Annotated in this window: 51 protein-coding genes (1 of these 51 running past the window's edge); 19 read left to right on the top strand and 32 right to left on the bottom strand. The window is 63.8% G+C overall.

Features of this window, described 5'->3' with window-relative positions; all coding sequences use genetic code 11:
- Positions 1-61 carry the final stretch of a class I SAM-dependent methyltransferase gene (locus tag AB7A72_RS07910; protein WP_369459565.1) on the top strand. It extends 1,205 nt beyond the left edge of the window, so the window shows 61 of its 1,266 coding nt (coding positions 1,206-1,266); its start codon lies beyond the left edge, outside the window; its stop codon occupies positions 59-61.
- 10 nt (positions 62-71) lie between these two features.
- Complete coding sequence (locus AB7A72_RS07915; RefSeq protein ID WP_116926167.1) at positions 72-407, top strand: DUF1840 domain-containing protein; 336 nt, start codon at positions 72-74, stop codon at positions 405-407.
- Positions 408-491: 84 nt separating this feature from the next.
- On the opposite strand, the gene AB7A72_RS07920 is transcribed toward AB7A72_RS07915, so the two are convergent.
- From AB7A72_RS07920 to AB7A72_RS07930, 3 genes are all read right to left on the bottom strand, one after another.
- A complete protein-coding gene (locus AB7A72_RS07920; RefSeq protein WP_239809713.1) occupies positions 492-1,478 on the bottom strand; it encodes a tripartite tricarboxylate transporter substrate-binding protein in 987 nt (328 codons plus the stop codon).
- 335 nt (positions 1,479-1,813) lie between these two features.
- The gene (locus AB7A72_RS07925; protein WP_369459566.1) at positions 1,814-2,698 is read right to left on the bottom strand and encodes a response regulator; all 885 of its coding nucleotides are present in this window, start codon (positions 2,696-2,698) and stop codon (positions 1,814-1,816) included.
- A 2-nt stretch (positions 2,699-2,700) separates the two neighbouring features.
- Complete coding sequence (locus tag AB7A72_RS07930) at positions 2,701-6,081, bottom strand: hybrid sensor histidine kinase/response regulator (protein ID WP_369459567.1); 3,381 nt, start codon at positions 6,079-6,081, stop codon at positions 2,701-2,703.
- A 283-nt stretch (positions 6,082-6,364) separates the two neighbouring features.
- On the opposite strand from AB7A72_RS07930, the gene urtA reads away from it, so the two are divergent.
- The 7 genes from urtA (at position 6,365) to AB7A72_RS07965 (ending at position 13,144) form a co-directional block, all read left to right on the top strand.
- Positions 6,365-7,612, top strand: coding sequence for an urea ABC transporter substrate-binding protein (gene urtA, locus AB7A72_RS07935; protein WP_239809710.1), 1,248 nt, complete (start codon positions 6,365-6,367; stop codon positions 7,610-7,612).
- A 199-nt stretch (positions 7,613-7,811) separates the two neighbouring features.
- Positions 7,812-8,726, top strand: coding sequence for an urea ABC transporter permease subunit UrtB (gene urtB / locus AB7A72_RS07940; RefSeq protein WP_239809709.1), 915 nt, complete (start codon positions 7,812-7,814; stop codon positions 8,724-8,726).
- A 23-nt stretch (positions 8,727-8,749) separates the two neighbouring features.
- The gene (urtC, locus tag AB7A72_RS07945) at positions 8,750-9,949 is read left to right on the top strand and encodes an urea ABC transporter permease subunit UrtC (protein ID WP_239809708.1); all 1,200 of its coding nucleotides are present in this window, start codon (positions 8,750-8,752) and stop codon (positions 9,947-9,949) included.
- A gap of 14 nt (positions 9,950-9,963) precedes the next feature.
- Positions 9,964-10,707, top strand: coding sequence for an urea ABC transporter ATP-binding protein UrtD (gene urtD, locus AB7A72_RS07950; protein WP_239809707.1), 744 nt, complete (start codon positions 9,964-9,966; stop codon positions 10,705-10,707).
- A gap of 10 nt (positions 10,708-10,717) precedes the next feature.
- Entirely contained in the window at positions 10,718-11,407 is a 690-nt protein-coding gene (urtE, locus tag AB7A72_RS07955) for an urea ABC transporter ATP-binding subunit UrtE (RefSeq protein WP_133855172.1), read from the top strand.
- Positions 11,408-11,482: 75 nt separating this feature from the next.
- Positions 11,483-12,706 carry a formamidase gene (gene fmdA / locus AB7A72_RS07960; RefSeq protein ID WP_133855171.1) on the top strand — a complete coding sequence of 408 codons (1,224 nt, stop codon included), beginning with the start codon at positions 11,483-11,485 and terminating at the stop codon, positions 12,704-12,706.
- Positions 12,707-12,775: 69 nt separating this feature from the next.
- A complete protein-coding gene (locus AB7A72_RS07965) occupies positions 12,776-13,144 on the top strand; it encodes a zinc ribbon domain-containing protein (protein ID WP_369459568.1) in 369 nt (122 codons plus the stop codon).
- Positions 13,145-13,516: 372 nt separating this feature from the next.
- Here AB7A72_RS07965 and AB7A72_RS07970 read toward each other — a convergent pair whose 3' ends face one another.
- The 3 genes from AB7A72_RS07970 to AB7A72_RS07980 all read right to left on the bottom strand — a co-directional run bounded on the left by AB7A72_RS07970 (position 13,517) and on the right by AB7A72_RS07980 (position 15,409).
- Complete coding sequence (locus AB7A72_RS07970; protein ID WP_369459569.1) at positions 13,517-13,750, bottom strand: hypothetical protein; 234 nt, start codon at positions 13,748-13,750, stop codon at positions 13,517-13,519.
- A gap of 200 nt (positions 13,751-13,950) precedes the next feature.
- The gene (locus AB7A72_RS07975) at positions 13,951-14,910 is read right to left on the bottom strand and encodes a restriction endonuclease (RefSeq protein WP_369459570.1); all 960 of its coding nucleotides are present in this window, start codon (positions 14,908-14,910) and stop codon (positions 13,951-13,953) included.
- Between the two features lie 16 nt (positions 14,911-14,926).
- Complete coding sequence (locus tag AB7A72_RS07980) at positions 14,927-15,409, bottom strand: DUF2321 domain-containing protein (RefSeq protein WP_369459572.1); 483 nt, start codon at positions 15,407-15,409, stop codon at positions 14,927-14,929.
- A gap of 440 nt (positions 15,410-15,849) precedes the next feature.
- Between AB7A72_RS07980 and AB7A72_RS07985 the strand changes: the two genes are divergently transcribed.
- Positions 15,850-16,182, top strand: a complete 333-nt coding sequence (locus AB7A72_RS07985; RefSeq protein WP_369459573.1) for a hypothetical protein — start codon at positions 15,850-15,852, stop codon at positions 16,180-16,182.
- A gap of 186 nt (positions 16,183-16,368) precedes the next feature.
- Complete coding sequence (locus AB7A72_RS07990) at positions 16,369-17,247, top strand: FRG domain-containing protein (RefSeq protein ID WP_369459574.1); 879 nt, start codon at positions 16,369-16,371, stop codon at positions 17,245-17,247.
- Between the two features lie 365 nt (positions 17,248-17,612).
- Here the strand turns inward: AB7A72_RS07990 and AB7A72_RS07995 are convergent, their stop codons facing one another.
- The 9 genes from AB7A72_RS07995 to AB7A72_RS08035 form a co-directional block, all read right to left on the bottom strand.
- Positions 17,613-18,872, bottom strand: a complete 1,260-nt coding sequence (locus AB7A72_RS07995; RefSeq protein WP_369459575.1) for a phenylacetate--CoA ligase family protein — start codon at positions 18,870-18,872, stop codon at positions 17,613-17,615.
- 106 nt (positions 18,873-18,978) lie between these two features.
- Positions 18,979-19,818 carry an ABC transporter ATP-binding protein gene (locus tag AB7A72_RS08000; RefSeq protein WP_239809697.1) on the bottom strand — a complete coding sequence of 280 codons (840 nt, stop codon included), beginning with the start codon at positions 19,816-19,818 and terminating at the stop codon, positions 18,979-18,981.
- Positions 19,819-19,947: 129 nt separating this feature from the next.
- Positions 19,948-21,261 (bottom strand): ABC transporter substrate-binding protein, encoded by a 1,314-nt coding sequence (locus AB7A72_RS08005; protein ID WP_239809696.1) that lies wholly within the window; start codon positions 21,259-21,261, stop codon positions 19,948-19,950.
- A gap of 77 nt (positions 21,262-21,338) precedes the next feature.
- Positions 21,339-22,403, bottom strand: coding sequence for a branched-chain amino acid ABC transporter permease (locus tag AB7A72_RS08010; protein WP_239809695.1), 1,065 nt, complete (start codon positions 22,401-22,403; stop codon positions 21,339-21,341).
- A 15-nt stretch (positions 22,404-22,418) separates the two neighbouring features.
- Positions 22,419-23,348, bottom strand: coding sequence for a branched-chain amino acid ABC transporter permease (locus tag AB7A72_RS08015; RefSeq protein ID WP_312528173.1), 930 nt, complete (start codon positions 23,346-23,348; stop codon positions 22,419-22,421).
- A gap of 22 nt (positions 23,349-23,370) precedes the next feature.
- Positions 23,371-24,153, bottom strand: coding sequence for an ABC transporter ATP-binding protein (locus AB7A72_RS08020; RefSeq protein WP_239809693.1), 783 nt, complete (start codon positions 24,151-24,153; stop codon positions 23,371-23,373).
- A 25-nt stretch (positions 24,154-24,178) separates the two neighbouring features.
- On the bottom strand, positions 24,179-26,125 hold the full coding sequence (locus AB7A72_RS08025) for an AMP-dependent synthetase/ligase (protein WP_239809692.1): 1,947 nt from the start codon (positions 26,123-26,125) through the stop codon (positions 24,179-24,181).
- 374 nt (positions 26,126-26,499) lie between these two features.
- Positions 26,500-26,754, bottom strand: coding sequence for an acyl-CoA-binding protein (locus AB7A72_RS08030; RefSeq protein ID WP_021028674.1), 255 nt, complete (start codon positions 26,752-26,754; stop codon positions 26,500-26,502).
- Between the two features lie 92 nt (positions 26,755-26,846).
- Complete coding sequence (locus tag AB7A72_RS08035; RefSeq protein ID WP_369459576.1) at positions 26,847-27,374, bottom strand: DUF4822 domain-containing protein; 528 nt, start codon at positions 27,372-27,374, stop codon at positions 26,847-26,849.
- Between the two features lie 152 nt (positions 27,375-27,526).
- On the opposite strand from AB7A72_RS08035, the gene AB7A72_RS08040 reads away from it, so the two are divergent.
- Positions 27,527-28,267: a Crp/Fnr family transcriptional regulator gene (locus AB7A72_RS08040; RefSeq protein WP_021028675.1), complete on the top strand. Its 741-nt coding sequence runs from the start codon at positions 27,527-27,529 to the stop codon at positions 28,265-28,267.
- Between the two features lie 56 nt (positions 28,268-28,323).
- Here AB7A72_RS08040 and AB7A72_RS08045 read toward each other — a convergent pair whose 3' ends face one another.
- Positions 28,324-28,551, bottom strand: coding sequence for a hypothetical protein (locus tag AB7A72_RS08045; RefSeq protein WP_369459577.1), 228 nt, complete (start codon positions 28,549-28,551; stop codon positions 28,324-28,326).
- A 332-nt stretch (positions 28,552-28,883) separates the two neighbouring features.
- On the opposite strand from AB7A72_RS08045, the gene AB7A72_RS08050 reads away from it, so the two are divergent.
- Positions 28,884-30,557, top strand: a complete 1,674-nt coding sequence (locus AB7A72_RS08050; RefSeq protein ID WP_369459578.1) for a pseudouridine synthase — start codon at positions 28,884-28,886, stop codon at positions 30,555-30,557.
- Positions 30,558-30,633: 76 nt separating this feature from the next.
- Here the strand turns inward: AB7A72_RS08050 and AB7A72_RS08055 are convergent, their stop codons facing one another.
- The 8 genes from AB7A72_RS08055 to AB7A72_RS08090 form a co-directional block, all read right to left on the bottom strand.
- Positions 30,634-31,092, bottom strand: a complete 459-nt coding sequence (locus tag AB7A72_RS08055; protein WP_239809688.1) for a hypothetical protein — start codon at positions 31,090-31,092, stop codon at positions 30,634-30,636.
- A 9-nt stretch (positions 31,093-31,101) separates the two neighbouring features.
- The gene (locus AB7A72_RS08060; RefSeq protein ID WP_369459579.1) at positions 31,102-32,406 is read right to left on the bottom strand and encodes an amidase; all 1,305 of its coding nucleotides are present in this window, start codon (positions 32,404-32,406) and stop codon (positions 31,102-31,104) included.
- 103 nt (positions 32,407-32,509) lie between these two features.
- The gene (locus tag AB7A72_RS08065) at positions 32,510-33,172 is read right to left on the bottom strand and encodes a hypothetical protein (RefSeq protein ID WP_239809686.1); all 663 of its coding nucleotides are present in this window, start codon (positions 33,170-33,172) and stop codon (positions 32,510-32,512) included.
- Positions 33,169-33,984: a fimbrial biogenesis chaperone gene (locus tag AB7A72_RS08070; RefSeq protein ID WP_369459580.1), complete on the bottom strand. Its 816-nt coding sequence runs from the start codon at positions 33,982-33,984 to the stop codon at positions 33,169-33,171. The genes AB7A72_RS08065 and AB7A72_RS08070 overlap by 4 nt, the downstream gene beginning before the upstream one ends.
- Positions 33,981-34,472 (bottom strand): hypothetical protein, encoded by a 492-nt coding sequence (locus AB7A72_RS08075; RefSeq protein ID WP_369459581.1) that lies wholly within the window; start codon positions 34,470-34,472, stop codon positions 33,981-33,983. The genes AB7A72_RS08070 and AB7A72_RS08075 overlap by 4 nt, the downstream gene beginning before the upstream one ends.
- 12 nt (positions 34,473-34,484) lie before the next feature.
- Positions 34,485-35,156 (bottom strand): hypothetical protein, encoded by a 672-nt coding sequence (locus AB7A72_RS08080; protein WP_369459582.1) that lies wholly within the window; start codon positions 35,154-35,156, stop codon positions 34,485-34,487.
- Positions 35,156-35,776, bottom strand: coding sequence for a hypothetical protein (locus tag AB7A72_RS08085; RefSeq protein WP_369459583.1), 621 nt, complete (start codon positions 35,774-35,776; stop codon positions 35,156-35,158). Before AB7A72_RS08085 ends, AB7A72_RS08080 begins: the two co-directional genes overlap by 1 nt.
- A 94-nt stretch (positions 35,777-35,870) precedes the next feature.
- The gene (locus AB7A72_RS08090; protein ID WP_369459584.1) at positions 35,871-38,024 is read right to left on the bottom strand and encodes a hypothetical protein; all 2,154 of its coding nucleotides are present in this window, start codon (positions 38,022-38,024) and stop codon (positions 35,871-35,873) included.
- A gap of 404 nt (positions 38,025-38,428) precedes the next feature.
- Between AB7A72_RS08090 and htpG the strand changes: the two genes are divergently transcribed.
- The 4 genes from htpG (at position 38,429) to AB7A72_RS08110 (ending at position 47,056) form a co-directional block, all read left to right on the top strand.
- A complete protein-coding gene (gene htpG / locus AB7A72_RS08095) occupies positions 38,429-40,378 on the top strand; it encodes a molecular chaperone HtpG (RefSeq protein ID WP_369459585.1) in 1,950 nt (649 codons plus the stop codon).
- A gap of 904 nt (positions 40,379-41,282) precedes the next feature.
- Positions 41,283-45,509 (top strand): DUF7927 domain-containing protein, encoded by a 4,227-nt coding sequence (locus AB7A72_RS08100; protein WP_369459822.1) that lies wholly within the window; start codon positions 41,283-41,285, stop codon positions 45,507-45,509.
- A gap of 173 nt (positions 45,510-45,682) precedes the next feature.
- Positions 45,683-46,234 (top strand): exosortase H, encoded by a 552-nt coding sequence (gene xrtH, locus AB7A72_RS08105; RefSeq protein ID WP_239809679.1) that lies wholly within the window; start codon positions 45,683-45,685, stop codon positions 46,232-46,234.
- 93 nt (positions 46,235-46,327) lie between these two features.
- Positions 46,328-47,056: an exosortase H-associated membrane protein gene (locus AB7A72_RS08110; protein WP_239809678.1), complete on the top strand. Its 729-nt coding sequence runs from the start codon at positions 46,328-46,330 to the stop codon at positions 47,054-47,056.
- A gap of 8 nt (positions 47,057-47,064) precedes the next feature.
- Here AB7A72_RS08110 and AB7A72_RS08115 read toward each other — a convergent pair whose 3' ends face one another.
- A complete protein-coding gene (locus tag AB7A72_RS08115) occupies positions 47,065-48,270 on the bottom strand; it encodes an MFS transporter (protein WP_446715035.1) in 1,206 nt (401 codons plus the stop codon).
- A gap of 224 nt (positions 48,271-48,494) precedes the next feature.
- Between AB7A72_RS08115 and AB7A72_RS08120 the strand changes: the two genes are divergently transcribed.
- On the top strand, positions 48,495-49,001 hold the full coding sequence (locus AB7A72_RS08120; RefSeq protein WP_312411483.1) for a hypothetical protein: 507 nt from the start codon (positions 48,495-48,497) through the stop codon (positions 48,999-49,001).
- A 6-nt stretch (positions 49,002-49,007) separates the two neighbouring features.
- On the opposite strand, the gene AB7A72_RS08125 is transcribed toward AB7A72_RS08120, so the two are convergent.
- From AB7A72_RS08125 to AB7A72_RS08150, 6 genes are all read right to left on the bottom strand, one after another.
- Complete coding sequence (locus tag AB7A72_RS08125; protein ID WP_230770934.1) at positions 49,008-50,060, bottom strand: serine/threonine protein kinase; 1,053 nt, start codon at positions 50,058-50,060, stop codon at positions 49,008-49,010.
- 165 nt (positions 50,061-50,225) lie between these two features.
- Complete coding sequence (locus AB7A72_RS08130) at positions 50,226-50,645, bottom strand: organic hydroperoxide resistance protein (protein WP_239809676.1); 420 nt, start codon at positions 50,643-50,645, stop codon at positions 50,226-50,228.
- A gap of 41 nt (positions 50,646-50,686) precedes the next feature.
- Positions 50,687-51,157 carry a MarR family winged helix-turn-helix transcriptional regulator gene (locus AB7A72_RS08135; RefSeq protein ID WP_312450627.1) on the bottom strand — a complete coding sequence of 157 codons (471 nt, stop codon included), beginning with the start codon at positions 51,155-51,157 and terminating at the stop codon, positions 50,687-50,689.
- 158 nt (positions 51,158-51,315) lie between these two features.
- Positions 51,316-52,119, bottom strand: coding sequence for an HpcH/HpaI aldolase family protein (locus AB7A72_RS08140; RefSeq protein WP_369459587.1), 804 nt, complete (start codon positions 52,117-52,119; stop codon positions 51,316-51,318).
- A 37-nt stretch (positions 52,120-52,156) separates the two neighbouring features.
- Positions 52,157-52,531, bottom strand: coding sequence for a hypothetical protein (locus tag AB7A72_RS08145; RefSeq protein ID WP_312450621.1), 375 nt, complete (start codon positions 52,529-52,531; stop codon positions 52,157-52,159).
- Positions 52,532-52,567: 36 nt separating this feature from the next.
- A complete protein-coding gene (locus AB7A72_RS08150) occupies positions 52,568-53,464 on the bottom strand; it encodes a 3-hydroxybutyryl-CoA dehydrogenase (RefSeq protein ID WP_342395185.1) in 897 nt (298 codons plus the stop codon).
- Positions 53,465-53,731: 267 nt separating this feature from the next.
- On the opposite strand from AB7A72_RS08150, the gene purT reads away from it, so the two are divergent.
- Positions 53,732-54,961, top strand: a complete 1,230-nt coding sequence (gene purT, locus AB7A72_RS08155; protein ID WP_239809672.1) for a formate-dependent phosphoribosylglycinamide formyltransferase — start codon at positions 53,732-53,734, stop codon at positions 54,959-54,961.
- 107 nt (positions 54,962-55,068) lie between these two features.
- Here the strand turns inward: purT and AB7A72_RS08160 are convergent, their stop codons facing one another.
- On the bottom strand, positions 55,069-56,775 hold the full coding sequence (locus tag AB7A72_RS08160) for a tannase/feruloyl esterase family alpha/beta hydrolase (protein WP_369459588.1): 1,707 nt from the start codon (positions 56,773-56,775) through the stop codon (positions 55,069-55,071).
- Between the last annotated feature and the right edge of the window lie 157 nt (positions 56,776-56,932).

A 56,932-nucleotide genomic window follows, 5' to 3' on the forward strand; every position in this document is an offset into this window, starting at 1 on the left:
AGGCACCATGCCTGGTGCACAATCACAATACCCGTTCACCCGGGACTATATGTATCGATAAGGAGAGCGCCGTGCTATTCAAATTCAAATCACAGGCCACTGCAGACATGATCATGCTGGAGCCTGATGCCCGCAAGGTGCTGCAGATCATCGGCAAGGACGCCTCGCCACGCGGCATCATCACCACGGACCAGATTCCCCAGGCGATTGCCGCATTGCAGGCCGCTGTGGCTGCCGAAGACGAACGCGCCCAGGCTGCCAAGACGCAGGACCTGGACCAGGACCCCGAAGACGCCGACGGCCAGGATGTGAAGGCCAGCGTCGGCCTCAAGCAGCGGGCGGTGCCCTTCATCGAGATGCTGCGCCGCAGTGCGGCCGAGCAGGCCGATGTGGTCTGGGGCGGCTGACCGCCCAGCAAGCGTCTGATCCAACGAAAAAAAGACTGCCAAGGCAGTCTTTTTGCGTTGAACAGGTTCTGAGGTGTCGCGCGATCAGTCGGCGAAGGTGCCGGCCGCCTTGATGATCGGCGTCCACTTCGCGATCTCGGCCTGCACAAAGGCCTTGTGGCCTTCGGGCGTGATGCGCTGGTCGTTGGCCACGACGGCGCTGAGGTTCTCCGACTTCTTGATGAACTCGGGGTCCTTCAAGGCCACCTTCAGCGCGTCGTTGACCTTCTTCAGGATGTCGGGTGGCGTGCCCTTGGGGGCGTACAGGCCGTGCCAGATCGTCACTTCAAAGCCCTTGAGGCCTTCTTCCTGCAGGGTCGGCAGGTCCTTCAGCGATGGCGTGGTCAGGCGCTTGCTGGTGGTCACGGCATAGGCCTTGACCTTCTTGCCTTCGATCTGGCCGGTGGTGTTCGTGGTCTGGTCGCACAGCACATCGACCTGGTTGCCCATCAGGTCGGCAATCGCCGGTGCTGCGCCCTTGTACGGCACGGCGGTCAGCGGGATCTTCAGGGTGCTTTGCAGCAGCAGGCCGCACAGGTGCGAGGCGGAACCAATACCGGCATTGGCCAGGTTGACCTTGTCCTTTTCCTTGTTCAGGTAGGCAGCCAGTTCCTTGTAGTTGTTGGGTGCCAAGGTGGGCTTGCCGATCAGGGTCATCGGCACGTCGTTGATGATGCCCAGGTACTCGAAGTCCTTGGTCACATCGAAGGACAGCTTGCGGTACAGGATAGGGGCCGTGGCCACACCGATGTGGTTGAGCAGCAAGGTATAGCCGTCGGGCTTGGCACGTGCGGCCTTGGCCATGCCGATGGTGCTGCCTGCGCCGTCGGCGTTGTCGATGACCACGGTCACGCCATTGAGGGGCTTGCGCAGTGCCTCGCCCAGATCGCGTGCGACGCGGTCGGTGGGGCCGCCTGCCGTGAAGGGCACGACGATGGTGATGGGCTTGTTGGGGTAGGAGGCGTCGGCATAGGCGCCGGTCGCGGTGGCGGCCGCCAGGGCCAGCGCAGTCCATTGCATCATCTTGTTCATAACGGCTTGTCTCTCTTGAAGGGAAAAAGAGTGCCATCCTACCGAGATCAGGCAGGGATTTTTTCTAAGGTAAACCCTTGTTTTTCCTGAGTGTTTATCGTTTTCGGCCAGGCGCTTTTCCCGGAACTTAAAGCCAAATGGCCGCCGGGGTCAACGATGGTTTGCGATAGATGCTATCAATATTGATAGTTGAAATGTCGTTAGCCGTCGGCGAAATGTCGTGCAGCCAGAGGCAGGTATGGACATTTATTTGCGCTGGCGCAAGCGGCAGGCGCCTTGGGGCGCCACGCCAGACCGCTGCAATATCCGTAGCTTTTCTATGGCTTACACGAAGCTTACGCGGCAAGGGAGCCGCTGGCGATGGCCGCTGCCGCTGCCCGGGTCTCCACGCCCAGCTTCTCAAACACATGCTCCAGGTGCTTGTTCACCGTGCGCGGGCTCATGCCCAGGATCTGTGCAATGTCCCGGTTGGTCTTGCCCTTGGCCAGCCAGCCCAGCACCTCGGTCTCGCGCGGGGTCAGCGACGCATCCTGCAGGCGCTGGGTGCTGGCACGCAGGTTGTCGGTGCCCACGCGCAGCACCAGCATGCGCTCGCCAATGCCCACCTCGCCCACCGGCTGAGCCAGCAGGCTGCTGCCGCCCAGCGGGTGCTGGGCCGTCGTATCCCAGGCCGATTGCAGCCAGGCCGTTGCCGCCGCTGTGCTGGCGCCAAAGGCCTGTTCCAGCCACAGTGCCGCCTGCGGCGAGCGCCAGGCGATGCGGCCCTGGCGGTCCAGCACCACCACGCCCATGCCCGCCACATCCACCGCCGCCTGGGCCATGCGGCCCACATGGGCGTTGTGCATATGGCGGGCCAGCCGCGCCAGCACCTCGGGCAGCTTCAGCGGTTTGACGACATAGTCCACGCCGCCGCAGGCAAAGCCCTCGACGATATGGTCGGTCTCGGACAGCCCGGTCATGAAGATCACCGGCACATGGGCCCAGGCGGGGTCGGCCTTGATCCTGCGGCACAGCGAGAAGCCGGTCTCGCCGGGCATCACGCAGTCCAGCAGCACTGCATCGGGCGTCGCGATCTCCAGGCGTTCCAGCGCCTCGGCCGCATTGCGGGCCACCAGCACCGTGTAGTCCTGCTGGCTCAGTGCTTCGCAGAGGAAGCCGAGGGTCTCGATGGCATCGTCGACCACCAGGACGACGCCGGCATGGGATGTGTGATGAGGCATGGCTAGGTATCGGGCGAGGACGCCGCGAGGCTTTCCAGGATGAACGGGAAATCGAAACGCTGGGCAGCGGCATCGAGCGCCTGCAGCGCATCGCGGCTATCGGGATGGCTGGCCTGGGCCGCCGCCAGCAGCTTGCGCAGGCCGGCGCCATCGCCAAAGCGTGCCAGCCGCGTGATGTCCGATTGCAGCTCGGGCGGCAGCGGGCCAGGCTGCGGGGCGGAGGGCAGTGCCGCCGGGGGAGGGGATACGGCCTTGTCCTCCAGCCACTCCAGCTTCAGCAGCCAGGCCAGGCTGTCCATCAGCTCGGACTCCAGCACCGGCTTGCCGACAAAGGCCTGACAGCCGGCGCGCTCGAGCTGCTCGGGCTGGTTCTCGAACAGGTCGGCCGAGACGATGATGATCGGCAGATGGGCGGCGCTGTACTGCTGGCGCACCAGCGCAGCGGTCTGCCAGCCGCTCAGGTCATCCATGCTCAGGTCCAGCAGGATGGCATCGGGGGGCGCATCGCGGATGATCTCCAGACACTCGTGGCCGCTGGCCGCTTCGAGCACGGTAAAGCCCAGCGGAATCAGCACCCCGGCGATCAGCTGGCGGTGGATGGGCTGGTCATCGACGACCAGCAGCGTTCTGCGCGGGCCCTGGTAGCCGCCGATGAAGGGGCGGGCCTGGGGTTGGCCGGCCAGCGCGCGGGGTGGGGTGTGGACCTCGCTCAGGTACAGGCGCACCGAGAAGGTGCTGCCCTGGCCAGGCGTGCTCTGCAGGCTCAGCTCGCCGCCCATCAGCAAGGTCAGCATGCGGGTGATGGTCAGGCCCAGACCGGTGCCGGTGCTCGCGGCCCGGCGCCCGGCACTGCCCCGTTCAAACGGCATGAAGATGCGCTCATGGTCCTGCGGCGCAATGCCGATGCCGGTGTCGCAAATATCAAAGCGCACCACATCGCTGTGGCAGTTGACCTGCAGGCGCACGCTGCCGCTGTCGGTAAAGCGGATCGCATTGCCCAGCAGGTTGATCAGAATCTGGCGCAGACGCTTGGCATCGGCGCGCACCCACGGTGGCATGCGGCCCTGGGTCTGCAGCGCAAACTGCAGGCCCTTGGCCTCGGCCTGGGGCCGCACCATGCGGTTGACCGCTTCAAGAAACTCGGGGAACTGCAGCGGCGCCGGGTCCAGCCGCAGGCGTCCGGCCTCGATGCGCGCCAGATCCAGCAGCTCGTCGATCAGCGAGTGCATGTGCTCGCCACTGTGCAGCATGGTGGTGATGCTTTCATGCGCGGGGCCGGGCAGGTCACTGCGCCGCAGCAGCAGCTGGGCATAGCCGAGGATGCTGGTCAGCGGCGTGCGCAGCTCATGGGCCATGCCGGCCACATAGCGCGATTTGGCCTGGTTGGCCGCCTCGGCATGCTCCTTGGCGGCCTGCAGCTGGGCATCGGTGCGCTGGTGGGCCTCGATCTCCTGCAGCAGCATCTGCGTCTGGCGCTCCGACTCCTCGCGCGCCATGCGCCGGCTGTCCTTGGCCAGCACCAGCCACCAGGCGTAGAGCGCACACAGCAGCGCCAGCAGCGAGAACGCACGCACAAAGGCCCAGCGCAAATCGGTCTGCCCCGGCGCCAGGCTTTGCTGCATGTAGACGATGAACAAGGCCAGTGCCATGGGGCTGGTCAGCAGCAGCACCGTGCCTGCATATGACGCCAGCCGAAAGTTGATGCTGCGCTGGATACGCTGGGGCAGCAGGCTTTCGTAGAGGCTGCGCCACTGCACCTGGGCCCGCGCGGTGCCGGGCTTGCAGCGGTCATGGCAGCGCGAATCGAGCGAGCAGCACAGCGAGCAGATGGGCGCGCCATAGGCAGGGCAGGCGGCCATGTCGGCACGCTCGAACTGGTTCTGGCACACGGCGCATTGCAGCTCGGGCGCCTCGAACAGCGCGGGCGGGCGGGCGATATACCAGCGCCCGCGCGTGAACCAGGCCAGCAGCGGCGAGACCAGCAGCGCAATCACCAGCGCAATATAGGGCGCAAAGGCGCTGGCCAGCTCACCCAGCAGCCCGCTGTAGGCAATGCCGGCGGCCAGCGCGGCAATGCCCATCGCGCCCAGCCCGACGGGGTTGAGGTCATGCAGGTAGGCGCGCCGGAACTCGGTGCCCGGCGGGCTCAGCCCCAGCGGCTTGTTGATGACCAGATCGGCCACCAGCGCGCCGACCCAGGCGACGGCGATATTGCTGTAGATGCCCAGCACCTTCTCCAGCGCGCTGAACACGCCCAGGGTCATGATCAGCATCGCGATCATCACGTTGAACACCAGCCACACGACGCGGCCAGGGTGGCTGCGGGTGATGCGCGAGAACACATTGGACCAGGCCAGCGAGCCGGCATAGGCATTGGTCACATTGATCTTGATCTGCGCCATGATGACGAAGATGAGGGTGACCCAGAGGGCGATGCCCGGGTCCTGGACCATCTTGCCAAACGCGCTGAGGTAGAGGTGGGTGGGGTCCGAGGCCTCGGCCACCGTGGAGCCAAACTGCAGCGCCACATAGGCCAGGTAGGCGCCGCCCAGCATGCGCGCGGCGCCCATCAGGATCCAGCCCGGCCCGCCCATCAGCACGCAAAACCACCAGCGGCCCCGGTTGGCGGCCGTCTTGCGCGGCATGAAGCGCAGGTAATCGACCTGCTCACCCACCTGCACGATCAGCGCGAAGATCACGGTGCTGGCCGAGCCGAAATACAGCCAGTTGAAATCGGCGCTGCCCGAGGTCAGGCCCGACAGGCCCGGCAGCTCATGCACCAGCTGCGGCTGGGTGAAGGCCAGCCACAGATAGGGCGTCAGCAGCATCAGCGCCCACAGCGGCTGGGTCCAGGCCTGCAGCTTGGAGATGAAGGTCACGCCATACAGCACCATCGGTATCACCACCAGCGCGCACAGCACATAGCAGACCACCAGCGGCCAGCCCAGCGCCATCTGCACGGCCAGCGCCATGATGGCCGCCTCCAGTGCAAAGAAGATGAACGTGAAGGTGGCATAGACCAGCGAGGTGATGGTCGAGCCCAGGTAGCCAAAGCCGGCGCCCCGGGTGAGCAGGTCCATGTCCAGCCCATAGCGCGCCGCGCAGACCGAGATGGGCCAGGCGGTCAGAAAGATCACGATGCCCATCACCGCAATGGCCCAGGCCGCGTTGCTGAAGCCATAGGCCAGGGTGATGGTCGCGCCGATGGCCTCCAGCGCCAGAAAGGACAGCCCGCCCATCGCCGTGTTCAGCAGCTGCCATTCGCTCCAGCGCCGCGCCTTCTGCGGTGTAAAACGCAGTGCGTAGTCCTCCATGGTCTCGTCGGCCACCCAGGCGTTGTATTCGCGGCGGATCGGGAAGATCTTTTGGGAGGGCTTGGTCATCACAGGCAGCGTGCAGGCACCAGGGGCAGGGGACCCCCAGACCAAGCAATATTCAGGCCACACGAAGGAGGGTGCGGCCGGCAAGGCGCCGCCGGCGAGGTGCGGCCGGCGAGGCTTTGCCTGCCGAATGCCGCGCCCGCCCCTGGCGCGCAGCCGGGCACGGGGCGTCTACGCATCGGCTACGTCAAATGACGTATGGGTGTTTCGGGGCCGCACTTTTAGAGTGATCAACAGGTTTCAACCCGTTACCGGTTCAACGCCTGAACCACTTGAGGAGAAAAGCATGTCTCAGGAATTCCAACAGTCGCTCCGCCGCCGCCGTCTCTTGCAAGGCCTGGGGGCCATCAGCATCGCGGGTCTGCCCATGCTGTCCCGCGCCCAAACGCCGCCTACTGCGCAGGTCAACACCAGCAAGCTCGCGGTGACCGACACCGAAGTGGTGGTGGGGCAGCTGCACTCGTCGACCGGCACGATGGCGATCTCCGAGACCGGCTCCATCCAGGCCGAGCAGCTGGCCATCGACCAGATCAACGCGATGGGCGGTGTGCTGGGCCGCAAGATCCGCGTGATCAAGGAGGACGGCGCCTCCGACTGGCCCACCTTTGCCGAAAAGGCCAAGAAACTGCTCATCAGCGACCATGTGGCGACCGTGTTCGGCTGCTGGACCTCGGCCTCGCGCAAGGCCGTGCTGCCCGTCTTCGAAAAGGAAAACGGTCTGCTCTACTACCCCACCTTCTACGAAGGCCTGGAGCAGAGCAAGAACGTCATCTATACCGGCCAGGAAGCGACCCAGCAGATTCTGTACAGCCTCGACTGGGCCAAGAAGGAAAAGAACGCCTCCAAGGTCTTCCTGGTGGGCTCGGACTACATCTGGCCGCGCACCTCGATGAAGATTGCGCGCAAGCACATCGAGACCTTCCAGAAGGGCAAGGTCGTCGGCGAGGAGTACTACCCGCTGAGCAATACTAACTTCAACTCGCTGATCAACAAGATCAAGGTGGCCAAACCCGATCTGATCTTTGCCGCCGTCGTGGGTGGCTCCAACGTGGCCTTCTACAAGCAGCTCAAGGCGGCGGGCATCACCGGTGACAAGCAGTTCCTGGTGACCCTGTCGGTGACCGAGGACGAAATGCTCGGCATTGGCGGCGAGAACTTTGCCGGCTTCTATTCAAGCATGAAGTACTTCCAGACGCTGGACAACCCCAACAACAAGAAGTTTGTCGAGGCCTTCAAGGCCAAGTACGGCCCCAAGTCGGTCATCGGCGATGTGACCCAGGCCGGCTACCTGGGCCCCTGGCTGTGGAAGGCCGCTGTCGAGAAGGCCGGCAGCTTCGATGTGGACAAGGTCGTGGCCGCATCGCCGGGCATCGAGCTGAACACCGCTCCCGAAGGCTACGTGAAGATCGACGCCAACCACCACCTCTGGAGCAAGTCGCGCATCGCGCAGGGCCTGCCGGACGGGACCTTCAAGGTGGTGTCCGAGTCGCCCGAGCTAATCAAGCCTGATCCCTTCCCCAAGGGCTACCAATAAACGTGGCCAACACAGCCCTTGATACGTCGTTGCTCGGCCTTGTCGTACTTTTTGTACTGCCTGCGGCCTCGCGCCTCGTCTCAACCGCAAACCTTCGGTTTGCTGGGCTGTGTTTGCCACTTACAAGCAAGGAGCGGGCCCCGAGGCATTGCCCTTGAGGCCCGCGATGCCGCCGACCACCACCCGACAAGAGAGCGCCATGACTTTTTCTGAAATGATGAATATCGGGCTGATGCAGGGCTTCGCAGGCCTCAGCCTGTTTGCAGTATTGCTGCTGATGGGCCTGGGCCTGGCGATTATTTTTGGCCAGATGGGTGTCATCAATATGGCGCATGGCGAGTTCATGACCATCGGCGCCTACACCGTGTTCATGGCCTCCACCCTGGTGGAAGCCCATGCGCCGGCATGGATGCCGTACTACTTTCCGCTGTCGATCGTGGCGGCCTTTGTGTTCGCGTTTGTGCTGGGCTGGCTGGCCGAGTGGGCATTGATCCGCCACCTGTACAAGCGCCCGCTCGATACCTTGCTGGCCACCTGGGGCCTGAGTCTGGGACTGCAGCAGGTGTTCCGCTCGGTGATCGGCCCCAAAGAGGTGAGCCCTACTTTGCCTGACTGGCTGATGGGCTCCTGGTCGCCCAGCGAGGGGCTGGACATTCCGATCAATGGCCTGTTTGTGCTGGCGCTGGCGCTGCTGGTGACCGCCGGCGTGCTGATTGCGCTGTACCGCAGCCGTTGGGGCCTGCGGGTGCGGGCCACGGTCAGCAACCGGGTGATGGCCAACGCCATCGGCATCAACACCAAGAAGACCGACCGCCTGACCTTTGCGATTGGCTGCGGGGTGGCGGGCATTGCCGGCGCCGCCTTCACCACCATCGGCTCGACGGGGCCTACCTCCGGTTCGCTCTACATCGTGGATTCGTTCCTGGTCGTCACCTTTGGCGGCGCCGCCAGCCTGCTGGGCACCGTGGCATCGGCCTTTGGCATTGCCCAGGTGCAGTCCATCACGGAGTTCTTCCTCAGTGGCTCCATGGCCAAGGTGCTGACCTTGTCCTTCATCGTCGTGGTCTTGATGCTGCGGCCCCAAGGTCTGTTTGCCAGCAAGGTGCGCCGCTAAAGCCGGTGGAAAGGATGACAACCATGAAAGATATGCGTGTGTGGCTGGAGCGCACCGGCCTGGGACATGTGGCGCTGCTGGCCGTGGTGCTGCTGGTGGTGTTCCCGCTGGCGCTCGATTCCTTCCGCCTGAACCTGGTGGGCAAGTACCTCTGCTACGCCTTTGTGGCCGTGGGCCTGGTCATGCTCTGGGGCTGGGGCGGCGTGCTGAGCCTGGGGCAGGGCGTGTTCTTTGGCCTGGGCGGTTATGCGATGGCGATGTTCCTCAAGCTGGAGGCCTCCGACAAGGCCAGCACCAGCATCCAGTCCACACCGGGCATCCCCGACTTCATGGACTGGAACCAGCTCACCGCACTGCCGCTGTGGTGGACGCCGTTTGAGCACCTGCCCTTTGCGCTGTTTGCCGTGGTGGCTGCGCCCGCGCTGCTGGCCTTCATCATCGGTTTTGCCATGTTCCGCCGCCGGGTGGGCGATGTCTACTTTGCGATCATCACCCAGGCCGTGGCGCTGATTCTCACCGTGCTGATCATCGGCCAGCAGGGCTACACCGGCGGCGTCAACGGCATGACCGACCTGCGCACCCTGCTGGGCTGGGACATCCGCACCGACAGCGCCAAGTACATCCTCTACTACGTCTGCTGCGGCCTGCTGCTGCTGTCGGTGGTGGCCTGCCTGTGGATCCAGAAAAGCAAGCTCGGCACCCTGCTGCTGGCGATGCGCGACAAGGAAGACCGGGTGCGCTTCTCCGGCTACGACGTGTCGATGTTCAAGGTCTTCGTGTTCTGCCTGGCCGCTGCAATCTCGGGCATTGGCGGCGCGATGTTTGCACTGCAGGTGGGCTTTATGTCCCCGTCCATCGTCGGCATTGTTCCGTCGATCGAGATGGTGATCTTTGCCGCGGTCGGTGGCCGCATGAGTCTGGTCGGTGCCGTCTACGGCGCGCTGCTGGTCAACTTTGGCAAGACCTATTTCTCCGAGACCTTCCCCGATCTGTGGATGTTCTGCATGGCCGGCCTCTTCATCGTGGTGACCATGTTCTTCCCCAACGGCCTGGCGGGCCTGTATGCGAGCAAGCTCAAGCCCATGCTGGCGCGGCGCGCTGCCAAGCCCGCCAGCCCGACCGGCCCAGTGGCCACCAGCACGGCTACCAAGCCCGTTACCACCACCGCCACCAGCAAGGCGCAGGAGCCGGTCAGCGGCAAGCCTGCGGCCGAAGGCGTCTGAACCAGGAGTGCGCAATGAGCAATACCGACTTTGCACTGGCGGTGGAGGGTTTGACAGTCTCCTTTGACGGCTTCAAGGCCATCGAGGACCTGACCCTCTATGTCGACAAGAACGAGCTGCGCGTGATCATCGGCCCCAACGGCGCCGGCAAGACCACCTTGCTGGACCTGATCTGCGGCAAGACCAAGGCCAGTAGCGGCAGCATCAAGTTCCAGAACCAGGAGCTGACGGGCATGGACGAGTACCTGCGCGTGCGCAAGGGCATCGGCCGCAAGTTCCAGACCCCGTCGATCTACGAGAACCTGTCGGTCTTCAAGAACCTGGAGGTCTCCTACCCAGAGGGGCGCTCGGTGTTTGGCGCGCTGCGCTTCAAGTGCACCGAGGCCGTGCAGCAGCGCGTGCAGGCGGTGGCGCAGGAGATCGGCCTGGACCATGTGCTGGAGATGGAATCGGGCCTGCTGTCGCACGGGCAAAAGCAGTGGCTGGAGATTGGCATGCTGCTGATGCAGGACCCGGAACTGCTGATGCTTGACGAGCCGATTGCCGGCATGAGCGCGCGCGAGCGCGAGCTGACGGCTGATCTGCTCAAGCGCATCTGCGTGGGCCGCTCGGTGATCGTGATCGAGCACGACATGGAGTTTGTGGCCCGCATTGCGCACAAGGTCACCGTCATGCACCAGGGCAAGATTCTGGCTGAAGGCTCGATGGAGGCCGTGCAGTCCGATCCCAAAGTCATCGATGTCTACCTGGGCCACTGAGGAGCCGCACATGCTGAAAGTCAACGATATCCACGTGGCCTACGGACAGAGCGAGGCGCTGCACGGCATCTCGTTCGAAGGCCGGCCCAATGAGACCCTGGCCATCATGGGCCGCAACGGCATGGGCAAGACCACGTTGTTCAAGGCCCTGATGGGCGTGCTGCCGCTCAAGAGCGGGGCGGTGCAGGTGGCGGGGCAGGACGTGTCGCGCGACGAGAGCTATCTGCGCGTGGCCAAGGGCATTGCTTATGTGCCCCAGGGCCGCATGATCTTCCCGACCCTGAGCGTCGAGGAGAACATCGAGACCGGTCTGGAGAACGCCCGCGACCGCAAGATTCCCGACGAGATCTATGCGCTGTTCCCGGTGCTGTGGGATATGCGCCGCCGCAAGGGCGGCAACCTCTCGGGCGGGCAGCAGCAGCAGCTGGCCATTGCCCGCGCGCTGGTCACCAACCCCAAGGTGCTGCTGCTCGATGAGCCCACCGAAGGCATCCAGCCGTCCATCATCAAGGACATCGCCAAGGCGCTCAACGAGATCCGCAAGATGCGCGAAATCACCATCGTGGTCTCCGAGCAGGTGCTGCATTTTGCGATGGATGTGGCCGACCGGCTCTTTGTCATCGAGGGCGGGCGCATCGTGCATGAGACCGACCGCGCCAACACCAACGAGGCCCACATCAAGTCCTATCTGTCGGTTTAGGTCCTTGCGCGCCGGGCGGCTTGCGCTGCCGGCCCGCATTTTTCTGTTTCATTGACTGCATCACAGGAGCTGTACATGCCCGAAACCCTGATCAAGGTTGATCTGTCCCAACCGGCCCCCTCCAACGAGAAGGTGCACAACCGCTGGCACCCCGATATTCCGATGGCCTGCTGGGTCAACCCCGGCGATGATTTTGTGCTGGAGACCTACGACTGGACGGGGGGCTTCATCCAGAACAACGACAGCGCCGACGATGTGCGCGATGTGGACCTGACCACGGTGCACTACCTGTCGGGCCCGGTGGGCGTCAAAGGCGCCGAGCCCGGTGACCTGCTGGTCGTGGACCTGCTCGACATTGGCGCCAAAGACGAGAGCCAGTGGGGCTTCAACGGCTTTTTCTCGCAGAAGAACGGCGGCGGGTTCCTGACCGACCACTTTCCGTCCGCGCAAAAATCGATCTGGGATTTCCAGGGCATGTTCACCACATCGCGCCACATCCCCGGCGTGCGCTATGCCGGCCTGATCCACCCGGGGCTGATCGGCACCTTGCCCGATCCCAAGATGCTCGAGACCTGGAATGCGCGCGAGCAGGCACTGATCGACACCAACCCCGACGGCAACCTGGCCAACCCGCCGTTCATGGCCACGGCGCACATGGGCCAGCTCAAGGGCGAGGCTCGCGACAAGGCCGCTGCCAGCGGCGCGCGCACCGTGCCCCCGCGCGAGCATGGCGGCAACTGCGATATCAAGGACCTCTCGCGCGGCTCCAAGATCTTCTTCCCGGTCTATGTCGATGGCGCGGGCCTGTCGGTGGGCGATCTGCACTTCAGCCAGGGCGATGGCGAAATCACCTTCTGCGGCGCGATCGAGATGGCCGGCTGGGTGCACATGAAGGTGTCCATCATCAAGGGCGGCATGGCCAAGTACGGCATCAAGAACCCCATCTTCAAGCCCAGCCCCATCGTGCCGACCTACAACGACTATGTGATCTTTGAAGGCATCAGCGTTGACGAATCGGGCAAGCAGTACTACCTGGATGTGAACGTGGCCTACAAGCAGGCCTGCCTGAACGCCATCGAGTACCTGAAGAAGTTTGGCTACTCGGGCGCCCAGGCCTATTCCATCCTCGGCACTGCCCCGGTGCAGGGCCATATCAGCGGCGTGGTGGACGTGCCCAACGCCTGCGCCACCCTGTGGCTGCCCACGCAGATCTTTGACTTCGACATCAACCCGAGCGCGGCAGGGCCGGTCAAGTACCTCGACGGCAGCATCGATATGCCGATCTCGTACGACAAGTAAGACGAGCAAGACGCGCGTATGCGGGCCGCTGTGCCGGCCCGCTTTTATCTTTTTGTGCAGGAGACCTTGATGCCCACCTATGACTACGCCTGCCAGCACTGCGGCAAATTCGACGCGCTGCGCCGCCTGTCCGACCGCAACCTGGCCTGCGCCTGCCCCCGCTGCGGCGCGGCCTCCGAGCGCGTCATCACCCAGGCCCCGCGCCTGGCCTGCACCTCCCCCCAGCAGCGCCGCGCCGCCGAGGTCAACGAACGCGCCCGCCATGCGCCGCGCATGTCGCGGGATAACGACCCTGCGGCGGGCAACTATGGGCGGCTGCGGCATCCCAGTGGCTGTGGGTGTTGCAGCGGGGGTGCCAAAAGCAGCAGCGCTGCGGCTTCAGCGCAGCCAGCGCTGAAAAGCCAGGTGGGGAACAGGCCTTGGATGATTAGCCATTGAGGTCGTCGACACGCGGTCCTTCGCAAAAATAAGCTTGGGCTACTGCTGCAGGCTTGTGCGGTTTGCGACGCGACGCCGTCAATGATTAACCCAATCGTTCTGTACGTGGTACACATAACGCCGTTTGCTTGACCTATATGCTCCGGACGACTGGCGTTATTGTCGGTTCCCGTGTCATGCGAATGGTCCCTCCGGATGAAAGTTGGGGTTACACATGAGGGGCCAAACAGTAGAAAGGAGCTGAGGAAAGCTACCAATCATGGTGGCACCTTACGCCCCAGATCAGCCATTGGTGAGTGGAGCGGAGAGCTGACGCTGGGATGACGGATGAGCGCTGCGAAAGCCGGCAGGCCGTAGTCTGAGTCTTTTCAGTCAGCCGAACAAGCCCTTTAGATCTGCGGCAAAGGCGACAACGCCGGACTTGAAGGTGAACGCGCCAACTATCCAAGCCCGCCAGCTATGCCGTATCGTCCAGAACATCGCTGAAGGCTTCCGCCGCCAGTTCAACTCGTCGCGCATATGCCGCGCGTGCTCAATGCCCTTTCGCTGGAGTAGATGTTCAAGATACTTCGCCGGAGTCGCGTCCTTGCTGTCGCTTGCCTTCATTTCCGCTCCGCTGACTGCTCCAATTCCAGCGTTGAGCCTCACTTAATTCTGAGGGAACTTCACTGCGACCGGATTGCGCTTTTGTTGGCAAGACGGAGCGGCGCTTACAGGTGCCCCCGTCCCATTGCGGTTTCGATCACTTAATGTGCCACCTGATGCGATGAATGCGCATGTGAATCGCCAAAGAAGAGGCTACTAGATCACGCGAGGATTTGTAGGTATGGGTTCTTGTCAACGATGGCTGCCCGCGACTTTTTCTTCAAGAACGAAAGGAGATCGTCCCGTCGCTGCAACAGCATCACGATCTCCTGCAACGAACAGAGGACCATCGTCTTCTGGGCCAGGGCAGTCGCACATTCCTTAACCACAGGTTCGGTGAAGCCTTCGGACGAGATGAATATGCCCTGTGCATTTGCTCGGAGGAAGAGGCGACCTAGATGCGGAAAGAACTCTCCTGTGCCAACCGGCGCCTTGAGCCACTTCATCTCGACCAGGTAGATGGCACCATCGACTTCAATGACGCCGTCGATCTGTTCTAGAACAACCGATGTGTCAGGGTCCTTTCGCCGGAAGTCCTCACGGACCAAGATTCCATAGACTTGAAACAGGTCATTCAGGACGCCCTCAAGAAGCTTTCCGCGCTCCTGCGGTCTGTCGCCCATGCCGAACAATGCAGAGAGCCGCGTTTCCACCTGCTCAATCTTGGCGAGCTTCTCCGCCGCTGCTGCCTGCTCTGCGCGCTGGCGGGCGAGGGTTGCTTCACGCTCGGCATCCCGCTCCTGTTTCATGCGCGTGAACGAGTCCTTTGCGTTGACGGCTTCACGCACGCTGGCGACCAAACCTTTGGCCTTCAACTGATCTTCCGGCCAACAGGTGTCGAAGTTCTCGAACTCCACAACGCGCTTGATTATCTCGCGCCGAGGACGCAGCCCGCTATCGCCACGAACGTTGACGTTCGTGAGCACTTTGCGGACGATCTCAAACTTGTTGATCGATTGGGGATTCGTCGCCAAGGTACGTTCGACCTCTGATAGGTCCTGATCTGCTACACCAGCGCCGCGTAGAAATAGCACAACGCCTTTCTTCGCCCGGCTAAGTCGAGGAACGGTCTCAACTAACAGCTCAAGTAGTTCCGGTGGATAGTGGAATGCGTCAGCCATGTAGTTGTACCTACTCTCAAGCGCCCCAGATGGCCTTTTTGGCCGATTCGCTCAACACGTCAACGACAATGTCGCGCACGCCCTGAGCGACGGTGCCGCCGACCTTGGCCATTGCCTTCTTGAAACGAAGAGACGCGACTTGCGTCTTCGGGCTGTCCTTCGTCAACTCGGCCAAGTCAGTACGCAATTGCACAAGTTCGGTGTTGGTCAGGCCGCCGCCAACTTCCACCAGTTCAATAGCGCTCTCGACCTTGCGAGCCGTCCACGGGAACTCGCTTCCGCAGTTGTGACAGTGCGCAGGCGGGGTGTATTCACTAAAGGAGAACACCCCCTCGACGTAATAGTATCCACGTATCGCAGCACGACACGACGGGCACTGGGTCATCGTCGCCTCTCCGCATGAGGAGCAGAACTTCTCGCGTAGCTCCGGTGACGTGTCAGCGGAACTGGTGGATACATGCCCGTTCGGGCAAACCTCTGCAACATGGTAGGTACCCATCGTCTCTCCAAAAGCTAATTTATTTACTGTAACATGAAGTTGCAGAAGTTTGATTTGCCACAACCTCACAAATCAAGAAGCACTTACTGCAGAACCAGTGTGGGTGCTTGCTGCTAAAGACAAACGGAGCAGCAAGTACCTCGCGCAATTGGTTGGTCTGCGACAGTTGCGGATCGGCTAATAGCGAACAGTCGGGGTTGACCCCCAAAGCTGTCGTCAGGTTTTATTTTGGGGATATCTCTTTCTTTCCCAAATTTTTTGGAAAAGTAGATTTTTCGCTTGGTTTGTCAGTTATGTTAATGCACGTACAAAATAGCATAAGCCAGGGCTGCAATTTAAGACACTAAGCCACTTTCGGGACCATTCGATGAACGGTTTATCACGCCAATGTTGGTTAGTCACGCAGGTTTCGCAATCTACATCACGTTGGAACCAAAGAGATGCTCTTCCCTGACTTTATCAACGCAATCGCTGCCGAGGCAATCCGGGCAATCACAGGTCGCCTCTTCACTGTCGTCCAGATTCGCCAAGTTGCTACGCATGCTGTTGGGAAATATTTCGCCGATCTAGTGCCTGAGCCTACTGATGAAAGAGCGGCTCGTGTGCGCGTGCTTGAAGCTCGGGGTCACCTTGAACAGGCAAGCGCAATCATCTCGCAATTGCAATCTGAACTTGGCTCTCAAACTCAGCAATTAGACAAGGTTCTTTCGGAAATCGAAGACAAGAAGCAGTTAGCTTTGAAGTACGAAGCCCTTGCGAAGACAGGAGGTTGAAGATGCTCTTAGACAAGAACTTGTGGCCCAGTCAGAGAGAGGGAGGACTGGGCGTCGCTTCGCGTCGGGCTTTTTGTGGCTAGTGACGCTGGTTCTGGGTGCTGCACTGGGGACATACTTTGAAAAAGTGCTCGCCTGGCTTCGCGCACTAATCGCTTAACTCCATTGTTAGAAGGCAAAACACATATGAGCACGTTGCCCAAAAAGATTCACTGTAAGGATGCACACGACTACTTCAAGCAAGTTGAACAAATGGGCAGAAGGAACTGGGTTTACCGAGGCCACTCGCGCTTTGCTGACGATGGTCCAAATAACTGGAAGCTGGAGTCTAGTCTTGATCGTTTCCTTCAAAATCATCGAGGGAAAGCGATCCGATCTTCGAGTTGGTATCCGAGAGAGCGCGCTCAGATCAATCGATTTCGTGGAGCTGCGCACATTCATCTTACTCATCTTCCAGACTCAAGCGATAAGCTTACGTGGCTTGCGTTGATGCAGCACTACGGAAGCCCCACAAGGCTCTTAGACTTCACATTCAATCCTGCTGCAGCCCTCTATTTTGCGTTGCGTGAGTCAGGCAAGAGTACGGGGCCGTATAGCATCCACGCGTTGCACATAGACACTGTTCGTGGACGCGCAAAAATAGCTCGCGAAAAACTCCCTCAGTACGAAAAAGTCGCTCCGCCGTTGAATCCAAAAACAGAGGAATATGGTATTGGAGCTAAACCTGCAGCTGTAGATTTCGTGGGCTTTTTTGATGGTTCCAAACTCAATCCAAGACAAGAGGCCCAAGACGGTCTATTTATGGTGCCAAGCCGCATCGACTTGGACATTGAGGATTGGCTGGGCAAGAATCTTTCCCCGGTGAAGACCATAAAGCCTCATAACACGCCTTGGGTTGAATTTGTCTTTGATAACGAAAACGATAGCTATTACAAGGTGGTCAATCAGCTAGTGCAGGTGGGAATGAGTGCAAAGCGCCTATTTCCAGGGTTGGAAGGGCTCTGCGAGTCAATGAAGTATTCATGGCTAGAAGTCGCGAGGAATCTGGAACCATTTGATCTATGACATAGCACTTCAACTTTTTGTTCTGCGGACCGTGGAGGCGTCTGGTCGCAAACGTTGAGCAGCTTTTGTCCTAAGTGCAAAGGACTGCTACGGGGCTGCGAGGCCCTCCCGAAATTCTGCTTAGGGTCGTTCTGCGACTTTCAAAATCAAGATCGCTCGAAGCGCAAGAGTTCGGTCGCGTCGTACGCCAATCGCACCTGCGCTAGAAAAATCATGGCTCTAACTGGAAATCAGCCGATCCATGCGGTGTTTAAAGGCGCTATTCACCGCAAATCTTGCGGTGAATAAATCAGAAGCAGCGGATGGGACGATAGGCAGTCACCTTCAATGGCCTCTGCTCCCCCGCCCGTTGCATAACAGCCCACTCAGTCATAACTCCGCGCATCCTCAATTACCTTGCCATCATTGGGCAGTTCGCCCGGGCGCAGCAGCGCGATATCGGCGCGCAGCTTGGTGATGTCGCGCACCGCGTCGGCGATCTGGTCGGCCAGGCCCGCGCCCAGCTCGGTGGTTTCCACCTGCAGGGTCATCTGGTCCTGGGCCATCGCGCCGCTGACGACCAGGCGCGCCTTTTGCACTTGGGGGAAGCGTTTGACGACCTCGGCAATCTGGCCGGGGTGCACAAACATGCCGCGCACCTTGGTGGTTTGGTCGGCGCGGCCCATCCAGCCCTTGATGCGGGTGTTGGTGCGGCCGCTGGGGCATTGGCCGGGGAGGATGGCGGACAGGTCGCCGGTGCCAAAGCGGATCAGCGGGTAGTCGGTGTTGAGGGTGGTGACGACCAGCTCGCCGACCTCGCCTTCGGCCACCGGGTCGCCGGTGCCGGGGCGCACGATCTCGACAATCACGTTCTCGTCCAGCACCAGGCCTTCGCGGGCCTCGGTCTCGTAGGCGATCAGGCCCAGGTCGGCGGTGGCGTAGCACTGGTAGGCGGCAACACCTCGGGCGCTGAACCAGTCGCGCAGCGACGGCGGGCAGGCCTCGCCGGAGACGAGCGCCTTGGTCAGCGATGCAATGCGCTGGCCCTGGGCTTCGGCCTTCTCCAGGATGATTTTCAAAAAGCTGGGCGTGCCGATGTAGCCATGGGGGTGCAGGTCGGCCATGGCCTGCACCTGCTGCTCGGTCTGGCCGGTGCCGGCGGGGAACACGGTGGCTCCCAGCGCCTGGGCGCCCGATTCCATCATCGAGCCGGCGGGCACAAAGTGGTAGCTGAAGCTGTTGTGCACCAGCTCGCCGGCGCGAAAGCCCGCCGCATAGATGGCGCGGGCCATGCGCCAGTAGTCGGGGCGCTGGCCTTCGGGTTCATAGATGGGGCCGGGGCTGGCAAACATGCGCGGCATGGCGCGGCCAAACGGCGCAGTGTTGAAGCCGCCAAAGATGGCGCGGCCCGGGTGCTGGGCGCGTTCGGCCTTCTGGCGCTCCAGCAGCTCATGCTTGCGGGTGACGGGCAACTGCGCCAGCGCGGCGCGGCTGGTGATGCGGGCGGCATCGACGCCTTGCAGGATGCTGGCAAAGGCGGGGGAGTGTTGCTGGGCGTGCCGAATCTGGGCGGGCAGGCGGGCCATCAGATCGGCTTCGCGGGCAGCGGGGGCGCGGGACTCCAGATCGTCGTAGTGCTGGCTCATGCGGTTTCTCCGGGACGTGTGATCGGTATTTTTGGGGGCGAATCTGCCGCAGACGCCGGCATCGGGGCATCAGCCGGCGCGGTAGTCGGATCGTTGGGGGCGGGTTTCAGGCCAGCCAGCGTTTTCTGCGCTTGTAGCTCTTGACGTCCTTGAAGCTCTTGCGCTCGCCGCCGCCCATGCCCAGGTAGAACTCCTTGACGTCCTCGTTATTGGCGAGGTCCTTGGCTGCGCCGTCCATCATGATGCGGCCGCTCTCCATGATGTAGCCGTAGTCGGCGTACTTCAGCGCCATGTTGGTGTTCTGCTCGGCCAGCACGAAGGTGACCTTTTCCTTCTGGTTCAGGTCCTGCACGATGTTGAAGACTTCTTCGACGATCTGCGGAGCCAGGCCCATCGAGGGCTCATCGAGCAGCACCAGGCGCGGGTTGCTCATCAGCGCGCGGCCAATGGCGCACATCTGCTGCTCGCCGCCCGAGGTGTAGGCCGCCTGGCTGGTGCGGCGCGTCTTGAGGCGGGGGAAATAGTTGTAGACCTTGTCCAGGTTGGCGGCAATCTCGCCCTTGCTGGTGCGGGTGTAGCTGCCGGTCAGCAGGTTTTCTTCGATGGTCAGGTGGGCAAAGCAGTGCCGGCCTTCCATCACCTGCACGACGCCGCGCTTGACCAGGTCCGACGGGGTCAGCGCCTCGATGCGCTCGCCTTCGAGCTCGATGCTGCCCTTGGTGACTTCGCCGCGTTCGCCCTTGAGCAGGTTGGAGATGGCGCGCAAGGTGGTGGTCTTGCCAGCGCCATTGCCGCCCAGGATGGCGACGATCGATTCGCGCGGCACCGACAGCGAGACGCCTTTGAGCACCAGGATCACATGGTTGTAGATCACCTCGATGCCGTTGACGACCAGAAGCGGCGCTGCTGCGGATGGGGTGGAAGCTGTTTGCGGGGATTCGGTCATGCCGTCACCTGATCTCTCAACAAAATGGAGGGCGGGCGGCCCCGGGGAGCGGGCGCCTTCCGCAGGGGAAGGGCGCCAGGGGCCTGCCACGAGAGGCCCCGGGCCACCAGGCCCGGGGACCACGCAGCTTTAGCTGCAGGAACGTGGCGTCACGTTCTTTTCCTTGGCGTACTTGTCGGCGTACTCCTTGACCAGCGGGTCGATCAGGCTCTTGTCCGATTGGTACCAGTCCGAGGTGACGTTGAACTTGCTGCCGTCCCAGGTGGCGATACGGGCCCAGTCGGCACCCAGGTGGTTGTCACAGCTGGTCTTGAAGGGGCGGATGATCTTGCCAAAGCCCAGCTCGTTGAGGCGCTCCTGGGTCATGTTCATGTTCTCCAGACCCCAGCGCACCTGCTCGGAGGTCATGACCTTGCCCTTGCCGTACTTCTCTTGCGCGGTGCGGATGGCTTCGACCTGCAGCATCGCGATCACCATGCCGCGGGTGTGTGCCAGCTGGCCCAGTTCCTTGGGGTCGGACGCGGTGCCCTGGCCCTTGTCGTACAGCGAGGCCTTGACGTCGTCATGCACCTTGTCGCGCTCGGCGGTGTTGTGGATGGTGACCGTGTTGTAGCCCTTGGCGCCGGCGCCGATGTCCTTGACGTCATGGTCGGAGCCGCCCCACCAGATGGCGTACATCTTCTCGCGGGGGTAGCCGGTGGCCTGGGCTTCGCGCACGGCGGTCGGGGTCATCACGCCGGCCGACCACAGCAGCACATAGTCAGGGCGGTTCTGGCGGATCTGCAGCCAGGTGGACTTCTGCTCCACGCCGGGGGCGGTCACAGGCAGCAGCATCAGGTCAAAGCCTTCCTTGGCAGCGCGCTTTTGCAGCAGCGGGATGGGTTCCTTGCCATAGGGCGAGTCGTGGTAGACCAGCGCGATCTTCTTGCCCTTGAGGTTGCCTTTCTCCTTCTTCAGGATGTCCTGCACGATGGAATCGGCGGCGGTCCAGTAGTTGCCCAGCAGCGGGAAGTTCCACTCGAAGACCTTGCCATCGGCCGATTGCGACAGGCCGTAGCCGGGGGTGATGACGGGCATCTTGTCGCCTGCGGCCTTGTCGGTCACCGCAAAGGTGATGCCGGTCGATTGCGTGTCAAAGCCGGCAGCGCCGCCGTCGCGGCCCTTGAGGCGCTCATAGCATTCCACGCCCTTGGCGGTGTCGTAGGCGGTCTCGCACTCTTCGAACTTGATCTTCACGCCGTTGATGCCGCCCTTGGCATTGACGAGCTTGAGGTAGTCCTGCTTGCCGTCACCCCATGGGATGCCCAGCGGCGCGAACTGGCCGGTGCGGTAGACCAGCAGCGGAACGAATTGCTCCTGGGCTTGTGCGGCTGGGGCAGCCATCATTGCGCCCAGACCCAGGGCTGCCGTAGCAGCGGCGATCACAGCTTTCTTGAAAGACATGGTTCTATCTCCTTAGGGTTGTTGGGGCTGGTGACCCCCACTTGCGAACACTCTGCGTTGCTCTCGGTAAAAAACACTCAATGCGGAAACGGCCACAGACGCAGCTTCTGGCGGGCCGTGGCCCACAGCTTGGCCAATCCATGGGGCTCGACAATCAGGAAAAACACGATCAGCGCGCCAAACACCATGTGTTCCAGGTAGGTGGCGGTGGCGGTCGAGATCGGCAGGCCCAGCCAGTGCGGCACCTGGGTCAGGAAGATGGGCAGCAGCACAAAGAAGGCGGCGCCAAAGATGCTGCCAACGATGGAGCCCAGGCCACCAATGATGATCATGAACAGCAGCTGGAAGGAGCGGTCCAGGCTGAAGGCGGCGGGCTCCCAGGCACCCAGGTGGACGAAGCCCCAGAGCGCACCGGCAATGCCGACGATGAAGCTGCTGACCGCAAAGGCCGAGAGCTTGGCATACATCGGGCGGATGCCGATCACGCTGGCGGCCACGTCCATGTCGCGCATGGCCATCCATTCGCGGCCCACGGCGCTGCGCACCAGGTTCTTGGCCATCAGGCCGAGCACGCAGAGAATCACCAGGCAGAACAGGTACTTTTGCACCGGGGTTTCGATCGCCATGCCAAACACCGAGAGCTTGCCAGCGCTGACCGAGCCGGACGAGGAGTAGTTCGTCACCCAGGCGGCACGGCTGGTCAGCCAGTCGACGAAGAACTGCGCTGCCAGCGTCGCGACGGCCAGGTACAGGCCGCGAATGCGCAGACTTGGCAGGCCGAACAGCACGCCGATCAGCATCGACACGAGGCCGCCACCGATCAGCGACAGGATCAGCGGCATGCCTTCAAAACGCACATGGAAGTTGTAGGCGGCATAGGCGCCTGCGGCCATGAAGGCGCCAGTGCCCAGCGAGATCTGGCCGCAGTAGCCCACCAGAATGTTGAGCCCGATGGCGCCCAGCGACATGATCAGGAACGGAATCAGCACCGCCTTGAAGGTGTAATCGCTGAAACCGAAGGGCACCAGCACAAAGGCCACCAGCAGCAGGGCCAGCATGGCCCACTTGTCCTGCAGCACCGGGAAGATCTGCTGATCGGCCGCGTAGCTGGTCTTGAACTGGCCATTTTCACGATAAAACATAGGTCAGGTCTCCGTTTACACGCGGTCAATGATCTTGTCACCAAACAAACCTTGGGGACGGAACAGCAGGAAGCACAGCGCCAGGCCGTAGGCGAACCAGGTCTCGATACCGCCGCCCACCGTGGGGCCCAGGTAGACCTCGGAGAGCTTCTCGCCCACGCCGATGATCAGACCGCCGACGATGGCGCCGGGCACCGAGGTGAGGCCGCCCAGAATCACGACGGGCAAGGCCTTCAGGGCGACCAGCGACAGCGAGTACTGCACACCCAGCTTCGAGCCCCAGATGATGCCGACCACCAGTGCCACGCAGCCGGCCACCGACCAGACGATGACCCAGATGCGCGAGAGCGGAATGCCGATGGACTGGGCGGCCTGGTGGTCGTCCGCCACGGCACGCAGCGCGCGGCCGGTCTTGGTCTTTTGGAAGAACACGCTCAGCACCAGCACCAGCACGGCGGCAATGCCGGCGGCATACAGGTCTTCCTGGCTGATCAGCACGCCGCCCTGGAACAGGCTTTCCATGACGAACATGGGGTCCTTGGGCATGCCCACATTGATGCTGTAGACCGCCGAGCCAAAGATCATCGGGCCCAGGCCATCGAGGAAGTAGGCGATACCCAGCGTGGCCATCAGCAGCGCGATCGGTTCCTGGTTGACGAGGTAGCGCAGCGCAAAGCGCTCGATCGCCCAGGCCACGCCAACCATGATGACCATCGCGACGGCGAGCGCCAGCGCAATGCTGAGCACGCCGGGCTCGATGCCCAGCCACTTCGGGATCCATTCCGAAAAGCGGGCCATCGCCAGTGCGGCAAACAGCACCATCGCGCCCATCGCGAAGTTGAAGACGCCCGAGGCCTTGAAGATCAGCACAAAGCCCAGCGCGATCAGCGCATAGAGCATGCCCACCATCAGGCCACCAAACAAAGTTTCAAGAAAAAATGCCATTGCGGTCCCCTGGGGTCTGTGCTCAGTGGCCTGCGCCCAGATAGGCGCGGATCACATCTTCGTTATTGCGGACTTCTTCGGGCGTGCCATCACCGATCTTCTTGCCGTAATCGAGCACCACCACGCGGTCGGAGATGTCCATCACCACGCCCATGTCGTGCTCGATCAGCACGATGGTGGTGCCGAACTCGTCGTTCACATCGAGGATGAAGCGGCACATGTCCTGCTTTTCCTCGACGTTCATGCCGGCCATCGGCTCATCGAGCAGCAGCACCTTGGGCTCCATCGCCAGCGCGCGGCCCAGGTCGACCCGCTTTTGCAGGCCGTAGGGCAGCTGGCCCACGGGCGTTTTGCGGTAGGCCTGGATCTCCAGAAAGTCGATGATGTGCTCGACAAACTCGCGCTGCTGGATCTCCTCGCGCTGGGCCGGGCCCAGGCGCAGCGCCTGCATCAGCAGGTTGCTTTTGATCTGCAGGTTGCGGCCGGTCATGATGTTGTCGATCACGCTCATGCCCTTGAACAGCGCCAGGTTCTGGAAGGTGCGGGCCACACCCATCTCCGCCACCTGGCGGCTGTTCATGTGCGCAAAGGTCTGGCCGCGAAAGCTGATCGCGCCTTCCGACGGCGTGTAGACACCGTTGATGCAGTTGAGCATGGAGCTCTTGCCGGCGCCGTTGGGGCCGATGATGGAGCGGATCTCATGCTCCCTGACGTTGAAGGAGATATCCGTCAGCGCCTTGACGCCGCCAAAGCGCAGGCTGATGTTCTTGATGTCCAGAATGACGTCACCGATTTTTTTGCTCATGGGTGGCTTTCTCTTGGCTGGGCGCTCAGGCAACCGACTTCAGCGGTGCAAAGGTCTTGGCGTCGGCGATCTTCAAGGTGGCGCTGACGCTGCCGGTACGGCCGTCTTCGAACTTCACCTGGGTCTCGATGAACTGCTCGCTACGCCCGGCGTAGAGCGCATCGACCAGCACGCCGTACTTGTCGGCGATGAAGCCTCGGCGCACCTTGTTGGTCCGGGTCAGCTCGCCGTCATCGGCATCGAGCTCCTTGTGCAGGATCAGGAAGCGCGTCACCTGGCTGCCGGCCAGCATCGCATCGGTGGCCAGGTCGGCATTGACCTTCTCGACGCAGTTCTGGATCAGGGTGTAGACCTGCGGCTTTTGCGCCAGGTCGGTGTAGCCGGCGTAAGGCAGGTTCTGGCGCTCGGCCCAGTTGCCGACGGCCTCGAAGTCGATGTTGATCATCGCGCAGACCTTCTCGCGCCCATCACCCAGCGCCACGGCCTCCTTGATGAAGGGGAAGAACTTGAGCTTGTTCTCGACATACTTGGGCGCAAACATCGCGCCGTCGTTGCTGCCGCCCTTCAAGCGGCCCACGTCCTTGACGCGGTCGATGATCTTGAGCTGGCCGCTCTTGTCCATGAAGCCGGCATCGCTGGTGTGGTACCAGCCGTCCTCGCTCAGCACCTCGGCAGTCGCCTTGGGGTTTTTGTAGTACTCCTTCAGGAGGCCGGGCGATTTGACCAGGATCTCGCCGTTCTCGGCCATCTTGATCTCGACGCCGCGAATCGGATTGCCGACGGTATCGGCAAACACCTGGTTGTCGGGCTGGATGCAGACGAACACGGCGGTCTCGGTCGAGCCGTAGAGCTGCTTGAGGTTGATGCCGATGGAGCGGAAGAAGCTGAACAAATCGGGGCCGATCGCCTCACCGGCCGTATAGGCCACGCGCACGCGGCTGAAGCCCATGTTGTTGCGCAGCGGGCCAAACACCATGAGGTCGCCGAGCTTGTAGCTGATCTTGTCGAGCAGGCTCACCGGCTTGCCATCGCGCAGCGCCGGGCCCACGCGCTTGGCCACCGCCATGAAGTGGTGGAACATCTTGCGCTTGATGAGGCCCGCGTCCTCCATGCGGATCATCACGCTGGTGAGGATGCCTTCAAACACGCGCGGCGGCGCAAAGTAGTAGGTGGGGCCGACTTCCTTGAGGTCGATCTGCACGGTGGCGTTGGACTCGGGGCAGTTCACCACATAGCCGCAGGCCAGCCATTGCGAGTAGCTGAAGATGTTCTGCCCGATCCAGGCCGGGGGCAGGTAGGCCAGCACTTCCTCGCCATGGCCGAGCTTCTCAAACTCGGCGCCGGCCGAGGCGCTTTCCAGCAGCGAGCGGTGGGTATGCACCACGCCCTTGGGGTTGCCGGTGGTGCCGGAGGTGAAGAACATCGCCGCCACATCGCCGTTGTTCGTGGCCTCGACCTGCTGCTGGAACCAGCCGGGGTGGGCCGCCACAAAGCCCGCGCCGCTGGCGATCAGGCTGTCGAGCGAGGCCAGGCCGGGCTCTTCGTAGTTGCGCAGCCCCCGAGGGTCGTCGTAGTAGATGTGGCTGATCTGCGGGCAGTGCTCGCGCAGCTCCAGCAGCTTGTCGACCTGCTCCTGGTCTTCGACCAGGCAAAAGCGCACTTCGGCATTGTTCAGCGGGAAAACGCATTCGGCCGCCACCGCATCCTGGTAGAGCGGCACAGGGATGGCGCCGATCGACTGAGCGGCCAGCATGCTGGCATAGAGGCGGGGGCGGTTGGCACCCATCAGCACCAGGTGCTCGCCGCGCGCCAGGCCCGCTTGCGACAGGCCTGCTGCGATCTTGGCGACCATCTCGGCCAACGCGGACCAGCTGTAGCTCTGCCAAATGCCGTATTCCTTTTCACGCAATGCTGCGGCCTGGGGCCGCTGGGCAGCGTGCTGCAGCAATAGCTTGGGAAATGTCGTTGACATGGTTGTCTCCTATGCCGTTTTTTGTAGATCACAAGTGCCATGCCTTGCGTCCTGTTGAAACCGAATGTAGGTTCAGCTTTGACGTTGTTTTGTCTTTATGACGACAATCTTCGGGAAAACGCTGTAGGTACTTTCCTGCGGCCTGCCGATTTGCCGGCCGTATGCGCGTGGCGCAGCCTTGGCGCTGGGCCAGGCAGTGGGGAGGCATGGAGATGCGCGGGGGCCGCGGTATCGGAGGACGGGGGCCCGAAGCCGAATGCGCCATGCCGAGAGGGGCCGGGATTCGGAGGGCGGGCCGCGCTGCTGCGGGCGCAGGGGCGGCAAGGCCATGCAGGGCTGGCGGGCGCGGGCCAGCGCCTGCAGGCGCGGAATGCTTAGAGCAGTTCCTGGATCATGTCGATGTATTGCTGCTTGGCATCGTCCTGCGCCATGCCTTTGCACTGGTTCCATGCGTTCCACTTGGCCGAGGCGACAAAGTCGGTAAAGCCGGGCTTGGGCTCGTTGTTGTCGCCATGGGCGCCCTGCTTGTACAGACCATAGAGCTTCAGCAGGGTCTGGTTATCGGGGCGCTCGCTCATGTTCAGGGCGGCTTCCTTGGCGGCTTCAAAGGCGGTGTTCAGATCGGACATGGGGACCTCTTGGTGTGTGGTTGGGTGCGGAGTACAGGGCTGCCAGTTTAGCCTGCGATGGAGCGCTGCGGCGGGGCGTCGCGGGGCAGCACTTACTTGGTGCCTATGCCCGCGCTGGGCTGCACCTGGAAGGCGCCGGTATAGGGCGTGTGCACGACATGGATGGTGACCAAGGGCTGGCCCTCGCGCATGTCCTTGGTTACCTGGCGCGAGTAGGTGAATTCGGTGGGGTGGATCACCTCCATCTTGCGGCGCAGCTGCGTGCCGTTGTCCGACACCGTGTGCTGGTACTGGCGGTCGCCGGTAAAGAAGAACCAGCCGGCGCCGCCTTGCTGGCTGCGCGAGCGGCCGGTGGCAGGGTCAAAGTACTCGTAGCGGTTGCTGCAGGCATCCCACAGCGAAATGCCGACAACACCCGGGTAGCGTTCCACCTGATTGGTGCTGCGGTCATCGCCTTCATAGACGGCGGTGGTGAGCCAGGTTTTAGCGGCCAGCACCTGGGCGTCAGGCGATGCAGCGGCGCAAGCTGGGGCAGCGAGCGCATACCCAGGGGCCAAGAGTGCGGCGGCCAGCGCCAGGGCTGCGATGGTTGGGGAGTGGGATTGGTTCAGATCGGACATGGCAGATTGGATAGTCATTGAGCGATGAACGCTCCAGTCTAGCGGGCCGCCTGTTGCGCAGAACCTACTTGCTGCGCAGGTGACAAGTGCAGGGCCCACCCTGGTAGCGTCCCTCTTTGCAGCCCGTGCCGGCTCGGGCATTCTTGGCCGCCATGAGCCCGCATGCCTCTCTCTACCAACGCCGCCGTGCCCCGCATGCTGCGGAAGTGGCCGATATCCCGTGGATCCCTGTTCTGCAACCTGCCGAGCGCGACTATGCCGTGCGCCAGCTGATGGTGACCGAGGCCGAGCCGGGCGAGTATGTCTGCCGCGTCGGCAAGCCGGTAACGTACTGGTTTGGTGTGATCGAGGGCCTGCTCAAGATGAGTGCCGAAGACAGCGAAGGCCGCACGATGACCTTTGCAGGCCTGCCACGCACGGGCTGGTTTGGCGAGGGCACCGCGCTCAAGCGCGAGATCTACCGCTATGACATCCAGGCGCTGCGCAAAAGCTCCGTCTGCGGCATTCCGGTCGATGCCTTCCACTGGCTGCTCGACCATTCGCTGGGATTCAACCGTTTTGTGATGCACCAGCTCAACGAGCGGCTGGCGCAGTTCATCAGCGCCCGTGAGATTGACCGCTTGAACCGCCCCGAAGAACGGGTGGCCCGCACCTTGGCTGCGCTGTTCAACCCGGTGCTCTGTCCCGGTGTCAGCGATGTGCTGCGCATCACGCAGCAGGAGCTGGCCTACCTGGTCGGCCTGTCACGCCAGCGGGTGAACGAAGCCCTGGCCGCGTTGCAGCACCAGGGCTTTATCCGTATTGAATACGGTGGCCTGCGCGTACTCGATCTGCAAGCGCTGCGCGGGCAGGGCTGGCTGGTCAAGCCGCAGCGGGCGGATTTCGATCTGTAGCCTATAGAACCTGTTTAAAGTCTCCTCGCGCCGCGACAGTGTCTTTGAACGGGTTCTTAGGGCTTGGTGGCCGGTGCGGCTGGCGCGTCGGGCGTTGCCCCTGCTGGTGGCGGTGCGGGCATCGAGCCGCCGGGCGTGGTGTTGTCCGGCGTGGCGCGTGGCATCGGCGCGTTGGAGGCACCCTTATCGCAACCGCTCAAGGCTGCAGCGCCGAGAACCAGAGCAGCAGCGGGCAGCCAGTAGAGCGCCGGGCGAGGTGAGTTGTGGGTGGTTGTGAGCTTCATGTATATCTCCTAAGAATGAATAAGTCCATGCTACGCCTCAATAATTGCTGTTATGGCGCGTGCTTGCACTGCTCACATCTATACGCATTCCGATGCATATCGCGCCAGGCCGCATGGGCAGAGGCTTGGCGGGCTTTGGGGGCGAGCGGTAACCTGGACAAGAGGCGGCGCATGGCCAGCGCGCAGGCATTGACGTAAGGAAGGGATCAAGTTGTAAGCGCTGCTGAAAAAATCAGCAGCGTGCGTTGCCTCTCTTTGTGCACAGACTTATCCACAGCCGCCATAGCCGTGCGCCTCGCTTGGAATGGCAAGACACGCGACAATAGCGGGCTATGTCAAATCCCCGCCCTCCAGCTGATTCTCCTGCCGCCGACGATGGCGAAGGCCGCAAAAAACTCACCCTGACCCGCAAACCCGCGCCCGCTCCCGTCGCGCGTGGCCGTGACGGAGGCCCGGGTGCGGACCGTCCGCGTTCCGCTGGCGGCCCACGCCCTACAGGCCCTCGTTCTGGCGGCGACAGCCGATTCAGCGACCGAGGAGGCCGGGACGGGCGTGACGGCCGCGATGGTCGTGACGCGCGCGACAGCCGTGGTGAGCGTGGCAGCCGGGATAGTTGGCCGGGCCGCGATCGGTCGGGCCTCGATAGGCCGGGCCGCGATAGCCGCGATGGCGGTTTTGGCCGTGGTGAGGCACGCGGCGGTGGCTTTGGCCAGGAACGCCGTTTTGGCGACCGCGCTGATGGTGGCCGCCGTGACGATGCACGCCCTTATGCAGGTCGCCCGGATGCCGGTGGCCCTGGTGCTGGCCGCCCCTACGCCGGGCGCCCCTACGCCGGGCGCCCCTATGCCGGGCGCGGTGACTTTGTCTCGGTAGGCGCCGGATCGCGCGACCCGCGCCAGGATGACCGCCGCCCCGCAGGCCCACGCCAGGATGACCGTCGCAATGACGGCCCACGTAGCTTTGGCCCGCGCCAGGATGACCGCCGCAACGAAGGCCCCCGTGGCTTTGGCCCCCGCTCGGAAGGCCCCCGCGAGGGCGGACCCCGCTCCTTTGGCGCAGGCCCACGCCAGGATGGCTTCCGCTCCGAGCGTCCACGCGACGAAGCACCACGCTGGGATGCCCCGCGCCGGGATGCCCCGCGCCGGGATGCCCCGCGCCGCGAGATGCCATCCAACGTCTGGCGCGCCGATGGGCCCCAGCGCACGATGCAGACCGCCAAGGCCCAGGCCCAGAATGAGCAGCTGAAGGCCGAAGGCCAGGTGCGCGTGAACAAGCGCATGTCTGATCTGGGTCTGTGCTCGCGCCGCGAGGGCGATGCCTGGATCGAGAACGGCTGGGTGCTGGTCAACGGCGAAGTCGCGACGATGGGCCAGCTGGTGGAGCTGACCGACAAGATCGAGATCCGGCGCGAGGCGCAGGATTTGCAGGCCCAGCAGGTGACGATTCTGATCAACAAGCCGATGGGCTATGTCAGCGGCCAGGCCGAAGACGGCCATGAGCCGGCGGTGGTGCTGGTCAACCCGCCCAACCACTGGCGCGAGGACCACAGCAAGACGCGCTTCAACTTCAGCCAGCTCAAGGGCCTGGCCCCTTGCGGCCGTCTGGACATCGACTCGGTAGGCCTCCTGGTGATGACCCAGGACGGACGCATTGCCAAGCACATCATTGGTGAGGATTCCGACGTCGATAAGGAATACCTGGTGCGCGTGACCTATGGCGCTGTCGAGCAGGATGTGCAGCAGCACTTCCCTGAAGACAAGCTGGCGCTGCTGCGCCACGGCCTGTCCCTGGATGGCGAAGCCCTGCTGCCCGCTGGTGTGGAATGGCAAAACCCCGAGCAGCTGCGCTTTGTGCTGCGCGAAGGCAAGAAGCGCCAGATCCGCCGCATGTGCGAGGCCGTCGGCCTGTTTGTGGTGGGCTTGAAGCGCATCCGCATCGGCAACGTGGTGCTGGGCAATCTGCCGGTGGGGCAGTGGCGCTATCTGGGCGAGAACGAGCAGTTCTAAGCCGATTATCAGCCGCTCTCGTGACGAGGGCGCTGGCTTGGAAAAGCCCTCTCTGGCCTGACGGGTCCGAGGGGGCTTAGTTTTTGGCGATTGGCGGTTTGTGCGGGCGGGCCGGGGCAATGCCCCGGGCCATGCGTGCATTGCGCACCGCTGCCAGGCTCAGGCCCAGCTGCGCGGCCACATCGGCATCCGATGCGGTGCCCAGCAGCATCACCTCGTTAGGTTGCCAGCTGTGCTGGCTTTGCTTGCCCCGGCTGCTGTCCTGCGGTGCTATGCCCAGCGCCCCACGCTTGGCCACCACGCTGGCCTTGCTGATGCCCCACTGGGCGGCCAGGCTGGCATCGCTGTGCTGGCCCAGTGCGGCCAGCATCTCCGCTGTCCATTCGACATGGCCAAAGGCGGCAATCCCCAGGCTGTTGCGCTTGAGGTTCACCGTCTTGGCGCTGGTGCCCCAGCGCTCGGCCAGCACCGCATCCTTGTCTGTGCCCAAGGCGGCCAGCATCTCATCGGTCCATTGCAGGCTTGCGCGTCCCATAGCGCGTCCTTAGCGCTGGGCCAGCGCCTGCTCGGCGGCGGCGGTCAGGGCCAGCAGGTTCGCATCCTGCATGCGCGCGCCCACCAGCATCAGCCCCACCGGCAGGCTGCCGGCCACACGCGGCAGCGGCAGCGAGATGGCGGGCAGGTCGTAGAAGTTGAAGATCGAGGTGTTGCGCAGAATCAGCGCATTGGCGGCGAAGAAGGCGCTGTCGTCTTCCAGTAGTGGCGCGATGCGCGGCGCGGTGATGGCGACGGTGGGCAGCAGCAGCAGGTCGACCTCCTGCATGGCGGCGTCCATCCTGGCGGTCCATTGCTGGCGCTGTTGCAGCAGCTGGATGTAGTAGGGCGCCGCCAGCGCGCGGCCCTTGTCCATGCGCGAGAGCACGCGCGGGTCAAAGGCGTCGCGCGCATCCACCAGCGCCTGCTGGTGGATCGCGGCGGCCTCGGCCGCAATCAAGGTGCCCTCGCTTTGCAGCTGTGCGGGGGCGGCCATCAACGCTTGCCAGGGCAGCTTGCGGATGCTGGCGCCGTGGGCCTGCAAGCTGGCGATGGCCTGCTCGGTCTGGGCCAGCACCTCGGCGCTGCAATCGGTCCAGGGCAGGCCCTGGGGCAGGCCGATGCGCAGGCCCTGCAGGCTGCGCGGGGGCAGGGCTTGGGGGATGGCACCGGCCATGATGGCATCGGCGGCCGCGCAATCGGCCACCGTCCGGGCCAAGGGGCCCAGCGCATCGAGGGTGTAGGACAGCGGAAACGCCCCGTCGCGCGTGACCCGCGCTTGCGTGGGCTTGAAGCCGGTGACGCCATTGAAGGCGGCGGGGATGCGCACCGAGCCGCCGGTGTCCGAGCCAATGGCGATGTCGACCAGGCCCCGGCCGACGCTGACCCCGGCGCCCGACGAAGAACCGCCGGGGATGAGCAGCACATCGGCGGCATTGCCCGGTGTGCCGAAGTGGGGGTTGATGCCCACGCCCGAGAAGGCGAACTCCGTCATGTTCGTCTTGCCGACGATCACCGCACCGGCAGCGCGCAGGCGCTGCACCACCGGCGCGTCTTGTGCGGCCGGAGCGCTGTCGCGGCGCATTTTCGCGCCAGCGGTCGTGACCTGGCCGGCCACATCCAGCAGGTCCTTGATGGAGACGAGCTTGCCGTCCAGCGGGCCCAGCGACAGGCCGCGCGCTGCGCGCTGGTCTGCGGCCTGCGCCGCTTCCTGTGCGGCGTCCGGGTAGAGCTGGGTGAAGATGCGCTGCGCTTCGTCACCCAGCGAGTTCAGGGTCTGCAGGCTGTGGGCAAGGCGTTCGGCGCTGGTGGGCATGGCGGAATCATTCAAAAATCAGATGGGATTGCCATCGTAACCAATAACCAGGCGCTGGTCCGCCTGGCGCAGCAGTGATACCTGCCGCCCGCCTGTCCGGACCTCACGGCACGGCGGCGGTAAAGCTCAGCTGCCCGCTGTAGTTGCCGGCCGTGCGGCTGACGGCGCTGTTGTAGGCAAAGGTCCAGTTGGCCGTGCGGATGGTCACCAGGCTGTTGACCGTACCGGTGCCGCCGCCGGTGACATTGACGCTGGTGCCGGTGCCGCTGGCTGGAATGGCGGGCGCCGGCAGCGCCGAATCGCTGCTGGTGACGCTGACCACATTCATCGGAATCGTGTTGGCGCCGCTGGTCAGTGCCGTGGTCACGGTCGCGAACACGCTGACCTGGCCGCCATTGCTGCGCACCTCGACCGGCAGCACATTGCCGCTGGCGGCGACTGCAAACGTCGGGGCGGTACCGTTCCAATTGACCGGTGTGTTGTTGCCATTGGCAGGCGTGGTGGGCACCGCCGGGATGCTGGGGCTCAAGCTGAAGCCGACCTGCGATGTGGTGCCGCCCGGTGTGGGCCAGGCACCGTCACCGACGCGGAAAAACAGGTACTTGTCGATCTGGATGGAAAAGTTCAGCGCGACCGCTGGCGTGGTGCGCGGCAGGTTGCCGGTGCCCGACGTGGCACTGCCCGCCTGCGCAGCCGCAGACACAGCCGCGAGCGCCAGCGCCAGCAGCGGGCGCATCCGTGTCCGTGGGCCGCGCAGTGGGTTCATGGGAACTCCGCATTCAGCTTGAAGCTGCCCTTGTCCCAGTCCAGCATCCCGCTCGCCTTGATCGGGTAACGGGGCTGAATGGCAGGCTGGCCATCTTCCCCCTTGGGGACCAGCGCCAGGTGCCGGGTCTGGCCAGGCATGATCGGCGTGCCTTCAACGGCCAGCATGAACTCGCGGCCTTGCGCATCCTTGGCGTCCACCGTGCCTTCGAGCCGGCCATGGGCATCGCCGGTGTTGCGCACGGTCAGCGCAGGGCTGCGCTTGCCGGCGATCTCGCGCATGCCGATCTGCTGCACTTCGAGCTTGGGCTCGGCGCCGCCGAGCATCACATAGACGGCCACGGCGATGCGGCCGGTGACCGGCAGGCTCAGGTGGGCGCCCCCGCTCTGGATGATGGTCTGCTGGGCCGGCTCCACCCCTTCGACGGCGATCATGAAGCGGCATTCGCCGCGCGGCGCATCGGCCGGTGGCGTGACCTGGAAGCGAAAGGCCTGCTTGGTCTGCGCCGGTACTTTGACGGTGCGGCGCTCCAGCGCCACCCAGGGGCGGCAGCTGCCGGGCAGCAGCTCGTCGTGGTAGCTGATCTGGCCCTCGGCCGAGTAGCTCCAGTCCAATGTGCGTACCGACAGCGCAGTAGCGGCTGCGCCCAGGTTGTGCAGATCGATGGACTGGCCCAGTCGCTCGCCGCTCTTGGCCGTGAGCTCAAAGCGCGAGGGGGAGACCGCCATCTCGAACGGGGCCGCCTGGGCCAGGCAGGTGGCCAGGGGCAAGGCCAGCGACAGGGAACGTTGGAAGAAGCGGATCAGGGTCATGGCTGGGTCTCTATCTCAAAGTAGGATTCAAAGCGCAGGCTGCCACCCCGGCCCATCTGCAACTGGCGCTGGTCCAGGCGCAGCTGCAAATCAAAGCTTTCGGTGATCCAGGGCGCACGCACGGTGCCGGTCCAGACCAGCACCCGGTCGCCGGGGCGGCCCATGCCGCCTTGGAACAGCCCGCTGCTGCGCCACTGCACCTGCATGCCCATGGGTGAGCGCAGGCCGGCCACCGCCAAAGGGATGACGTAGTAGATGCGTGCCTGCCTGCCCATATACGCGGCGGTGGCCAGCCGGTATTCCACGCGTCCGAAAGGCAGGCTGATGGTGTGGGGGTCGAGCATCTGCGCGTTGCGGAAATCTGCATGGATTTGCGCACGCGGGGAGCTGGAGTCGTCCAGCCGGGTGGCCTGGGCGTGCGCACTCTGGCCCCAGGCGCCGGCCAGGGCCAACAGCGCAGCACAACAGCGAAGGCGAAAGCTGGGCATGGACCTGTCTCCTTATTCCATCGACGCGGTGAAATACACCGTGCCCAGGTAGGTGCCTGCCGGGTAGAAGGTGTCGTTGGCATAGCGGAAGGTCAAGCGCGTGGCACTCAGGTTCCGGGACTGGTAGGTCCAGGTGCCCAGGCAAAGAACGATGATTGGAATAGAGCAGACGTTGGCATTGGCATTGAAGTTGGCCAGCTGCTGGTTGTTGGCACCGCTGAACTGGCCGTTCTGGATATCACCAGCGGCCGCGCCACTGCTGTTGCTGACGGTCCAGCTGATCTTGCTGAACGGGATGATGGTGCTGCCGCAGGAGCTGCTCTGGCAGATCAGCCCGGTGCCGGAATCCACCCGCAATGTGACGGGCCGGGCCACTTCCGAAGAGACGATCGGGCGCACCGGTGTGACCGAGATATCGATCGCGGGTGATCCGCTCACGGCCGTGGGTGTGAGCCCCGCATTGTTGCCCGTGACATTGAACTGCACCGTGTCGGTCCCTGCAGCGGACCCCACCTGCAGCGACAGCGCGTAGTTGCTGGTGCTTGCGTTGTCGCTGACCGTGATGATGACGGCGTTGGCGGGCCCGATGATGCCGCAGGCGAGCAGCACCAGCCCCGCGCCGAGCGGTGCGCATGCGGTCCGCAGGGCAGCATGCGCGGTGGTGGTTGCATCGCGCTGGGGCATTAGACGCCTGTGGCCGTGTAGGTGACCGAGCCGGTGTAGGTGCCGGCGCTCCAGGCGGTGGCCGTGCCGGTCAGTGCATAGGTCCAGGTGCCGCTCAACAGGGTGTTGGGCGTGAGTGTGGTGGATGCGCACGCGCCCAGGTTGGCGCCCGGATGGGGCACCGGCGTGGCGCCTGCGGCCACCACGGTGAAGTTGGCGTTGGGCGGGCCGCCGGCAGCGGGGCTCCAGGCTCCCACGGCGCAATTGATGTTGGCCGTGCCGGCATTGGTCCAGGCAGATACCGCCAGCACATTGCCCGTGGGGGTGACCGCCACGGTCGGGGCGGTGCCATCCCAGGGGACCTGCACGTTGTTGGCGGTGGCCGTGGGCGTGGTGCCGGGCGTGGGCGGGATGGTCAGCGCCGCATTCCAGCTGACGGTGTCCTGCAGGGCATTGCTGGATCCGACCTTGAGCAGGATCAGCTTGGGGATGACCACGCTCAGGTTGACCTTGGCGGTGGCCGTCACGGTGCCGGTGCCGGCCGAGGAAAAGCCATATTGGCTCTCCGCCAGTGCATGGCCGGTGCAGGCCAGGGCGAGGGCAGTGCCCTGCGCGAGTGCATTCAGTTTTGGGTGTTTCATGGTTGTCGTCTTTCAAGGAGCAAGCGCCGCAGCGCCGGGAGTCGGCCGCCACGATGCACGGCGTGCAAGCGGAGGCCCGGGTTCTGCTGCATGGCTAGTCCTCCACCTTGGTGATGGGGATCTCGGCGTGGGCTTCGCCACGCAGCGGAACATCGACACTCAGTACCGCTCCATCGGCAGCACCCCAGGGCAGGGGCACGCTGTCGAGCGTGATGCTGAGTTGATGGCGGCCTATGCCGACCATCGGGAACAGGAAACGGCCTTGCGCATCGGTGGTGGTGCGGTAGCGCCCATCGAGCACCACCTCGATGCCCTGCGCGCCCGACTCGTCCGGCTGGATGCGTCCATCCTTGTTGGCGTCATAGAACACCCGGCCGCCGACGCTGCCGCTGCCATTGCCGGGCGTGCCTGCGGCCACCGGAAAGGGCCGGCCGGTGCCCCCTTCCCAGCGCAGATAGACATACGCGGTCTTGTCGTTGCTGCGGTAGATTTGCGGGCTGGTCCAGTCCAGCACCTGCGTGGTGACCAGGCGCGCCTGGTTCAGCAGCACGCCCATGCCCATGCTCCAGCCATGGCCCCATTGCTTTTCCGCCAGCAGGTTGCCCGACAGGCCCCGGCTGGTGAAGAGGCCGCCGCTTTGCGAGGTGTAGCGCAGGTTGCCGGAAAAGCTCAGGCTGTTGCTGGCCCAGTAACGGCCTTGCAGGCCGGCCGTCGGGTAGTGCTGGACGCGGCCGTTGCTGCGGTCATCGGCCCAGCCCAGGGTGGTGACCAGCTCGGGGCGCATGGTCTCGCGCTGGGCGCGGATCCAGTCCTGCTCCCACTGCAGCTCGCGCCCGGTGGCGGTGCCATCGCCCAGCACGATCTGCTCATTGCTGCGCAGGCTCAGGCTCAGGCGCGAGCGCGGCAGATCGCCAAAGCGGGTCTGGTAGTAGCCATAGGCGTAGAGGCTGCGCATCCTGCCCTTCAGGCCACCGCCCTGGCTGTCTCCCGCATAGCGGGTCTGGTACAGGTTGAGGTTGCCGCCCAGCGCGGTTCTGCGGTCCATCTGGTAGTGCAGGTTGCCGCTCAGCCCCACGCGGGTCTGGCCCTGCTGGGCCGGCCAATTGCTGGCGCGCATGCGTTCTGCATCGAGCCCGGCCCCCCAGCTCAGGCGGCTGGTGTTGTGGTCCAGGCGCCAGTAAGCGCCCTGGGTGCCGGAGGGCAGCAGGTAGTCGCCAAAATGCAGGTTGGGCCGGGTGACATAGGCGCCCCAGGTATGGCGGTAGCGGCCCAGCTTGGTGTCTGCCTCCAGGTACAGGCCTTGCGCACTGCCGGAAGGCGCTTGTGCAGAATCGCTGCGGGTGGTGCTGCCCAGCGCGGTAAGCCGGCCGCGCAGCGCGCCATCCTGCTGCGTGGGCGAGCCATAACCGAGCGCGGCGGCCCAGCTGCTCACCCTTTTGCTGCCGCTGCCCGGCTCGTTCCACAGGCCATAGTCCACGGCGGCCACGTTGTGCGCCTGGTTCAGCTGCGCGGCGGCATACCAGGCACCGCCCAGGCGCTGGGTGGCACCCACCCAGGCCACGCTGCCCTGGCTTTTCTCGAAACCGGGGTAGGGCCCTCCCAGCAGGTCGCCGCGCTGGCCCATGCCGGCGCTGATGTCGAAATCTGCACCACCGATGCGGGTGGACAGGCCGCGCAAGGTGCTGGTGCCCAGCATCAGGCGGTAGTTCTGGCCCAGTCCTCGGGTGAGCTCGCTGTAGCTGTCGCCGATCGTTGTGTCCATGCGGATGCCGGGTGTCACCGGCATATCCAGGTTCTGGACCGTGATGCGCTGGCTGCTGGACCTGCGGGCATAACCGAGCGCGCCAATGCCGTTCCAGGCATCCTGGCCGCCATGCATGCTGCGCACATCGGCCTGCAGCATCCATTCGCCGTGGTTGAGGGTCTGCTGGCGGTACAGGATGCGCTGTCCCAGCTCGGTGCCACGCTGCTGGCCCTGGCTGCCGTGGTCGGACTGGCCCAGCCCCAGGCGGCTCTCCAGCGCCCAGCTGCGCAGGCCCAGCGGCAGGGTGCTGGGGTCCACGTCTGGGGCATCTCCGGCCCGCAGGGCTGTCAGTTCATCGGCGCTCATGAAGTGGTCCTCGTAAGCGGCCGGTGCGGCCTCGATGACGGCCCGCAGCCGTGCCTGCTCTGCCTCTGCGGGGCTCAGTGACTCCACCCGGCTGCTGGCGCCTGCCTGGTCCTGTGCCAGTGCTGCGGCCGCTTGCAAACCGATTCCCAGCACCCATGCCCCCTGAGCCGCCCACCCTGCCAGCGCCTGGTGGAAACCAGTACTGCTGAAGAAGGGAGACCGCTCAATCACATTCATTTGTAATTAGGAGTTAACTACCGTTGCATTGATTTTGCGTGGCTGCTACCAATCAATTGTCAAAATTTGATACATAACGTTAAGTGTGTCAGAGGAGATCACAAAGTTGAAGGGCGCTCTTTGTAAAGATAATTGAAGCTGGCCTCTGCGGTTCATCGTCATCATTTATGAGCGGTCCATGTCATAAATCTATCGTTGATATTGATCAAGTGGATAAGCAATTCCAAAAGCACCGCCCGACCTTGAAGCGGCGCGGCCTGCACCCATATAGGCCCTTGTTCTGTGTTGATGAAGATTGACCTCCCATGACCAAAAAAACCCATTCCTTTCAGGCCGAAGTGGCCCAACTGCTCCACCTGGTGACGCATTCGCTGTATTCGAACCAGGAGATTTTTTTGCGCGAGCTGATCTCCAACGCGTCGGATGCATGCGACAAGCTGCGTTTTGAAGCGCTCAATGACAGCGGTCTGTACGGTGACCAGCCGGATCTGGAAGTGCGCGTGTCCTATGACACCAATGCCAAGACCTTGACCATCACCGACACCGGTATAGGCATGACGACGCAGGAGGCCATCGACAACCTGGGCACGATCGCCAAGAGCGGCACCAAGGCCTTCATGGACAAGCTCAGCGGTGACCAGAAGGCCGATTCGCAGCTGATCGGGCAGTTCGGCGTGGGCTTCTACTCCGGCTTCATCGTCGCCGACAAGATCACCGTGGAGTCGCGCCGCGCAGGCGCCCAGGCGACGGAAGGCGTGCGCTGGACCAGCGGCGGCATGGGCGACTTCGAGGTCGAGCAGATCGAGCGTGCCCAGCGCGGCACCAGCATCATCTTGCACCTGCGCGAAGACGCGCAGGACTTCCTCAACGGCTACAAGCTCAAGGAAGTGATCGCCAAGTATTCCGACCACATCAGCCTGCCCATCCTGATGGAGAAGGAAGAGTGGAAAGAGGGCGAGAACGGCCAACCCGGTGAGATGGTCAAGACGGGCGAGTGGGAAACCGTCAACAAGGCCAGCGCGCTGTGGACCCGTGCCAAGAAGGACATCACGCCCGAGCAGTACCAGGATTTCTACAAGGCCATCAGCCATGACTATGAAGACCCGCTGACCTGGAGCCACAACCGCGTCGAAGGCAATACCGAGTACACGCAGCTGCTCTACATCCCCGCCAAGGCGCCGTTCGATCTGTACCAGCAGGGCAAGCATGCGGGCATCAAGCTGTACGTCAAGCGCGTGTTCATCATGGACGATGCCCAGGCGCTGATGCCCCAGTACCTGCGCTTTGTCAAAGGCGTGATCGACTCGGCGGACCTGCCGCTGAATGTGAGCCGTGAGCTGCTGCAGGAAAGCCGCGATGTGCGCCTGATCCGTGATGGCTCGGTCAAGCGGGTGCTGTCGATGCTCGAAGACCTGGCCCGCCATGACAAGCCCCAGGCGGCTGCCGAAGGCAGTGACGGCGTGGTGGACGTGGTCAGCGAAGACGACAAGGCCAAGGAAGGCAAGTACAGCCGCTTCTACAGCGAGTTTGGCGCCGTGCTCAAGGAAGGTCTGGGTGAGGACTTTGGCAACAAGGACCGCATCGCCAAGCTGCTGCGCTTTGCATCGACCACGCACGAAGGCCTGAACACCTCGTTTGCCGACTACAAGGCGCGCATGAAGGAGGGCCAGGAGGCCATCTACTACATCACCGCCGATACGCTGGCCGCTGCCAAGAGCAGCCCGCAGCTGGAAGTCTTCAAGAAAAAGGGCATCGAGGTGCTGCTGATGACCGACCGGGTCGACGAGTGGGCGCTGAACTTCCTGCAGGATTTTGACGGCACGCCGCTGCAATCGGTGGCCAAGGGCGCCGTCGATCTGGGCAAGCTGCAGAACGAGGAAGAGAAAAAGGCTGCCGAGGAAGCGGCCGAAGCTTTCAAGCCCGTGCTGGCCAAGCTCAAGGATGCGCTCAAGGACCGTGCCGAGGATGTGCGTGCAACCAGCCGTCTGGTGGATTCGCCCGCCTGCCTGGTGGTCTCGGACAGCGGCATGAGCCTGCAGCTGGCCCGCTTGCTCAAGCAGGCTGGCCAGGCCGCCCCCGAGAGCAAGCCGGTGCTCGAGGTCAATCCAGAGCACCCGCTGGTCCAGAAGCTCGATGGCTCGGTGCATTTCCATGACCTGGCCCAGATCCTGTTTGACCAGGCTGTGCTGGCCGAAGGCGGTCTGCCGGACGACCCGGCCGCCTATGTCAAACGGGTGAACGCACTGCTGGCATAACGCAGCGGCCCTCCCAGAAAAATCCCCGCCGGGTAAAAACCCGGTGGGGATTTTTGTTTTTCTGCCGCTGGAATGCCGATAAATCCTTGCGCGAGGAAGAGGGTTATTGCACGGCACAGCGGCAATAACAAGACCGGTCTATGCCGGGGAACCGGTATTTATGAAGAAAGGGAAGTGCTTACTTTCGATGGCGGATTATCCTGCAATACCCTGATAAATCACAATTTAGAATTGTTAACATATCGAAACACCATTATTTCGGTGGTGGGCAGAGGCCGCGCCCGGGTGTACCAATGATGTGTCTAATTGTTTCAATTTGCGGATACAGCCGACCCTTGCTGCGGAAAAGGCGGCTGCAGCAAGAAGACCTCAGAAGCCCTCCCGCTGACAGAGGGAGGAGGGGGACAGCCCAGCGCTACGTAGCTTTCCTTCGCTGCGCAGACTCTTCAGATTGGTTATTTGTCAAATAAATCAGTCCATTGGATGTATGCCATTGCGGGTGCGCGCAGCCGCTGCGGAGCATCGCGGGGCGCTGCACGCCTCTGCGGTGCTGTTGTATTCCGATGCTGGCTGGGGGCGGCAGGCTTCCCGCGTGGCGAGGCCGGTTCGTAAATGCTATGGGCAGCTCTGCATTGTTTTGCTGCATCATTTTTATATGGCTAATAAATTTATTGAAAGTTTATTGGGTATATACGCCGGATGCCGGTGCTACATTCGCAGCCCTTGTTGTCAGGTACAGCAGGTTATTAAGGTTCCGTTACTACCACTGGTCGTTATCTCGGCGGTCGCCGAGAAAATCTTTGGTATGTAGCAAAAATCTTTTATTTCACTGAACACGCAAGCCGTTATCTCTGTTTTTTGAGGAGAGGGCGGAGCTTTGCCTTTTTTAAGCAGGACGTTGAAAGTGTTACTCCCGTATCGATCACCGCCGCTACGCACCACGGTGCGTTGCAGCGTTGCCCTGGCCTTGTTGTCGGGTCTGATGCCGGCCGTGGTGGCCGCCCAGTCGACCCAGTACGACATCTTTGTGAACCACGACGCCTTTGTTGCGCAGACCGGCACCGTTGCCGAGAGCGGATCGGTCGATGGGCCGGTGGGCGCGGACTTTGTCTACCGCGCCAAGGTCAAGCTCAATGGCGGCACCGGCGAGGTATCCAACGTCCTGTTGCTGCAGCAACTGCCAGCGGGCGCCATTTTTCAGGGCATCGCCGCGCCCGCCGGCGTGCAGTGTGACGAGCCCCTGCCCAAGGCGGGCGACACCATCCAGGCCGGCTCTGCACTGCGCTGCCATCTTCCGCTGGTGACGGCGGCCGATTTCGTCGCGGTGGACTTCCGCGTCAAGCTGCCCACCGCTGGCACCGACTGGACGGCGCAGGCCTCTGCCTCCAGTCCCAACAACGTGGATCCGGATGCGGGTGAACTGGCCCCGAACCACAGCCGCATCGAACGCACGATCACCACCTATGAGCGTGCTGATCTGGCCGTACAGATCCTGGCGCCTGTGAATGGCGCCACGCATACGCAGGGCGACAAGGTCGACTACCAGCTCCAGGTGCGCAACGCGGACTCGCCCTATGCCTTTGCACTCGAGGCGGGCGAAAAGGCGACCGTGCGTTTTCCACAGCCCGAGGGAACCGAGTTCCAGGGCAGCCCTGGCGGCAATGGCTGGGCCTGCCAGCTGGTGGACGACACCAGCGCCAACCAGCCCGTGCCGGTATGGAGCTGCAGCTACACCGTGCCCGCCGGCCAGTCCGTCGGCCGTGGCCAGGATTTGCCGCTGCTGAGCGTGCCTGTGCTGGTCAAGGCCAGCGGCGGCCAGGTGGCCAGTGCGGTGTCGGTGGCGGGTGAAACCGCCACGGGCCAGCTGTTTCTGGATGCCGACCCTGACAACAACACCGATGATGTGCAGATCCAGGTGCAGCCCAATGTGAACCTGGACATGGCCCTGACCAAGGTCGTGAATCCGAAGGTGGTGGACAAGAAGGCCGCCGCACCTGTGCCGGTGGTCTACACGCTCAGCGCCAAGCGGGTCGCTGGCGAGCTGGTGCCGCAGGACATCGAGGTGACGGACACGCTGCCCGCCGGTGTCAGCTTCGTCTCTGCCAGCGGTACCGGATGGGACTGCAGCAACAATGCGCAGGTCGTTCGCTGCCGCTACAGCGGTGCATTTACAGCGACCCTGCCCCAGATCACGGTCCATGCCACCGTCGATACGGCTTCCGTGGCAGCCGAAAGTGTGGTCAACAACGCCGCCCAGGTCTCGGCCAGCAATGAATCGCCTGCCAATGTAGGCGACAACAACAAGGCGCAGGCCAGCGTGCTGGTCAGCAACCAGGTGGACCTGGCCGTGAGCAAAAGCACCACGGCGTCGGTGATTGCCTCCGGCCAGCCGTACCAGTACGCGGTCAAGATCAAGAACAATGGCCCGCTGGATGTGCTGGAGGGCCAGACGATCACGGTGACGGACCAATTGGATGGGCAGTTGCAGTTCGCCGGGGTGCCCGCAGGCTCGCCGTGGACGTGCAGCCCCGAAAGCACGACGGCTACTGAACTGGGCCGGCTGCTGACCTGCACCTTCACGGGAGGCATCGCCGCGGGCAAGACCTCGGAGTTGCTGCTCAATGTGGTCGCGCACATCGATCCGGGCCAGGGCAAGTTTGCCACCATCAAAAATGGCGCCCAGGTGACCGGCGTGGACGGGCGGGGCAGCGCCGCCATCGGCCATATTGCCGACAGCAACAGCGTGAACCTGTCGGAGGCCAAGGCCGATCTGTCGATCAGCAAGTCGGCTGCGGTCACCGGCGCATCGGCGGCGTCCGGTGCCGAGGTCGTCTACCGCTTGCGCGTCAAGAACGACGTGCCCGCTGACGCCGGCAATGTGGACCTGCAGATGGCCAGGACCGTCAAGGTCACGGACACCGTGGGCAACCTGCTGACCTCCTACAGCGCAGGCGTGCTGGGGGTACAACCCTATGCCAACGGACGCTATCTGACGGCCGAAGTCACCATGCCCGGCGGCAATGGCGCGGAGTCGGATGCCTGTTCGATCTCGGGCGACAACAACCAGAAGTCCGCCACCGTGACCTGCAACTTCCGCAACCTGCCCGCCGATCCGGCAGCGGAATACCTGGTCGTCATCAAGGCGCGCCAGTATGTAGACCCCAAGGACGATGCCACGCAGACCAACACCATCGTCAATGTGGCGGATGTGAGCTCGTCCGATACGGCGGAGTTCAACACCGGCAACAACCGCTCCCAGGCCTCGGTGGAGCTGGAAGCCCTGACCGATCTGACCGTAACCAAGCAGGCTGCGCCCGAGAGCGCTGCCGCCGGCCAGGCGATCACCTACACCTTGACCGCCAAGAACAGCGGCCCCTCGCAGGCGCGCAAGGTCAGCGTGACCGATCAGTTGCCGCTGAACACGATCTGGGTGGGCGCTGCGCCCAGTATTGCCGGGGGCAGCTGCAGCTTGAGCGGCGGCGCCACGTTTGCAGCAGGCTTGGAGATCACCGAAGCCAACCGCACGCTGACCTGTACCTGGACCGACGCCGTGGCCGAGAAGGCGCAAAAGACCGTGACCTACCAGCTGCGCTCGCGTGCCAAGGACTACCCGGCTCAGCTGGACAACCGCGTGGTGGTGGCGTCGGTCACGCCGGAGACGGATCTGAGCAACAACAGCGCCCACGAAACGGTGCCGCTGAACACGCCCCAGGTCGATGTGCTGGTGAACATGCGCCACACCAATGACGGCATTCCGCTGGACACCGGCAAGACCCAGTACACGATCACGGTCACCAACAGTGGTGCCTCGCAGTCGTACGCAACCGGCGTGCAGATGGTGGACCAGTTCCCGGCAGCCGGATCGACGGCGGACTTCCGCTTTGTCTCGCTCGACAGCGTGCAGCTGGCCAATGGCGATGCCCGCTTCGGTACCGACAGCTGTAGCGTGCCTGCATCCGGCGCGCTGGCGGGCAGCCTGGTCTGTGATTTCCCCTGGCTGGCGCCTGGCGAATCCGTGGCGATCAAGTTCACGATGGAGCCAGCTTCGCTGCTCGATGGCCGCGCCGTCGGTACCATCAACCACCGCGCCAGCGTGAAGGCCGATGTGGAAGTGCTGGAGGGCGTGGATGTCAGCAAGAACAACCAGACCACGGACCGCACGTCGACCTATGACCCGGCCCAGGTTTCGCCCGGGGACCTGGACAAGCTGCGCTATGTGGACCTGTCGCTGACCAAGACCGCGTCGGCGGGCGATGCGGTGGATGTGGGCGATCTGATTGCCTACACCTTGACGGTGAAGAACGAGGAAGACCCGGCCGCTAACCCGCGCAATGACCTGGTGGATGGCCATGCCGTCGTCAGCGATGTGCTGCCCGAAGGCCTGGCGCTGGAAGGCGCAGCGCCTGATGGCTGCAGCTATACCGAGGCTACGCGCAGCCTGCGCTGCGAGATCACATCGCTCAACGCCGGGCAGACGCGGGACTTCCGCTTCACGGCCAAGCTGCTGTCGCGCCCGCAAGCGCAGACCAGCGTGGTCAACAGCGCCAGCCTCTCCAGCCCGGGTGATACGGATGAGTCCAACAACGAAAGCCGCACCGAGACGCCACTGGCGCTGGTGGATCTGGCCCTGCGCAAGACGGTCGACAAGGCCCAGGCGGCTGCAGGCGATGCATTGACTTACACCTTGACGGTTGTCAACAACGGCCCGGCAGCAAGCCGTGAAGCCAGCGTGACCGATGTCTTGCCCCAAGGCCTGGTCTTTGTGCAGGCGTCGCCCGCCTGCCGCTTCGACGCCGATAGCCGCACGCTCCGTTGTGCGCTGGAGCCGCTGGCCGCCGGTGCGTCCGTGGCATTGACGGTCGAGACGACCGTGGATGCAGCGCTGCAAGGCCCGGCCAGCCTGGTCAACACGGCTGCCGTGGACCTGGCCGGTGATTCCGATCCAAGCAACAACGAAAGCACTGCGACAACGACCATCCCTGGCAAGGACAGCGGGGGCAACGAAGGCAAGCCCGATGGCAAGCCCGCCGTGCCGGTGCCCGTGCCCACCCTGGCACCGGCTGGCCTGCTGCTGATGGCGCTGGCGATGGCTGCGATGGCAGCGCTGCGACTGGGACGCCGCAGCCGTTAAGCGCGCATCCCGGATGCACCTTCGCCCCCAAGCCGCGCATCGCCATGCGCGGCTTTTTTACGTGGGGGATTTGCCGCATGAACACCAGTTGTTGACAGAGGCATTTCCCCCGCTCAGAACTTTAACGGCTATATTTGCTCCTACGTCCACTTCGACGACAGCAGGCACTCACCATGGTTCGCTTCTTTTTTGTATTTCTGGGGCTGCAGCTCTCCTTGTTCGGTCTCAACATGCTGAGCTGGGTGCAAAAGCACCTGGTCGAGCCGTGGACAGCCATGCTGGCGCAGATCTGCGCTTTTTTGGTGACCTGGTTTGACAAATCGGCAGTGGCAGAAGGCAAGGTGCTGTGGAACCATGCCACCAACTTTGGCGTGTCCATCGAGGCCGGCTGCAACGGCATCGAGGCCTGCATTGTGTTGTTTGCCGCCATCATGGCCTTTCCATCCAGCTGGCGCCACAAGCTCATCGGCCTGGTGCTGGGTTTCATCGCGGTCCAGGCCGTCAATATCGTGCGCGTGATCAGCCTGTTCTACCTCGGCCAGTGGAACATGTCGGCTTTCAACTTCGCCCATGAGTACCTGTGGCAGGCGCTGATCATGCTGGACGTGCTGGTGGTCTGGCTGGTCTGGGTGCGTGCAGGCCAGCGCGCCAAGCGGGCCGAGGATGGCTCGGACGCGCCACCCCCCTCGGGCTCAGGAGCGGGCCCGGCGCTGGCCGCGGCCTGACCTGCACCGGCCAGCAGTGTGCGCACTGCTGGCTTTTTTCCATTCACCGCACTAGAAATACATGGCCCCCAGGGCCGAGACCGAGGAAGAGGGATGAAGCGCTTGAACCCGATACAGCGATTTGCACTGCTGGCCTTCGCCGGCATCATCGTGCTGACCACGTTGTGGGTGCAACTGTCTCCATGGATGGGCTACCCGGTGGCGGTGATCTCCAAGGAAGGCATGCAGGACCTGGCATCGGGCTGGGTCAAGCAGGTGCACATCGCGCCGGGCAAGATCGAGGTCGACACCTCGGTCGGCGTCGCCAATGCCAACACCGGTGGCCGCTGGGCCGAGATCTCGGTCGATGGCGACCCGGGCCGCTATGCCTACGGATTTCCGATCTTCTTGGCGCTGTTGCTGGCCGCCTGGCGCAAGGGGCGTGTCTGGCGCGCGGTTCTCGGTTATGTGATCTTGCTGCCGTTCCAGGCCTTCAGCATCTCCACCAGCCTGCTGATGCAGGTGGTGCTGGCCACCAACCTGGACCTGCGGCTGCTGAAGATTTCGCAGACCCAGCTGGATCTGCTGGCCTATGGTTACCAGTTGGGCAGCCTGGTGCTGCCGACCCTGGTGCCGTTTTTGCTGTGGCTGTGGCTGGACCGGCAGTTTGTCAACGAAGTGCTGGTCGAGGCCTGGAAGAAGAACATCCAGCCCAAGCTGGTGCCGCGCCCCACCGTGGTGCGCCCACCGCCACCACCGCCGCCAGAGCAGGTGATCCGCCCGGCAGAGAGCGGGCCCGAGATCTCGCACGAGATCAGCATCACCTTGCCACCGCGCAAATAAGCGAGCTCCTATTGCCGGGGGGCTGGCACTTGCGTGCGCCAGGTGGCCAGCGCCAGCGCCGTGGCCAGCAGCGCAAACACCGCGCAGAATGCCAGCAGCGCGCGTGACAGGCCCACCTGGTCGGACAGCCAGCCAATCCCCAGAATGGGCAAGATTGTGCCCACATAGCCGGTGACCAGGTAGGTGGCCAGCAGGCCGGCCCGGTTGTCGGCCCGTGCCACCTTGTTGACCACCGAGATGCCGCCCAGGTTGCACAGGCCATGGCCGAGTGCGGCAGTCAGCACGCAGAGCAGAAACACGCCGGCCGAGCTGGCAAACACGTTGACGATCAGCAGCAGGTTGCACAGCGCCAGCGATGCGTAGCCGGTGATCAGCACCTTGCGGGTGACAAAGCCCTTGGCGGCATACTGCGTAGCGGCCGACAGCAGCAGGATCAGGCCGATCGATGGCCCGCTGATCGCCGGCCCATGCCAGGGCAGCATGCTTTGCATGAAGCTGGGGGCGAGCGATGCGAACAGGCTGAACATGCCAAAGGCGCAGAACGCGCCCATCGAGGCCAGGCCATAGCGGCGCAGCGCAGCGCGCTCCGGGAAGGTCAGGCGCGGCATCAGCTGCCGCAGGCCAAAACGGGTGCTGGCAGGCGCGGGCTGCAAGTGGGCCGGCAGTTGCACCTGGAACAGCGAATAAATCGCCAACGCACTCAGCAGCAGCGATGGCAGATAGGCGCTGCGCAGCGGAAAGGGCGCCCATTGCGCCACCAGGCCACCGACGATGGGCCCCAAGCCAAAACCAAAGGCAATCGTCAGACTGGTGGTGGCAGCGGCGCGCTGCGTGTCACCGCTGGTATTGAGCTGGGTCAGGCCCAGCGAGGCCGAGGTCGTGATCATGCCCGAGGCCAGGCCGATGATGATGCGGCTCAGGCCAAACACCTGCATGTTCCAGGCCAGTGCCGACAGCAGCACGCCGCCGCTCATCAGCATCACCCCCGCCCGCAGCACCTTGAAAAAGCCATAGCGCGTCGTGATCGCGCCCAGCAGCATCAGGCTGGTGAGCGCTGCGGCCATGTACAGCACAAACACCTGGGTGATGGCGCTGGGCGGCAGCTGCCACTGCGCCTGGTACAGCGGGTAGAGCGGGCTGGCCAGCGCCGTGCCCATGACGCCGACGCACATCGAGAAGCACACCCAGAAATAGGGCGGCCAGGGGTATTTCATTGCAGGACTTGGATCTGGGCTGCGGTGGCTGCAGCAGGCCAGCGGCGGGTAGCGGCTGGCCGGCAAGGACGGTGGGCTGGATTGTAGGCAGCGGGGCCGCGCATGTCGCAGGGCGCCGCCGGTGCCCATGGCCTGGCGTAGGACATAGGCAGACAAAGTCCATGGCAATGCCCTTGTAGCGCGGAACCGTGGGGCAAAGGCTGGTAAAAATAGCCATGATCCGAATGTCCACGCTGTCCTTTTCGCCCTCCCGCCACTGCCGCGCTGCGGCTGCCGCTGCCATTGCGGTGGCCTGCGTGGCTGCGCTGTCCGCCTGCTCGCCGTATGTGGGTGTGGGCGTGCCGGTTGGGCCGTTTTCGGTCGGCGTCGGTGTGGGCAGTGGCGGTGTCAGCGCCGGGGTGGGCACGGGTGTGGGCCCCGTCGGTGTGGGTGTGGGGGTCAACCAGCGTGGCCAGGTGACCGGCAATGCGGGTGTCGGCGTGGGCACCTCCGTCGGTGGTGCGAATGTGGGCGTGGGGGTGGGCACCGGCACGGTGCTGTATGACCCCGCTGCGCCCGTGGCGCCTGCATCGGCCCCCGCAACGGCACCGGACTATGCGCGGTCCGCACAGCCTGGCGTGGTCGTACCAGGGGTGGTCAACCCACCCGCGGGTGAGCACGATGCCAACCTGCAGTGGCGCGGCGCCGATGGGCAGCTGCTGCCCGACTGCCGGCTGAACAACCGCTGTTAACCGGTTCTACACATACAGCGGCGGCTCGTCCATCGCGATGCGCTGGGCCTGCAGCAGCTGCGTCTGCTCCTGCCAGTAGGCCTCGCTGCCAAACCAGGGGAAATGGATCGGGAAGATCGGGTCGTCAAAACGCCGGGCCAGCCAGGCGCTGTAGTGGATCAGGCGCAGGGTGCGCAGCGGCTCGATCAGTACCAGCTCGCGCCGGTCAAATGGGCGGAACTGCTCATAGCCTTCCACGAGGGTCGACAGCTGCGCGCTTTGCTGACGGCGGTCGCCTGACAGCAGCATCCACAGGTCCTGCACAGCGGGGCCGCTGCGCGTGTCATCCAGATCGACAAAATGCGGGCCGCCGCCCTGGTTCTCCGGCGGCACCCACAGCACATTGCCCGGGTGGCAGTCGCCATGCAGGCGCAGGCTGCGAAAGCTGCCTGCGGCAAAGTGGCCGGTCGCGCTGCCCGGGTCGATGATCTCGCAGATCTTGTCGGTGGCGCGGCGGCAGGCATCGCTCCAGGCGCTGCGCTGGCCGGGCGGGATGGCGCCGTGCGCCATCAGCCAGTCATGGGGTTCGCGGGCAAAGTCCTGGGCGTTGATGCTGGGGCGGTGCGCAAAGGGCTGGGCTTCGCCCACGGTGTGGATGCGGGCCAGAAAGCGGCCAACCCATTCGAGCACTTCCCAATCGTCCAGATCGGGCTGGCGCCCGCCCCGCCACGGCGAGACCGAGAAACGAAAACCGCCATGCTGCAGCAGGCTGTGGCCGCCCAGTTGCAGCGGTGCCACTACCGGCACTTCGGCATCGGCCAGCTGCTGGGAGAAATGGTGTTCCTCGGCAATGGCCGCATCGCTCCAGCGGCCGGGGCGGTAGAACTTGCAGACCACCTTGCTGCCGTCTTCCAGCCAGACCTGGTAGACCCGGTTCTCATACGAGGACAGCGGATTGAGGCGGCCATCGCCCCACAGGCCGACCGATGCCAGCGCATCGAGCACCAGATCGGGGGTCAGTGCGGCATAGGCATGTTCCTGTTGCGGGCTGCTGGGCGGGTAGTCATCGTTGTCGTGCATCCTGCCATTGTGCGCCCATCTTGTGACGGCCATGGAGAGGGCAGGGACGCAAAAAAAGCCGGGCATGCAAGGCATGCACCGGCTGTACTGGAGAGGGTCAATCGTTGCGCTGTGTAGCTTAGAACGTCTTTACGATCTCTATACGAGGAGATCGTAAACACGTTCTTACACCACCACGGTCAGGGTCTTGTCGATATTGCCGCGGGTGGCATTGGAGTAAGGGCAGACCAGGTCGGCGTCATGCACCAGCTTTTCAGCGGCGGCCTTGTCCATGCCGGGCAGGTTGACCGTCAGGCGGGCTGCAATGCCGTAGGCGTTCGGGATGGGGCCCAGATCCACTTCGGCGTCGATCGACAGGCCATCGGGCAGTGCAAGCTTTTGCTTGCCGGCGACCGCCTTGATCGCGCCGATGAAGCAGGCAGAGTAGCCTGCGGCAAACAGCTGCTCGGGGTTGGTGCCCTGGCCGCTGGTACCGGGCGAGGACAGTTGCACGTCCAGGCGGCCATCATTGGTGCGCGATGCGCCGTCGCGGCCGCCGGTGGTGTGTGCGTGGGCGGTGTACAGAACTTTTTCGAGAGTAGCCATGGTGAACTCCTGGTCAACGGTGGGACAAAAAAACTGCTTCTTCAAGAAGCGGCGGGCAGCGGCGCGGCCAATCGGCTGCGCAGCTGTTGGATCTGTTGGGTCAAGGCCTGCAACTCCTGCAAACTGCATTGGCTGCGCTCCAGCACACAGGCGGGAACGGCGGCTGCTTGCTCGCGCAGTTGCCGGCCGGCATCGGTCAGGTGCACACGCACGCGGCGCTCATCGTCGCTGTCGCGCTGGCGCTGCAGCCAACCGGCAATCTGCATGCGCTTGAGCAGCGGCGTCAACGTACCCGAATCCAGGTACAGGCGCTCGCCCAGCTCGGAGACCATGCAGCCATCGCCTTCCCACAGTACCAAGAGCACCAGGTACTGCGGGTAGGTCAAACCCAATGGTTCGAGCAGGGGCTTGTACAGCTTGGTCATAGCCAGTGAGCTGGAGTACAGCGCAAAACACAGCTGCTGGTCGAGCAGCAGCGCGTTGTGGGCAGTGGCAGGGTTGGCGTTGGGCATGGGTTGAATTATAGTGCCAAATTAAATTGTGCACAACTTAATTGGGGAAACACCTGCAGCCAACAGGGTGTTTGCCCAGGGCCGGTGCATGGCCCTGGCTTCGTCTGAAAGGCAGGCAACCCGCGCCGCAGATGGCGGCTGGGTTGCGCCCCGTCCATTCAATATGCGGTCTGCACCACCTGGCCGCTGCTGTCCTTGAATTTGGCAGCCACCGCATCGGCAGCGGTGCGCAGCAGGATCAGGTCCATCGAGACGGCGACAAACTGTGCGCCCAGTGCCAGGCATTCGCGGGCGCGGGCTTCGTCCACCATCAGGATGCCGGGGGCCTTGCCGGCAGCGCGGATGCGGGTGATGGCGTCATTGATCGCGGCATTGACCACCGGGTGGCGCGGCTGGCCGGGGTAGCCCATGCTGGCCGACAGGTCGGCAGGACCGATGAAGATGCCGTCCACCCCATCGACGGCGGCGATGGCCTCGATCTGGTCCAGCGCCTGCGCGGTTTCCACCTGCACCAGCAGGCACAGCTCCTTGTCGGCATCGTCCACATACTGCATGTCGCGGCCAAAGTTGCTGGCGCGCATCGAGCCGCCCATGCCGCGAATGCCCTTGGGCGCATAGCGCATGGCCTGCACGGCGGCGCGGGCCTCGTCGGCGTTCTGCACAAAGGGGATCAGCAGCGTTTGGGCGCCAATGTCCAGGTAGCGCTTGATGAGGACCGGGTCGTTCCAGGCCGGGCGCACGACGGCGCTGGTGGGACGGGGCTGGAGCGCAGCTTCTACCGCCTGCAGCTGCTGCAGCACCTGGGGGACATCGTTGGGCGAATGCTCGGTGTCGAGCATGATCCAGTCATAGCCGCTGCCGGTCAGCAACTCGGTGATATAGGGCGAAGGAAAGGCCGACCACAGGCCGATCTGTGCCTGACCGGCGGCCATGGCTTTTTTGAAGAGGTTCGGAGTGGGCATGCTTGTCTCGGTGGGGTGGTGTTGTCTGTGTGGTGGGTCAGGGCAGGAGGTGGATCTCGTCGTTGCTCAGCGGCCAGCGGCAGCTGCCTGCCAAGGTGTGCCATTCGCTGGCGCCCAGGTCCAGCGCCTGCTGGTCTGCCATGGCCGTGACGCTGCGGCAGATGGGCTTGAAATGCCTGGCGGCCACCGTGTCGCGCCCGTAGCGCTGGTAGTAGCGTTTCAAGTGCAGATCGGCAGCCGGCACCCGGGCGGCGACATAGGCCAGGTAGTCGCGGTAGAGCGCATCGACCGGCGCATCTTCGAGCTGCTGCTTCCAGATGCGAAAGCCGGCCAGGCAGGCCACCAGGGCCAGCACCAGCGCGGCCACAGGCAGGGTCTTTTTCCAGATCGGGGTGCTGCGTGGCGCGGGCATGGGGCAGGGGGCGCTGGGCAGCGCAGGCGCCCGCGCTCAGGCGTAGCTGTAGACGCCCTTGCCGGTCTTGCGGCCCAACTGGCCGGCGGCGACCATTTCCTTGAGCAGCGGGCAGGGGCGGTATTTGCTGTCGCCAAAGTCTTTCAGGTAGACCTCCATCACGGCCAGGCAGACATCCAGACCAATCATGTCGGCCAGCGCCAGCGGGCCAATCGGGTGGCTGCAGCCCAGCTTCATGCCGTCATCGATATCCTGGGCAGAGGCAATGCCTTCGGCCAGCACATAGAAGGCCTCGTTGATCATCGGCACCAGAATGCGGTTGACGACAAAGCCGGGCGAGTTCTTCACGCTGATCGGTGACTTGCCCAGGCTCTCGGCCAGTGCCTTGACGGCGTCATGCGTGGCGTCGCTGGTCTGCAGGCCACGGATCACTTCGACCAGCGCCATCATCGGCACCGGGTTGAAGAAGTGCATGCCGATGAACTTGTCGGCGCGCTTGGTGGCAGCAGCCAGCTGGGTGATCGAGATCGACGAGGTGTTCGATGCCAGCAGCACGGACGGGTCGAGCAGCGCATCGACCTGCTGCAGGATCTTGAGCTTGAGCTCGTAGTTCTCGGTGGCCGCCTCGATCACCAGCTGGGCCTTCTGCAGGTCTTCATAGCGGGTGCTGCCCTGGATGCGGCCCAGTGCGGCGGCCTTGTCGGCTTCGCTGATCTTTTCCTTCTTGATCAGACGGTCCAGGCTGCTGCCCACCGTCGCCAAGCCCTTTTGCACGGCGGCGTCCGAAATGTCCACCATCACCACATTCAGCCCGGCCACTGCGCAGGTCTGCGCAATGCCGTTGCCCATGGTGCCTGCACCAATTACGCCTACGGTCTGGATCGTCATCTGTCTTCCTTGGGTCCTGTTGCTGGGAGAGGGGCTGGCCTGCATCCGCCCTGCAGTGCCTATCGGCAAGCCCGGTGGCAAGATCATAGCGGCAGGTATTGCACCGCCGCACAAACTGGGCGACAGAGCAGCGGCCTGGCGAGCGGTCTGCGTTGTTGGAGCGCTTGCCAATAGCGAACTATTGGCTGCGCACTCCGCAGCTAGGCGCCCCCCTAGCATCCCATCTCGCCAGGCCACTGCTCAAGGTTCCTGAAGACACTCTAAAATCCCGTCCATCGCTGCGCCGCAGCCCCTTTGTAGACACGACCTGATATGACCACCTTCGGCACCCCGCTCACCAAGAACGCAACCAAAGTCATGCTGCTGGGCAGCGGCGAGCTGGGCAAGGAAGTGCTGATTGCCTTGCAGCGCCTGGGCGTGGAGACGGTGGCAGTGGACCGCTATGACCATGCGCCCGGCCAGCAGGTGGCGCACCATGCCCGCACCATCACGATGAGCGACCCGGCCCAGCTGACGGCGCTGATCGAGGCAGAAAAGCCCGACATGGTGGTGCCCGAGATCGAAGCCATTGCGACGCCCGCGCTGCAGGCGCTGGAGGCAGCAGGCACCGTGCGCGTGGTGCCCACCGCCCGCGCCACCCGTTTGACGATGGACCGCGAAGGCATCCGCCGCCTGGCGGCCGAGACCCTGGGCCTGCCCACCAGCCCCTACCAGTTCTGCGACAGCCTGGCCGAGCTGCAGGCGGCCATCGATGGCGGCATTGGCTACCCCTGCGTGGTCAAGCCGGTGATGAGCAGCTCGGGCAAGGGCCAGAGCAAGATCGACGGCCCGGCCGATGTGGAAAAGGCCTGGAACTACGCGATGGAAGGCGGCCGGGTGCAGGGCGGCCGCATCATCGTCGAAGGCTTTATCGACTTTGACTACGAAATCACGTTGCTGACCGTGCGCGCCAAGAATGCGGCCGGCCAGATCGAAACCCATTTCTGCGAGCCCATCGGCCATGTGCAGGTACAGGGCGACTATGTGGAAAGCTGGCAGCCGGCCCGCATGGCGCCCGGCGCGCTGACCCTGGCGCAGGACATTGCCCGCGCCATCACCAGCGACCTGGGCACCGGCCTGAACGGCGAGCCCGCCGGCCTGGGCCTGTTTGGCGTGGAGCTGTTCGTCAAGGGCGACCAGGTCTGGTTCAGCGAAGTGAGCCCCCGCCCGCATGACACCGGCATGGTGACCATGATCACCCAGTGGCAAAACGAGTTCGAGCTGCATGCCCGCGCCATTCTGGGCCTGCCGGTGGACACCAGCCTCAAAACCGCTGGCGCCAGCGCCGTGATCTACGGCGGTGTGGATGCCCAGGGCATTGTGTTTGACGGTGTCGATGCCGCCCTGCAGATCCCCGGCACCGAGGTGCGCCTGTTTGGCAAGCCCGAGAGCTTTAGCCGCCGCCGCATGGGCGTGGCGCTGGCCCGCGCGGCCGATACCGACGCCGCGCGCGACAACGCCAAAAAGGCGGCGGCGCTGGTCAAGCCCCGCGTGGCGGCGTAAGCGGCTGGGGCGCAGCGCTCCCTGGACGGCGCCATGGAAAAAGCTGCTGGCTGCCCTTGCGGGGCGTCCAGCAGCTTTTGTTTGGGGTGTGCTTGGTGCGGTGGTTTTTAGTTGGCTTGGCAGCTGTAGCTGTCAGCCACGTTCACATCCCCACTGCCCTTGTAGCGCGGCCAGGTCGGGTACTCGCACAGCGGCCGGGTGCGGCCAGGCACACCCGCGGTGTCGCTGACCACCTGGGCACCAGGCGCGGTGCCAGCGGTCACCCATTGGTCCAGCGCCTTGAGCGAATCCCAGTTGGCATTGAAGGCGGTGCTGGCCGCATGGCCGTAACCCGGTACCTCGTAGTATCGGGCAAAGCTCTTGACGGCGCTGGCGCCCATGGTCTGCTCCAGGCGCTGCCAGTACTGCGCGGTGGCGCGGGTGCTGACGAGCACATCGGCCGTGCCATGCGCCATCAGCAGCTTGCCGCCGCGCTTGTAGAAGGCCGACAGGTCGGTGCTGTTGATGTCCTGCAGCTTGGTGAGCTGGTGGATGCGGTCGGTCCAGGCGCCAGGGTTTTGCGGATCGAGCGACAGCGCATCAAAGTTGGCATCGCGGGTCACAAAGTAGCGCACCCACTGGTCCCAGAACACTGCCCAGTACGGAGCGGTGAGCGGCGCAGGGCTGGCCGGGGCGGTGGTGTTCATCGCCAGCAGGTTGACGGTGGGTTGCAGCGGGCTGCTGCCTTCCTCTCCCAGTTCCGAGCCCCAGACGTTGAAGCCGGGGTACTGCGTCTCGCCACTGCCCAGCGGGGCGCTGAAGCGGATTTCGCTGTTATAGGTCTTGAGCGCGCTGATCATCGCATCGGACAGGCAGCCTTCCTGGCTGGCGCCACCGGAGCAGCGCAGCGGCTGGCCGCCCACGGTGGCGGTGGCCGGGTCGAACTGGCTGTTGCAGGCGGCCACATTGCTGACCACGCCGTCTTGCACGCCGTCGAGCGCATCGCACTTCTCCAGCGCCGCCTGGCGCAGCAGCTTGCGCTGGCCCAGGCTGGGGTAGGCGCCGGGCTGGGCAAAGGCGCGGCTGATGCGGCCAAACTGCAGATCCAGGCTGGCCGCATTCCAGGCGGGGTACCAGGCGACGACGCCATCCCAGTCGGACGGCCATTTCTGGGCCACGGCCAGTGCTTCGCGCCCGCCGGTGGAGCCGCCGATGAAGTAACGCTTGTCCGGCTTTCTGCCGTAAAAGCGCGTCACCAGCACCTCGGCCACGTCGCTGACTTTCTTCAGCGCAGCGCCGGAGAAGTTGGCGACCGCTTCGTCATTCGTGCCAAAGCTGCCATCGCGGCTGCCGGCTGCCCCGGCCTGGTGGCCGGAGTCGCTGCCAAACACCGCATAGCCCTGGTTGAGCAGCGGGTAGGCACCCTGGCTGGCGGGGGCGGCCGGGTAGGTGTAGAGGCTGGGCATCACGCCGTTGTAGCCGCCGCCGCCCACCATCACCACCTTGCCATTCCAGTCCTTGGGCAGCAGCAGGCCCATCTTGATGGCCGGGGCGCCAGGGTCGACCGGGGCGATCGAGATATTGGCCCGTACCGAGGCGGGGGGCTGTGCGCCGGTGGCGGCGCTGGGCGTTTCGGTCGAGGTCACCGTGGCGCCGCTGGTGGGCAGACCGATCTGGCTGGCTGCCACCTGCTGCTTGGCCAGGGCCAGGCTGGCCTCGTCAAAATTGAAGCTGTGCGAACCGCCGCTGCCGCAGGCGGACAGCGCAAGGACCGCGCTGGCGACCGCCGTCAGAGGGATAAGGCGCCGCAGGGGTGGGAGGATGGTTGTGGTCACTGTGTCTCCTGGTTGTTATGGTGCGGGCGCAAAGGCTTCTTCACGGCCCGCCGACCATTGTGGAAGTGAGGCGCACAGTTATCCACAGGGTTTGCAGTTAGGTAGTTCCCCATAAGTAAAAAAGCCAGCACGCTGGTGCTGGCATTGGAGTAAGGGG

The sequence above is a fragment of the Comamonas sediminis genome (assembly GCF_041107495.1).
Taxonomy (GTDB): domain Bacteria; phylum Pseudomonadota; class Gammaproteobacteria; order Burkholderiales; family Burkholderiaceae_C; genus Comamonas; species Comamonas sediminis.

Coding starts and splice junctions, on each gene's coding strand:
- AB7A72_RS07920 (WP_239809713.1), bottom strand. CDS start 1,478: ATGAACAAGATGATGCAATGGACTGCGCTGGCCCTGGCGGCCGCCACC.
- AB7A72_RS07925 (WP_369459566.1), bottom strand. CDS start 2,698: ATGCCTCATCACACATCCCATGCCGGCGTCGTCCTGGTGGTCGACGAT.
- AB7A72_RS07930 (WP_369459567.1), bottom strand. CDS start 6,081: ATGACCAAGCCCTCCCAAAAGATCTTCCCGATCCGCCGCGAATACAAC.
- urtA (WP_239809710.1), top strand. CDS start 6,365: ATGTCTCAGGAATTCCAACAGTCGCTCCGCCGCCGCCGTCTCTTGCAA.
- urtB (WP_239809709.1), top strand. CDS start 7,812: ATGACTTTTTCTGAAATGATGAATATCGGGCTGATGCAGGGCTTCGCA.
- urtC (WP_239809708.1), top strand. CDS start 8,750: ATGAAAGATATGCGTGTGTGGCTGGAGCGCACCGGCCTGGGACATGTG.
- urtD (WP_239809707.1), top strand. CDS start 9,964: ATGAGCAATACCGACTTTGCACTGGCGGTGGAGGGTTTGACAGTCTCC.
- urtE (WP_133855172.1), top strand. CDS start 10,718: ATGCTGAAAGTCAACGATATCCACGTGGCCTACGGACAGAGCGAGGCG.
- fmdA (WP_133855171.1), top strand. CDS start 11,483: ATGCCCGAAACCCTGATCAAGGTTGATCTGTCCCAACCGGCCCCCTCC.
- AB7A72_RS07965 (WP_369459568.1), top strand. CDS start 12,776: ATGCCCACCTATGACTACGCCTGCCAGCACTGCGGCAAATTCGACGCG.
- AB7A72_RS07970 (WP_369459569.1), bottom strand. CDS start 13,750: ATGAAGGCAAGCGACAGCAAGGACGCGACTCCGGCGAAGTATCTTGAA.
- AB7A72_RS07975 (WP_369459570.1), bottom strand. CDS start 14,910: ATGGCTGACGCATTCCACTATCCACCGGAACTACTTGAGCTGTTAGTT.
- AB7A72_RS07980 (WP_369459572.1), bottom strand. CDS start 15,409: ATGGGTACCTACCATGTTGCAGAGGTTTGCCCGAACGGGCATGTATCC.
- AB7A72_RS07985 (WP_369459573.1), top strand. CDS start 15,850: ATGCTCTTCCCTGACTTTATCAACGCAATCGCTGCCGAGGCAATCCGG.
- AB7A72_RS07990 (WP_369459574.1), top strand. CDS start 16,369: ATGAGCACGTTGCCCAAAAAGATTCACTGTAAGGATGCACACGACTAC.
- AB7A72_RS07995 (WP_369459575.1), bottom strand. CDS start 18,872: ATGAGCCAGCACTACGACGATCTGGAGTCCCGCGCCCCCGCTGCCCGC.
- AB7A72_RS08000 (WP_239809697.1), bottom strand. CDS start 19,818: ATGACCGAATCCCCGCAAACAGCTTCCACCCCATCCGCAGCAGCGCCG.
- AB7A72_RS08005 (WP_239809696.1), bottom strand. CDS start 21,261: ATGTCTTTCAAGAAAGCTGTGATCGCCGCTGCTACGGCAGCCCTGGGT.
- AB7A72_RS08010 (WP_239809695.1), bottom strand. CDS start 22,403: ATGTTTTATCGTGAAAATGGCCAGTTCAAGACCAGCTACGCGGCCGAT.
- AB7A72_RS08015 (WP_312528173.1), bottom strand. CDS start 23,348: ATGGCATTTTTTCTTGAAACTTTGTTTGGTGGCCTGATGGTGGGCATG.
- AB7A72_RS08020 (WP_239809693.1), bottom strand. CDS start 24,153: ATGAGCAAAAAAATCGGTGACGTCATTCTGGACATCAAGAACATCAGC.
- AB7A72_RS08025 (WP_239809692.1), bottom strand. CDS start 26,125: ATGTCAACGACATTTCCCAAGCTATTGCTGCAGCACGCTGCCCAGCGG.
- AB7A72_RS08030 (WP_021028674.1), bottom strand. CDS start 26,754: ATGTCCGATCTGAACACCGCCTTTGAAGCCGCCAAGGAAGCCGCCCTG.
- AB7A72_RS08035 (WP_369459576.1), bottom strand. CDS start 27,374: ATGTCCGATCTGAACCAATCCCACTCCCCAACCATCGCAGCCCTGGCG.
- AB7A72_RS08040 (WP_021028675.1), top strand. CDS start 27,527: ATGAGCCCGCATGCCTCTCTCTACCAACGCCGCCGTGCCCCGCATGCT.
- AB7A72_RS08045 (WP_369459577.1), bottom strand. CDS start 28,551: ATGAAGCTCACAACCACCCACAACTCACCTCGCCCGGCGCTCTACTGG.
- AB7A72_RS08050 (WP_369459578.1), top strand. CDS start 28,884: ATGTCAAATCCCCGCCCTCCAGCTGATTCTCCTGCCGCCGACGATGGC.
- AB7A72_RS08055 (WP_239809688.1), bottom strand. CDS start 31,092: ATGGGACGCGCAAGCCTGCAATGGACCGATGAGATGCTGGCCGCCTTG.
- AB7A72_RS08060 (WP_369459579.1), bottom strand. CDS start 32,406: ATGCCCACCAGCGCCGAACGCCTTGCCCACAGCCTGCAGACCCTGAAC.
- AB7A72_RS08065 (WP_239809686.1), bottom strand. CDS start 33,172: ATGAACCCACTGCGCGGCCCACGGACACGGATGCGCCCGCTGCTGGCG.
- AB7A72_RS08070 (WP_369459580.1), bottom strand. CDS start 33,984: ATGACCCTGATCCGCTTCTTCCAACGTTCCCTGTCGCTGGCCTTGCCC.
- AB7A72_RS08075 (WP_369459581.1), bottom strand. CDS start 34,472: ATGCCCAGCTTTCGCCTTCGCTGTTGTGCTGCGCTGTTGGCCCTGGCC.
- AB7A72_RS08080 (WP_369459582.1), bottom strand. CDS start 35,156: ATGCCCCAGCGCGATGCAACCACCACCGCGCATGCTGCCCTGCGGACC.
- AB7A72_RS08085 (WP_369459583.1), bottom strand. CDS start 35,776: ATGAAACACCCAAAACTGAATGCACTCGCGCAGGGCACTGCCCTCGCC.
- htpG (WP_369459585.1), top strand. CDS start 38,429: ATGACCAAAAAAACCCATTCCTTTCAGGCCGAAGTGGCCCAACTGCTC.
- xrtH (WP_239809679.1), top strand. CDS start 45,683: ATGGTTCGCTTCTTTTTTGTATTTCTGGGGCTGCAGCTCTCCTTGTTC.
- AB7A72_RS08110 (WP_239809678.1), top strand. CDS start 46,328: ATGAAGCGCTTGAACCCGATACAGCGATTTGCACTGCTGGCCTTCGCC.
- AB7A72_RS08115 (WP_446715035.1), bottom strand. CDS start 48,270: ATGAAATACCCCTGGCCGCCCTATTTCTGGGTGTGCTTCTCGATGTGC.
- AB7A72_RS08120 (WP_312411483.1), top strand. CDS start 48,495: ATGTCCACGCTGTCCTTTTCGCCCTCCCGCCACTGCCGCGCTGCGGCT.
- AB7A72_RS08125 (WP_230770934.1), bottom strand. CDS start 50,060: ATGCACGACAACGATGACTACCCGCCCAGCAGCCCGCAACAGGAACAT.
- AB7A72_RS08130 (WP_239809676.1), bottom strand. CDS start 50,645: ATGGCTACTCTCGAAAAAGTTCTGTACACCGCCCACGCACACACCACC.
- AB7A72_RS08135 (WP_312450627.1), bottom strand. CDS start 51,157: ATGCCCAACGCCAACCCTGCCACTGCCCACAACGCGCTGCTGCTCGAC.
- AB7A72_RS08140 (WP_369459587.1), bottom strand. CDS start 52,119: ATGCCCACTCCGAACCTCTTCAAAAAAGCCATGGCCGCCGGTCAGGCA.
- AB7A72_RS08145 (WP_312450621.1), bottom strand. CDS start 52,531: ATGCCCGCGCCACGCAGCACCCCGATCTGGAAAAAGACCCTGCCTGTG.
- AB7A72_RS08150 (WP_342395185.1), bottom strand. CDS start 53,464: ATGCAGGCCAGCCCCTCTCCCAGCAACAGGACCCAAGGAAGACAGATG.
- purT (WP_239809672.1), top strand. CDS start 53,732: ATGACCACCTTCGGCACCCCGCTCACCAAGAACGCAACCAAAGTCATG.